Source organism: Pseudomonas sp. 28 E 9, from assembly GCF_900004785.1.
Lineage (GTDB): Bacteria > Pseudomonadota > Gammaproteobacteria > Pseudomonadales > Pseudomonadaceae > Aquipseudomonas > Aquipseudomonas orientalis_A.
Map to the genome: position 1 here is coordinate 217,335 of NZ_CVTK01000040.1, position 57,516 is coordinate 274,850.

The 57,516-nt window shown below is 56.1% G+C and carries 52 protein-coding genes, 1 tRNA gene and 3 pseudogenes (2 of these 56 running past the window's edge); 31 read left to right on the top strand and 25 right to left on the bottom strand.

Translation table 11 applies throughout. The annotated features are described in order from the left end of the window. Positions 1–133 carry the 3' portion of a TetR/AcrR family transcriptional regulator gene (locus tag BFQ00_RS08540; protein ID WP_065933193.1) on the top strand. It extends 500 nt beyond the left edge of the window, so 133 of the gene's 633 nt are visible here — the last part of the coding sequence; its start codon lies beyond the left edge, outside the window; the stop codon is at positions 131–133. On the opposite strand, the gene BFQ00_RS08545 is transcribed toward BFQ00_RS08540, so the two are convergent. The 4 genes from BFQ00_RS08545 to BFQ00_RS08560 form a co-directional block, all read right to left on the bottom strand. Further along, positions 117–1,115: a LysR family transcriptional regulator gene (locus tag BFQ00_RS08545; protein ID WP_242527063.1), complete on the bottom strand. Its 999-nt coding sequence runs from the start codon at positions 1,113–1,115 to the stop codon at positions 117–119. The genes BFQ00_RS08540 and BFQ00_RS08545 overlap by 17 nt on opposite strands. 237 nt (positions 1,116–1,352) lie before the next feature. Next, positions 1,353–2,657 carry an NAD(P)/FAD-dependent oxidoreductase gene (locus BFQ00_RS08550; RefSeq protein WP_065933195.1) on the bottom strand — a complete coding sequence of 435 codons (1,305 nt, stop codon included), beginning with the start codon at positions 2,655–2,657 and terminating at the stop codon, positions 1,353–1,355. Positions 2,658–2,728: 71 nt separating this feature from the next. Then, positions 2,729–3,169, bottom strand: coding sequence for a Rid family hydrolase (locus BFQ00_RS08555; RefSeq protein WP_003232737.1), 441 nt, complete (start codon positions 3,167–3,169; stop codon positions 2,729–2,731). A gap of 53 nt (positions 3,170–3,222) precedes the next feature. Further along, entirely contained in the window at positions 3,223–4,362 is a 1,140-nt protein-coding gene (locus BFQ00_RS08560; RefSeq protein WP_065884348.1) for a tyramine oxidase subunit B, read from the bottom strand. Between the two features lie 483 nt (positions 4,363–4,845). Here BFQ00_RS08560 and BFQ00_RS08565 point away from each other — a divergent pair, with 483 nt between their 5' ends. From BFQ00_RS08565 to BFQ00_RS08610, 10 genes and pseudogenes are all read left to right on the top strand, one after another. After that, a complete protein-coding gene (locus BFQ00_RS08565; protein ID WP_065884347.1) occupies positions 4,846–5,352 on the top strand; it encodes a nuclear transport factor 2 family protein in 507 nt (168 codons plus the stop codon). Then, the gene (locus BFQ00_RS08570; protein WP_065933196.1) at positions 5,349–6,449 is read left to right on the top strand and encodes an amidase; all 1,101 of its coding nucleotides are present in this window, start codon (positions 5,349–5,351) and stop codon (positions 6,447–6,449) included. The genes BFQ00_RS08565 and BFQ00_RS08570 overlap by 4 nt, the downstream gene beginning before the upstream one ends. 584 nt (positions 6,450–7,033) lie before the next feature. Then, entirely contained in the window at positions 7,034–8,458 is a 1,425-nt protein-coding gene (locus tag BFQ00_RS08575; protein WP_065933197.1) for an APC family permease, read from the top strand. 165 nt (positions 8,459–8,623) lie between these two features. After that, positions 8,624–9,907: an aromatic ring-hydroxylating oxygenase subunit alpha gene (locus BFQ00_RS08580; RefSeq protein WP_065884344.1), complete on the top strand. Its 1,284-nt coding sequence runs from the start codon at positions 8,624–8,626 to the stop codon at positions 9,905–9,907. Further along, positions 9,908–10,384 carry an aromatic-ring-hydroxylating dioxygenase subunit beta gene (locus BFQ00_RS08585; protein WP_003232726.1) on the top strand — a complete coding sequence of 159 codons (477 nt, stop codon included), beginning with the start codon at positions 9,908–9,910 and terminating at the stop codon, positions 10,382–10,384. A gap of 503 nt (positions 10,385–10,887) precedes the next feature. Then, positions 10,888–12,213: a hypothetical protein gene (locus BFQ00_RS08590; RefSeq protein WP_065933198.1), complete on the top strand. Its 1,326-nt coding sequence runs from the start codon at positions 10,888–10,890 to the stop codon at positions 12,211–12,213. An 805-nt stretch (positions 12,214–13,018) separates the two neighbouring features. Continuing rightward, positions 13,019–13,189: pseudogene (locus tag BFQ00_RS08595) on the top strand (alpha/beta fold hydrolase); the annotation flags it as partial. After that, positions 13,186–14,382: a multidrug effflux MFS transporter gene (locus BFQ00_RS08600; protein WP_065933200.1), complete on the top strand. Its 1,197-nt coding sequence runs from the start codon at positions 13,186–13,188 to the stop codon at positions 14,380–14,382. The pseudogene BFQ00_RS08595 and the gene BFQ00_RS08600, both read left to right, overlap by 4 nt. 122 nt (positions 14,383–14,504) lie before the next feature. After that, positions 14,505–15,287, top strand: coding sequence for an FAD-dependent oxidoreductase (locus BFQ00_RS08605; RefSeq protein WP_065933201.1), 783 nt, complete (start codon positions 14,505–14,507; stop codon positions 15,285–15,287). Between the two features lie 6 nt (positions 15,288–15,293). Beyond that, positions 15,294–16,538 (top strand): MFS transporter, encoded by a 1,245-nt coding sequence (locus BFQ00_RS08610; RefSeq protein ID WP_256536038.1) that lies wholly within the window; start codon positions 15,294–15,296, stop codon positions 16,536–16,538. 16 nt (positions 16,539–16,554) lie between these two features. Here the strand turns inward: BFQ00_RS08610 and BFQ00_RS29605 are convergent, their stop codons facing one another. Continuing rightward, positions 16,555–16,731 (bottom strand): hypothetical protein, encoded by a 177-nt coding sequence (locus BFQ00_RS29605; protein ID WP_165386106.1) that lies wholly within the window; start codon positions 16,729–16,731, stop codon positions 16,555–16,557. Between the two features lie 43 nt (positions 16,732–16,774). Between BFQ00_RS29605 and feaR the strand changes: the two genes are divergently transcribed. Both feaR and BFQ00_RS08620 read left to right on the top strand, forming a co-directional pair. Continuing rightward, entirely contained in the window at positions 16,775–17,674 is a 900-nt protein-coding gene (gene feaR, locus BFQ00_RS08615; protein ID WP_065884338.1) for a transcriptional regulator FeaR, read from the top strand. Between the two features lie 217 nt (positions 17,675–17,891). Continuing rightward, positions 17,892–18,311 (top strand): hypothetical protein, encoded by a 420-nt coding sequence (locus BFQ00_RS08620; RefSeq protein WP_065933202.1) that lies wholly within the window; start codon positions 17,892–17,894, stop codon positions 18,309–18,311. A gap of 65 nt (positions 18,312–18,376) precedes the next feature. On the opposite strand, the gene BFQ00_RS08625 is transcribed toward BFQ00_RS08620, so the two are convergent. Both BFQ00_RS08625 and BFQ00_RS08630 read right to left on the bottom strand, forming a co-directional pair. Next, positions 18,377–19,861 carry an aldehyde dehydrogenase family protein gene (locus BFQ00_RS08625; protein WP_065933203.1) on the bottom strand — a complete coding sequence of 495 codons (1,485 nt, stop codon included), beginning with the start codon at positions 19,859–19,861 and terminating at the stop codon, positions 18,377–18,379. A 137-nt stretch (positions 19,862–19,998) separates the two neighbouring features. Then, positions 19,999–20,475, bottom strand: a complete 477-nt coding sequence (locus BFQ00_RS08630; RefSeq protein WP_065884334.1) for a MarR family winged helix-turn-helix transcriptional regulator — start codon at positions 20,473–20,475, stop codon at positions 19,999–20,001. A gap of 192 nt (positions 20,476–20,667) precedes the next feature. Here BFQ00_RS08630 and BFQ00_RS08635 point away from each other — a divergent pair, with 192 nt between their 5' ends. The 10 genes from BFQ00_RS08635 (at position 20,668) to BFQ00_RS08680 (ending at position 29,064) form a co-directional block, all read left to right on the top strand. Next, positions 20,668–21,792, top strand: coding sequence for an amidase (locus BFQ00_RS08635; RefSeq protein ID WP_065884333.1), 1,125 nt, complete (start codon positions 20,668–20,670; stop codon positions 21,790–21,792). A 1-nt stretch (position 21,793) separates the two neighbouring features. Then, positions 21,794–22,324: a nuclear transport factor 2 family protein gene (locus BFQ00_RS08640; RefSeq protein ID WP_065884332.1), complete on the top strand. Its 531-nt coding sequence runs from the start codon at positions 21,794–21,796 to the stop codon at positions 22,322–22,324. A 91-nt stretch (positions 22,325–22,415) separates the two neighbouring features. After that, positions 22,416–23,039: an NIPSNAP family protein gene (locus tag BFQ00_RS08645; protein WP_065884331.1), complete on the top strand. Its 624-nt coding sequence runs from the start codon at positions 22,416–22,418 to the stop codon at positions 23,037–23,039. Between the two features lie 416 nt (positions 23,040–23,455). After that, positions 23,456–24,628 (top strand): indole-3-acetate monooxygenase, encoded by a 1,173-nt coding sequence (iacA, locus tag BFQ00_RS08650; RefSeq protein ID WP_065933204.1) that lies wholly within the window; start codon positions 23,456–23,458, stop codon positions 24,626–24,628. A gap of 16 nt (positions 24,629–24,644) precedes the next feature. After that, positions 24,645–25,007 carry a hypothetical protein gene (locus tag BFQ00_RS08655; RefSeq protein ID WP_003232696.1) on the top strand — a complete coding sequence of 121 codons (363 nt, stop codon included), beginning with the start codon at positions 24,645–24,647 and terminating at the stop codon, positions 25,005–25,007. 19 nt (positions 25,008–25,026) lie between these two features. Further along, complete coding sequence (locus BFQ00_RS08660; protein ID WP_065884329.1) at positions 25,027–26,301, top strand: aromatic ring-hydroxylating oxygenase subunit alpha; 1,275 nt, start codon at positions 25,027–25,029, stop codon at positions 26,299–26,301. Between the two features lie 15 nt (positions 26,302–26,316). Continuing rightward, complete coding sequence (locus tag BFQ00_RS08665) at positions 26,317–26,793, top strand: aromatic-ring-hydroxylating dioxygenase subunit beta (protein ID WP_065933205.1); 477 nt, start codon at positions 26,317–26,319, stop codon at positions 26,791–26,793. A gap of 11 nt (positions 26,794–26,804) precedes the next feature. Next, positions 26,805–27,545, top strand: a complete 741-nt coding sequence (locus tag BFQ00_RS08670; protein WP_065933206.1) for an SDR family NAD(P)-dependent oxidoreductase — start codon at positions 26,805–26,807, stop codon at positions 27,543–27,545. Positions 27,546–27,595: 50 nt separating this feature from the next. Next, positions 27,596–28,555, top strand: coding sequence for a PDR/VanB family oxidoreductase (locus BFQ00_RS08675; protein WP_065933207.1), 960 nt, complete (start codon positions 27,596–27,598; stop codon positions 28,553–28,555). Positions 28,556–28,566: 11 nt separating this feature from the next. Further along, positions 28,567–29,064 carry a flavin reductase gene (locus BFQ00_RS08680; RefSeq protein WP_065933208.1) on the top strand — a complete coding sequence of 166 codons (498 nt, stop codon included), beginning with the start codon at positions 28,567–28,569 and terminating at the stop codon, positions 29,062–29,064. A 36-nt stretch (positions 29,065–29,100) separates the two neighbouring features. Here the strand turns inward: BFQ00_RS08680 and BFQ00_RS29040 are convergent. From BFQ00_RS29040 to antA, 14 genes and pseudogenes are all read right to left on the bottom strand, one after another. Then, a pseudogene (locus BFQ00_RS29040) lies at positions 29,101–29,226 on the bottom strand (class II histone deacetylase); the annotation flags it as partial. A gap of 911 nt (positions 29,227–30,137) precedes the next feature. After that, the gene (locus tag BFQ00_RS08685) at positions 30,138–30,866 is read right to left on the bottom strand and encodes a hypothetical protein (protein WP_065933209.1); all 729 of its coding nucleotides are present in this window, start codon (positions 30,864–30,866) and stop codon (positions 30,138–30,140) included. Between the two features lie 29 nt (positions 30,867–30,895). After that, positions 30,896–31,267: a c-type cytochrome gene (locus tag BFQ00_RS08690; RefSeq protein WP_065933210.1), complete on the bottom strand. Its 372-nt coding sequence runs from the start codon at positions 31,265–31,267 to the stop codon at positions 30,896–30,898. A 10-nt stretch (positions 31,268–31,277) separates the two neighbouring features. Next, positions 31,278–32,741: a flavin monoamine oxidase family protein gene (locus tag BFQ00_RS08695; RefSeq protein ID WP_065933211.1), complete on the bottom strand. Its 1,464-nt coding sequence runs from the start codon at positions 32,739–32,741 to the stop codon at positions 31,278–31,280. Between the two features lie 353 nt (positions 32,742–33,094). After that, complete coding sequence (locus tag BFQ00_RS08700; protein ID WP_130183920.1) at positions 33,095–34,561, bottom strand: aldehyde dehydrogenase family protein; 1,467 nt, start codon at positions 34,559–34,561, stop codon at positions 33,095–33,097. Between the two features lie 106 nt (positions 34,562–34,667). Next, positions 34,668–35,903 (bottom strand): dienelactone hydrolase family protein, encoded by a 1,236-nt coding sequence (locus tag BFQ00_RS08705; protein WP_065933212.1) that lies wholly within the window; start codon positions 35,901–35,903, stop codon positions 34,668–34,670. A 22-nt stretch (positions 35,904–35,925) separates the two neighbouring features. After that, entirely contained in the window at positions 35,926–36,720 is a 795-nt protein-coding gene (locus BFQ00_RS08710; protein ID WP_065933213.1) for an SDR family oxidoreductase, read from the bottom strand. Then, positions 36,717–37,310 carry a cysteine hydrolase family protein gene (locus BFQ00_RS08715; RefSeq protein ID WP_065933214.1) on the bottom strand — a complete coding sequence of 198 codons (594 nt, stop codon included), beginning with the start codon at positions 37,308–37,310 and terminating at the stop codon, positions 36,717–36,719. Before BFQ00_RS08715 ends, BFQ00_RS08710 begins: the two co-directional genes overlap by 4 nt. Beyond that, positions 37,310–37,843 (bottom strand): aromatic-ring-hydroxylating dioxygenase subunit beta, encoded by a 534-nt coding sequence (locus BFQ00_RS08720; RefSeq protein WP_065933215.1) that lies wholly within the window; start codon positions 37,841–37,843, stop codon positions 37,310–37,312. The genes BFQ00_RS08715 and BFQ00_RS08720 overlap by 1 nt, the downstream gene beginning before the upstream one ends. Further along, a complete protein-coding gene (locus tag BFQ00_RS08725) occupies positions 37,833–39,164 on the bottom strand; it encodes an aromatic ring-hydroxylating dioxygenase subunit alpha (protein ID WP_065933216.1) in 1,332 nt (443 codons plus the stop codon). Before BFQ00_RS08725 ends, BFQ00_RS08720 begins: the two co-directional genes overlap by 11 nt. Before the next feature lie 18 nt (positions 39,165–39,182). Then, positions 39,183–40,157: a PDR/VanB family oxidoreductase gene (locus BFQ00_RS08730; protein WP_242527061.1), complete on the bottom strand. Its 975-nt coding sequence runs from the start codon at positions 40,155–40,157 to the stop codon at positions 39,183–39,185. Between the two features lie 36 nt (positions 40,158–40,193). Next, positions 40,194–41,216 (bottom strand): anthranilate 1,2-dioxygenase electron transfer component AntC, encoded by a 1,023-nt coding sequence (gene antC, locus BFQ00_RS08735; RefSeq protein WP_065933391.1) that lies wholly within the window; start codon positions 41,214–41,216, stop codon positions 40,194–40,196. Positions 41,217–41,232: 16 nt separating this feature from the next. Then, a complete protein-coding gene (gene antB, locus BFQ00_RS08740) occupies positions 41,233–41,724 on the bottom strand; it encodes an anthranilate 1,2-dioxygenase small subunit (protein ID WP_065933218.1) in 492 nt (163 codons plus the stop codon). A gap of 4 nt (positions 41,725–41,728) precedes the next feature. After that, entirely contained in the window at positions 41,729–43,132 is a 1,404-nt protein-coding gene (gene antA / locus BFQ00_RS08745) for an anthranilate 1,2-dioxygenase large subunit (RefSeq protein WP_065933219.1), read from the bottom strand. Positions 43,133–43,598: 466 nt separating this feature from the next. Between antA and BFQ00_RS08750 the strand changes: the two genes are divergently transcribed. Beyond that, positions 43,599–44,609: an AraC family transcriptional regulator gene (locus BFQ00_RS08750; RefSeq protein ID WP_065933220.1), complete on the top strand. Its 1,011-nt coding sequence runs from the start codon at positions 43,599–43,601 to the stop codon at positions 44,607–44,609. A 127-nt stretch (positions 44,610–44,736) separates the two neighbouring features. Here BFQ00_RS08750 and BFQ00_RS08755 read toward each other — a convergent pair whose 3' ends face one another. The 3 genes from BFQ00_RS08755 to BFQ00_RS08765 all read right to left on the bottom strand — a co-directional run bounded on the left by BFQ00_RS08755 (position 44,737) and on the right by BFQ00_RS08765 (position 49,013). Further along, positions 44,737–46,083 (bottom strand): aspartate aminotransferase family protein, encoded by a 1,347-nt coding sequence (locus tag BFQ00_RS08755; protein WP_065933221.1) that lies wholly within the window; start codon positions 46,081–46,083, stop codon positions 44,737–44,739. Between the two features lie 140 nt (positions 46,084–46,223). Further along, positions 46,224–47,639: an APC family permease gene (locus BFQ00_RS08760; protein WP_065933392.1), complete on the bottom strand. Its 1,416-nt coding sequence runs from the start codon at positions 47,637–47,639 to the stop codon at positions 46,224–46,226. Between the two features lie 480 nt (positions 47,640–48,119). Beyond that, positions 48,120–49,013 (bottom strand): LysR substrate-binding domain-containing protein, encoded by an 894-nt coding sequence (locus BFQ00_RS08765; RefSeq protein WP_065933222.1) that lies wholly within the window; start codon positions 49,011–49,013, stop codon positions 48,120–48,122. Between the two features lie 591 nt (positions 49,014–49,604). Between BFQ00_RS08765 and BFQ00_RS08770 the strand changes: the two genes are divergently transcribed. Further along, positions 49,605–50,930, top strand: a complete 1,326-nt coding sequence (locus tag BFQ00_RS08770; protein ID WP_065933223.1) for a hypothetical protein — start codon at positions 49,605–49,607, stop codon at positions 50,928–50,930. A 93-nt stretch (positions 50,931–51,023) separates the two neighbouring features. Next, positions 51,024–52,127, top strand: a pseudogene (locus BFQ00_RS08775) (methyl-accepting chemotaxis protein); the annotation flags it as partial. Positions 52,128–52,149: 22 nt separating this feature from the next. On the opposite strand, the gene BFQ00_RS08780 reads toward BFQ00_RS08775, so the two are convergent. Continuing rightward, positions 52,150–53,025 carry a LysR family transcriptional regulator gene (locus BFQ00_RS08780; RefSeq protein ID WP_065933224.1) on the bottom strand — a complete coding sequence of 292 codons (876 nt, stop codon included), beginning with the start codon at positions 53,023–53,025 and terminating at the stop codon, positions 52,150–52,152. Between the two features lie 114 nt (positions 53,026–53,139). On the opposite strand from BFQ00_RS08780, the gene BFQ00_RS08785 reads away from it, so the two are divergent. The 5 genes from BFQ00_RS08785 to BFQ00_RS08805 form a co-directional block, all read left to right on the top strand. Next, positions 53,140–54,267, top strand: a complete 1,128-nt coding sequence (locus BFQ00_RS08785; protein WP_065933225.1) for a muconate cycloisomerase family protein — start codon at positions 53,140–53,142, stop codon at positions 54,265–54,267. Positions 54,268–54,279: 12 nt separating this feature from the next. Then, positions 54,280–54,570: a muconolactone Delta-isomerase gene (gene catC, locus BFQ00_RS08790; protein ID WP_065884323.1), complete on the top strand. Its 291-nt coding sequence runs from the start codon at positions 54,280–54,282 to the stop codon at positions 54,568–54,570. 41 nt (positions 54,571–54,611) lie between these two features. Then, positions 54,612–55,541 carry a catechol 1,2-dioxygenase gene (gene catA, locus BFQ00_RS08795; protein WP_065933226.1) on the top strand — a complete coding sequence of 310 codons (930 nt, stop codon included), beginning with the start codon at positions 54,612–54,614 and terminating at the stop codon, positions 55,539–55,541. 219 nt (positions 55,542–55,760) lie between these two features. Then, positions 55,761–55,835 (top strand) — tRNA-Lys (locus BFQ00_RS08800). Positions 55,836–55,890: 55 nt separating this feature from the next. After that, positions 55,891–57,516 carry the 5' portion of a hypothetical protein gene (locus BFQ00_RS08805; protein ID WP_065933227.1) on the top strand. 663 nt of this gene lie beyond the right edge of the window, so the window shows 1,626 of its 2,289 coding nt (coding positions 1–1,626); the start codon lies at positions 55,891–55,893; its stop codon lies off the right edge, out of view.

The following is a 57,516-nucleotide window of genomic DNA, read 5'->3' on the forward strand; positions in this document are numbered from 1 at the left end:
CATTATGGTGCTTTACATGGTGGATTGGCCGGATGCGCAGAATTATGAGCGAATAGTTCAAGACGCTAAATCCATCATATGGAGAATCATGGAAAATATCGCTCAGAAAAAAGAGACTAGTCAACTGCCGTAGCTATGGCATTTTTCCGAACCAAGAAAATCTTATTGGGATTTCTGCTGGTGCAATCACGAATGCGCCGAATCTGTGCGTTTATCGCCATTGCCAAGTAATGCACCAAATCACGCGAAAGAGGGGACAGCTTCCTGGATTGGCGCGAAATAATTTGTACTTGTGTTACATTCAAGGCGTGATAATCGATAGGAATAGCTTTTAATGTGCCGTTGCATAACTCATCAATGACGGGAAAGTCACTGAGTATTGTCGAGGCTATGCCATTGCGCGTGAGGTCCAACATTATCTTCAGTGAGTTTGAAGTAATGTAAGGCTGGAAGTGAGCGCTGCTTTCACTTTGCAACTGATCAATAATCCCTCTGATCCGGTACTCAAGCGGGGGGAGAACAATATCTTCGTCAGCCAGGTCTTGAAGACTGAGTATCGATCTGCCCGCCAGCGGATGGTCGGGGTGGACAATAGCTCTCATGGGTTGGTCGAAAGAATGGAGCCTATTGATGTTGGCGGTCTTGGTAGGGGAAAACACCAATCCTATGTCTGCTTCGTCTTCAGCGACCATTCGCTCAACTTCGTGAGAGGGCGCAATCAACAGCTCAGTGTGCGATTGTCGGTTAGCTTTGAAAAATTGATAAAGCTCACCTATGGCCTGAGTACTAAGTAGTCCTTCGCCCACCGCAATGCTGGTTCTATTTAAATATCCTTCTTTGAGTTGGCCGAGTTTTTTCAAAAGTTGATTGTGATGACCCATACGCTCAACATAATAATCAACTGCAGCCTGACCAGCGGCGGTCAGGCAGATCCTGTGAGTACCTTCTTGTATGAGCTGAATACCTAGATCGGACTCCAGTTTTGCAATCTGGCGACTGATGGAGGAGACGGCGAGCTCCAGCTCTTCGGCCGCCGCGCGCATGGTTCCCAGTCTGGAGCTCAAATACAGATACTTGAAGCGTTGATCTTGAAGCTCAGTTTGGGAATTCATCATGGGTGCCTCGCACGGTTCGCATCATCAAGTTTTTTATTATGCTGACGAATCTATGCTAGTGAATGCCGGTAAGCAATACTGCGGGCTAGTTTTTTTGGTCAGTGACCTACAATATTTTTATAGCTTTTTGATCTAAGAAGGCGTTTCTGTCTGCACCGAAATTTGCGGTTCCAGATTGCACGTTTAACGTTCTATGGGACGCTTGATTGCTGAGGTACCCCTGATTTCCTGGCTTGATCAGCTGTGCTGGCGCTTGAGGTGATACGGTGCGGGATTAACTATGGGTGTGTCGCCAGTGACGAGATCAGCGACCAGTTGTCCGGCTGCTGGAGAGGTGCCAAAACCATGCCCTGAGAATCCGCAAGCAAGCGTCAAGCCCGGGATTTTATCCACGGGGGATATCACTGGGAGGCCATCCGGCGTTACATCGATCATGCCAGCCCATTCGAGCTCTATGGTGGCTTTTTTAAAAGCGGGCCAAGCTTCAGTGAGATTGCGTAATGCAGCCCGATTCAGTCCGTGATTGACGTTTGGGTCTATTGTCCGTCTCTGCTCGAAAGCAGAGGGACCTTGGTCAGAACTGCGTCGCGACAGGGCCAGTTCTGTCATGAACTCTCGTCCCAGGGAAAGATTCATGTTTTTCCATTGGGAACGCAGTGTGGAAAAGTAGTGATGCCCGATCAGCAAGCTGTCAGGTACGATCGGCACCATGAAAGCTCCCCGGTTCGTAATGATGTATCCGCCGTCCTGGTGTTTGCGAAAAGAGATATCTGGAGTGCCTACTGCGACTTCAGTCATGCCCTCTATCGTCAGAGGAGCGGTCCGAAGGACTGAGGCGACTACCGGTAACGTCAAGAGGGGAACACCGCAGGCAGCCAGAAAGCGTCTCGACCACATGCCGCCGGAAAGGATTACGTTATCGCACCGCACTTCCCCCCGCTCGGTTACAACACCGCTTACTCTGCCTGCCGACATGGATAGCGCTCGCACCGCGCAGTTCTCCACGATGATAACGCCTTTTGCAATAGCCGCCCGTGCGATGGCACTGCTGGCAAGAGTAGGCTCTGCTCGGCCATCAGAGGCTGTATAAATTCCGCCTGCCCAATCGACGGTGCACCCTGGAGAAAGATCAGTGATTTCTCTCGCCGTGACCAGGCGTGAGTCGAGCGAGGCATCAGCGACTGAGTTCAACCATTCTTGATGTGAAGCCATTTCCGCGGCGGAGCTGGCGGTATACAAAATACCGGTCTGTCTGTAGCCAACATCGGCATTGAGCCGTTGCGCCATGGTGCCCCATAGTTTTTCTGCGGCGATTGAAAGAGGGAGGTCCAGTTTGGCCCGCCCCATTTTCCTGATCCACCCCAGATTTCGCGAGGATTGTTCGCCAGCAATTCGGCCCTTTTCAAGTAGTGTGACGGGTATGCCACGTTCTGCCAGCGACAATGCCGCAGTGAGTCCGATAATGCCCCCTCCGATCACCACCACTGTCGTGGCGGCAGGAAGAACGACAGAAGTCTGAACGGGAGAGATAGAGGGGGCCAAGTTTCTTATCCTTGATACTGTATACGTTATCGAAAGTGCACTGAATCGCTACGCCCTGGGGCTGCTAAGTGTCACGTGTTGTTATGAGTAATCGTGATTTCTTTGACATTGGCCTTTGAGACCCCGCGATAGGCGGTGACTTCAATTTCAACTTTGTATATCTCAGATCCCAGGGGAGGGCTGGTCAGCGTCAGCGTTGGATTAATACCGCGCATTTTTTCTGCGTAGGTGGCCATTACGATATCTATGTCCTTCGCAAACGGTATGAACACGCGCGCGGCAACGATATCGCCAAGCGAAGCGTCAACGGCCGAAAGGGCATGTTCTATATTGGCCAAGACTTGAAGGGTCTGCTCAGCCGGGTCTTCGGGCATTTCCTTTGTGGCGGGATTGCGGCCGGCGGTATTGGATACGAAAATCAGATCGCCGACGGCGATGAGGCGCGAATAGCTACCCAGCTCCTCAAACTTGGATCCGGTTTTAACTTTAATAACGTCGATAACTTCTTTCATGTGGAGTGTCCGATATTCAATGAAGACTCTGGAGGCGCGCTGGCCGTGCGGGCTTAACTTAGCGTTGGGGTTTCCCAGAGATTAAGTTTGACGCCTATGCCTTTTTCGCAGGCGTTGCGATAAATAACGGTGCCCCACGCAACATCTTCTACCGGCATACCGCCGACCGACATAATGATGATTTCATCGTCGTTTTTGCGGCCGGATGCTTCACCGACAACAATCTTGCCCAGATCCTCGAGCTGGTCAGGTGACATTTTTCCTTCGTCGATCAGATCCAGGAATTGGATGCCCACTACTGGCACGATGTTGTGCACTGGCTTGGGATTTTCTTCATGCCATGCCTGGTAGAGAGAAGGATTGTCCAGAACCTTGCGGATGTCGGGTGACTGCATGCCTTCATCGATACTCGTCAAGGCGGGCATGGACAGGAACGTACCAGGGCTTACCCATTCACGCTTCACCACAGGATAGGCAGAGGCATCACCAATTGCTCCGGAATTGCAGAATGTGACGATGTCACAGTCGCGTACCACAGCTTCGTTGGTGTCAACCACATGAATGTTGACAATCTGCGGAAAAGTCTCACGAACCCACGATGTAAACGCATCGATATTTTTTTGGCCGCGTCCCTTGACTTTAACTGTGTCAATCTCAGGACATTCGGCAACGAATGCCGAAAGTGAGGTCTTCGCCATCACACCTGGACCCAGAATGCCAACAACCTTCGAATTCTTTTTGGCCAGATGGCGGGCGCCTACGCCAGGCACGGCGCCTGTTCGATAAGCAGAAAGAAGATTCGCTGACATGATTGCCAGAGGAGCGCCTGTATCGGCATCGTTGAGTACGAACAGAAGGATGGAGCGGGGGAGGCCCTTCTCTCGATTCGCGATGTTGGATCCGTACCATTTCATCCCTGCTGTTCGAAATTGACCGCCAAGGTACGCAGGCATCGCCATGAAGCGTCGATCGGGAGTAGGTTTGGGCATGCCCGGAAAAGGTGAGTCTTCGGGAAATACCACCACAGATCCGTGGGAATTGTTATTGGGACCTGCCATCCGGTAGTCACCGTGGTACATCAGGGAAAACATTTCTTCCATCGTGTCAACGCAGGCTGCCATATTGGTGACGCCCGCCTGAATCATGTCCGGTTCGGAGAGGTAAATGAAATCAATATTAGGTAAGTTGTGCATAGTCGTTGATGCTCATTTTGAAATACTGCTCTTGCCGCTGATACGAACCTTTCTCAGCGGAGACGTGATCTGACCGGTTGCGCTTTAACCTTCAACGCCGTTGTCATTCTGAATCGAACGGTCCAAATCGCAGGGCCTTCGAATAATCGGGTGAGCCATGGCGGTTATGCGCTTTTTTCAACGCTTAACTGCTCCAAATCAGCCTTGGAGCATTCGCCATGAGTTCTGGCGCTCAAGCTAAGCTAGGTAACAGACCACCCTTATCCTACAGTTCGTTTTTTTGAACTCGATGACATTCGAGGCGACACTTGTTGTGGTAATGACAACGCTTGCGCTAGCAGGGTATAGCGGCTATTCCGGTCAAGCACCGATCAACATCATTGCCTAAAAAGCAACATGATTCCTGGTTGCTGTGATTGTGGTCCGATTTCTATGTCAGTAATTTCCTTGTCTTGTTTTTGCAGATTCGACAGGAGCCTTTTCATGATTTCCCCCATTTCTGACATTTCCCTGCTGGAAGAGCGTATTCGGGTACTTGAGGCCGAATCTGCGGTTCGCCATTTACTGAATCGGTATATGTTTTTGTGCGACGTTCCCGGGCCTGAAACACGTGAAATCGAGCTGGGCCAATTGTTCTGCCAGGATGCAGTTTGGCAGGGGGTCGGATCTCGGTATGCCCTTAAGTTTGGTCGTGTAGGCGGACGCAAAGCGATAGTGGCGATGCTCATGAGTTACCTGCCGCCGGCTCCACACTTTCTGTCAAATATGCACTTTCTTTCCGGTGAGCAGATATCTGTCGATGGTTTTCAAGCCAAAGGCCGATGGGTAATGCAGCAACTCAGTCGCTACGAATCTGGCCAATCAGGATCAATTGTCGCCGCCCTCAGCGTGGAATTTCTCTGGGAGGCAGACGCCTGGCGCATCTCCTCTTTTTCAACTGAACGCGTTGATGCCTTTCGTCTCGAGAATGTCCAGGGGGCGTCACTGTGAGCCCTCTGGTCATTGAAGGTTGCATCGGGGGGCCAGGTCGGACGGTCGCCATCAAGGATTCTTTGGATGTGGCAGGTTGGCCAACACGGTGTGGGAGTCGTGCTTTCGAACACGCCCCGCCAGCCCAAGACCATGCAACTGTTGTGAAGGCGCTTCTCGACGATGGTTGGCAAATCATTGGCAAGACTGTGCTGCATGAGCTGGCTTTCGGTGTGACCGGTATCAACGAGTGGGCTGGAACGCCAGTTAATCCACAGGCACCTGATCGGATACCTGGTGGCTCTTCCAGTGGCTCAGCGGTCATCGTTGCTCAGGGGAATGTGGATGTGGCATTGGGTACTGATACAGGAGGTTCTGTGCGCATGCCGGCTGCCTGCTGCGGGGTCTTGGGTCTCAAGCCATCGTTCGGTCGTTTGAGTCGTCACGGTGTGTATCCGGCCTCCAGTTCTCTTGATGTTGTAGGAACCATGGCTCGTGATCTCGAGACGCTCGTGGCTGCGATGACTTCAATGGACTCAACTTTCTCGGCGCATAAGCCTCTCGGGAAATTTCGGGCAGGTTTAGTCAATGTCTCTTGCGATCCTGCGATTGAGCAAGCCATACGGGACGAGATGAATCGTCGCGGCTGGGACTGGGAAGTCGTCACGCTGCCGCTTCTTGATCAGGCATTCGAAGCTGCATTGACCGTCATTAATGCTGAAACGTGGGCTGCCTATGGTCATTACACCGGCCAGGCTTTACTGGGTGCCGATATTGAGGCGAGGTTACTGCGTGCGGCCAACACCGATGCCGTGGCCGTACAAGCTGCGCATGCGGTGCGCATGGCATTCAGCGAACAGGTAGACCATTTGCTGGAACGCTTCGATACACTCGTCCTTCCGAGTTTGCCTCGTCTGCCACCGCTGTTGGTTGATGTATGCAAGGGTGAATCGGTGATCGATCTGACGCGCTTCCTCAGGCCGTTCAACTTGAGCGGGCACCCGGCATTGAGTGTGCCAATTCCCTATCCGGGTTCCTCCATTAAAACCAGCCTGCAACTCATCGGAGCAAAGGGTGAGGATGCACGTCTGTGTGCCATTGCTGGTGCGTTCCTTTGAATAAATCAGCGTTCGTCATCGAGCGCAGCAAGCACGCGGGTCAGGCGGTGCAATCACCAGGCGGTGCAAAAAGTGACTCAGTTCCTTCTCGGGCGACCAAGGACCTGATCAGGGATGTCACCAAAAGGTTGCAGCGTTGCAATCTGTACAACGAATGTCGCTTACGGTGTCATCGTTTTCGCCGCGAAGTACTGCAAGGATACCGGTAGGCCGTACCCCATATGAAGCCGGCTACATGTGATGCGCAATCTACATCGCGCCGACAATTAGAAGGACACACTTGAACCAGATTCAAGCCGATTGCCAAGGCCAGGAATATACACTGCACATTGATGCCTCATTGAATAGGCGTCATAAATCGTGTCATCGAAAACAAGTTCCTGAGTACCCGCCTTTTGGCAAGATAAGCGTTTAGTGAACTTGGCAACGAGTGGAGGGCGATATAAAGAATAGCCAGGCTGCGGTTTTCAGGGGCAGCGGGCAGGTATCGCTTGCGCTTGAGGAGCGCTCGCGTTGGTCCGCAAGGATGCTGCTGCATCGATTTATTTCCGTTATTCATAAAATAATTAGAGTGGAGAATTGGGATGACAGAGCTATCCGAGCCCCTATCTGCAGATGTGCCTGCAGGCGGCCAGCAATTAGAAGGTAATCTAAGTGCTTATAAAATCGCGTTATTGGTGATTGCAGCCGCAGGACCGTTAGGGGCGGTTCTCACCGCGGCCCCCATCGCTTTTGAGCACGGTAATGGCGCTGGCCTTGCCGGAGCATTCCTGCTGGCAGGAATTCTGATGATTTTTTTCTCAATAGGGTATGGCGAATTAATCCGGGCGATCCCGGGGGCCGGCGCATTTTACAAATACCTCACGGTGATCTTTGGACGGGGCGTAGGAGCGGGGGCGGCATGGGTTGCCTTAGCCTCTTATCTGGCGATTACCACGGCAATTGCTGTAGCGTCCGGGTATTACACGAATATGACCATGCAAGGGTTTGGTATTGATATCGGCTGGGCAGCATGGACCGTCTTATACATGGGGGCGATCTGTTACCTGGGTCGGGCGAATATTGATTTTGCCGCAAAGATCCTCGTGCCTTTGGTGCTTGCAGAGTTCTTTGTGCTTTTTCTACTGGGTATTTCCATATTCTTGGATAAAGGTCTTAACGCCTTCCCGGTTCAAGCCATCTCGATAGACGCAATAATGTTGCCGGGGCTGGGGGTTGGGCTCATGGTGGCGCTGGCATCATTCCTCGGTGTCGAGTCCGCCGCGCTTTATGCGATGGAAGCCAGGAAGCCTGCAAAAACCATTCCGCATGCCACTCGTTTGGCGGTCGTTTTGGTAGGCGTCGCCTACCTGATCATTATCTGGCTGATCATCGGTGAGGTTGGGTTTGACTCCATCAAGGACGAGGCAGCAATAGCGAAGGGCGGGTTGGTCATCAATTTGTTCACGACTCGTTTGGGTAGCACGATGGCGACAATTGTTTCCCTCATGCTGTGCACCAGCAACTTTTGCTGTTTGTTGTCACTGCATAATGCTGCGACGCGGTATGTTCAAGTTTTGGCCAAAGACAGACACTTGCCGAATGTTCTTTCACATGTTCATGAAACGAAAAAATCTCCAGCCAATGCAAGTCTTCTTGTAACCGTGCTCGTTGCGCTGACCATTATCGTCTCTTCCTCCCTGGGCTATGACGCCTTTGTATTTTTGTTTCCCGTAACGGTGGCATTGTCGACGCTTGGATTGATAGGGCTTCAGACATTTGTCACATTGGGGGTCGTCGTTCACTTCAAAAGAGCCAACGATAAACGGTATTTTAAAACGTTACTCAGCCCGCTCATCGCACTGGCTGGGCTGAGTACTGCCGTTTATCTCATCTACGATAATTACGGCATGCTAACGGGCAGTGAGTCTGCCTGGGTCAATGGCACTCCATTACTTCTGGTTGTCTTATTTCTCTACGGGATAATCAAGGGGCGCATCAGGAAAGCTGACTCGTCCGGGATCAAATGATATAGGCCATGCCTACACCGCCGTTAAGCTTGATCCAGGTGGATTGACGCTTGTTGTCTTTAAAACAATAAACCTCTCGCGGTCGGCGGTTGATGAGGTGTGGGTGCGGGCTTAAGGTTATTTCAAAATAACTCTAGTCACATTGCGATAGAAAGGTAATTAATTGTGAGCGATTTAATTAACGTTGTCGGGCTTGATATGGAGCCCGCAAGTTTGGTCAAGCACGACCGCGTGCACACGTCGTTGTACACCGATGCCAAGCTGTTTGACATGGAACTGGAAAAGATTTTCTACAGTACCTGGGTCTGGGTCGCGCACGTCAGCGAGATCCCGGAGGCGGGCAGCTACAAAAGCACCTACATCGGCAAGCAGCCGGTGATCGTGGTGCGCGACCGCAAGAAACAGGTCCATGTGCACCTCAACCGCTGCCGCCATCGCGGCGCTACGGTATGCGAACACAAGAAGGGCAAGACCAACAGCTTTGTCTGCCCATATCACGGCTGGAGTTACGCGCTGGATGGTTCACTGCGTGGTGTGCCGAGCCCTGAAAGCTACGGTGATTGCCTCGATAAGGGCGAGCTGCCTCTGGTCAGCCTGCGTGTTGAAGAATATGCGGGCATGCTGTTTGCCACTCTCAAGGATGACATCGAACCACTGGTCGACTTCCTCGGGCCTGCCAAGAAATGGATCGACCTGTTCATGAAACAGGGCGCCGGTTACCCGATCAAGGTCCCAGGCGAGCACCGTTTCCGTTTTCCGGGCAACTGGAAAATCCAGTTGGAAAATACCACAGACGCCTACCACTTCCCGCTGGTGCACAAGTCATTCCTGGCATCGGTAGATGAGCAAACCCTTAAACTTTTCGACTTCGTTGAAGGGCCGGGTTACGTCGAAGACCTTGGTAACGGGCACAGCGTAATGGTGATGATCCCCGACTTGGTGGATCTTGAAGCCGATCTCGACAAACCGATCCCGGAGCGCTTCGAGGAGCTTGCTGCGCAATTGCGCGAAGACGGTATCGAAGAGCAGCAAGTACGCCGTATTGTTCGTGCTGTCGGTGGCTCGGGTTTCAATCTTAACCTGTTCCCCAACGTTGCCTGTTCCATGGCGTTTTTTCGCGCGCTGCAACCGATATCGGTGACAGAGACGGAAATTCATCACTCGGTAATCACCATGGACGGCGGCCCGGCTATAGCCAACCGCTACCGCCTGCGTTTGCATGAGCACTTCCAGGGGCCGATGGGCTTTGGTACTCCGGACGATTCCGAAGCCTGGGAGCGTGTGCAGAAAGGCGCCAGTGCTGGCGAAGACCTGTGGATCATGTTGAACCGTGGCCTGCCGGGTGAGAAACCGACCGAAGACGGGCTGGTCAGCGACGTAAGCGCCGAGACCGGCATGCGCGCTGCTTACCAGCAGTGGAAAAAGATGATGACGGCAGAGACTAAGTAAATGAACCTGCAATTACTGAATCAAGTCACCGCTTTTATCTGGGCTGAAGGCGACATGCTCGACCATGGCGAATTCGACACCTGGTTGAGCCTGTGGAACGAAAAGGGTACTTACATTATCCCGATCAATCCCAAGGAAGAAGACTTCGAAAACACCCTCAACTACGCCTATGACGATCATCACATGCGTCAGTTACGAATCCAGCGTCTGACCGGAGGTGATTCGATTTCCACCAGCCCGCAGCCGCGTACCGTGCGCACCCTGTCACGTTTTCGTGTGCTATTCGAAAGCGATGAAAAAGTGACGGTCCGTTGCGCGCAAAACGTGCGGGAGTTCCGTAAGGACTCGCTCAAACATTACAGCGCTGACATCGTCTACGAGCTTGAGCGCGTCAGTGATACTTTCAAGATTCAGCGTAAGTTGATTCGTTTGATCAACGCTGACGACGCGCTCGCCGGGATAGGTTATATACTTTAAGTTAACAGTTCGGGTGCCGGAGACGAGGAGTGTCCGCACTGTTTCTGCCGGCTATAAGAGCGGTGCCTTCTGATAATCGCCAAGCGTTTTGATCGGAAGGCACTTTGTCGGGGTTTAACAGTGTCTGCTGAGGGTGTCGGTTATAGATTTAAATATCAGTCTCTGTAGAGACGGGTGTTTTCTGTTGGGTCAGCATAGTTAAGTTTTTAACGCTTCTTATACTTGGCACATGCTCTACAGAAAAAACACGTCAGACTCGATTGTTGTACAGATAATAATACTCATGTTAGGCCTGGTAGAGAGTTATTCAAGCAAGCTATCGCGAGGAGGTGAAAATTTAAAAAAAACGCTACAGATGTTTAAACATAGATTGCGCAACTATTAATCAGTAGCTCGCATTGACTACCCTAACGACTGCAGAATCCTGGCGGCATTTAAATGCAGGTGAGGAATAGCCCATTTAATGTATCGCTTAACCCAATAAAAAAAATGGAAATGCAACCATGCGTCGATATTCTCTGCTTCACTTTTGTACCCTCGCTGCACTGTTCAATGCAACAACTCCCGTGGGCGCTTACGAGCTTTTTTCCCGAGATGACACCAATCTTAATGCTAATCTGGATGCGGTTTTTGGCGTTTTCCACAGTCGTGAAAGTTATCCAGCTTCTGGCCGGTTAACACAGGGAGCGTCCTCATGGAGAGAGGGCTACATCAAGTATGGCGTGAGCGGCGATCAGGGATTGCGAGGCGCAGGGACGGCCTATGGTGCCTTCTCACTGGTCAGTTCGGCCACTTGGGGGGACGGGGACGCTGCAGGCTACACTGATGGATCTGAGCGCACAACCAAGATTGAAGATGCTTATCTGGGATGGCGCTCGGGCAACCTGTTTGAAGTCCTTGGCAAAGACGGCATCGACTTTTCATTCGGTCGACAGAATATTGCAGTGGGCGACGGCTTCCTTATTCAGGGCGACGCCTTCAGTGCGGGTCGCGGCCTCGGCGACGGACAGTACAATCGTGGAGGCGCTTTCTACGTGGCTGCCCGCAAAGCGTTCGATAAGACAGCCGTGTTGCGCATTGGCGGTAAAGAGGGCTGGCGTGGCGATCTGATGTGGCTTAAATCCGATAACCCCACTCAGGCCAATACCGAGATGTACGTTGGTACGCTGGAACACGTGGCTGCAGCGGGTACCGTTGGCCTGACGTACATCAACACCACGAAAATCGCTGAACAGTACGCTTCCCCTCTTCAGCTTGAGCGTGACGGCATGAAGACCTACAGCGTGCGCGCAGCGGGTAATGCGGGCGTGCAAAACCTGTTTTTGTCGGGTGAATACGCCAGGCAAAACAAACCGAATGCGGCGAATGAGGACGCTTGGTATCTGGAAGCAGGGTGGACCTTTGCTGATGCCCCGTGGAAGCCGAGCGCCAGCTATCGCTACAGCCGCTTTTCAGAGGGTTATGACACCTTGTTTTATGGGACGGGTCGTGGCTACGGCACATGGTTCCAGGGTGAAGTGGCCAGTAACTATGCTGGCCCCTTCAACAATAATGCTCGTATCCAGAATGTTACGTTCAAGGTCAATCCTTTGGAAAGCTTGACCCTCGGAGCCATGTACTTTAATTACGACACCATCGATCGTAACGTGCGTAACACCGATGGTCATGAAGTCGACCTGTATGCCGAATGGCGCGTTAATCAGCACTTGACCGTTTTGCCGTTGTTAGGCATCTACCAGCCAGACAAGAGCGCAGAGCAGGGGGGGACGCAGTTGGGTAACAACGATACAAATGTGTACACCCAGTTGGTGTTTGCTACCACATTTTGATACCTGGCAGGTGACTGATGTGACCTGTTTTTGTTCCTGGCCGTTTAGATAAAGTTGTATCCCTACACACGCCATAGCCCACCGTCGGATCGCCGAGTTTTGCCTGGTAAACGTTCTGTACTTCTTGCGAGATCTAGCTTGATCAAAGAAAAGCATGACGCAAATAACGCAGTCAGTAATAGAAACCGGCAGAGCGTTTCATCCGTGCGGCTGGAATAGTTTCCACTTTTGCTCCTTGGTGGAGGTGCCCTCGTTCCCGAGGGCACCCTTTTTAGACAGCCACTCTTTTTGAGCGGTTATTGGCCGCTTTATTCTGGAGTTGCGTTTCCCAAGACTATTTCGTCTGGAGCACTCACGATTTTAGCCCCATCGACTTTCCTGACAGCGTCGCCGCGACATCGAGCATCTTTTCGCGCCAACGCCGAGGGCCCGCTCGAAGCGTGATGTCCGAAATTTACAATACCGTCACCAACCGCACGCCGATACTCGACGCTCGATAGCGTGGGAGCAGCCGATATCCCCTTCAGTCGGGAATAATAATGTCCACTATCACAAACATAGCCTTCATCTACTTGTCCGAGCCCGTATCGCTTCGATCGTTTCTGATTTGACCCAAACCTCATGCCACTGTAGGAGCGAGCTTGCTCGCGAAGAACTCAAATGCACCGCGTTCAGACAGGATGCGCGCGTTATCGTTGACGCTCTTCGCGAGCAAGCTCGCTCCTACGCAGATTAGCGGAGCGAAGTTATGCACTCAGTCAGCAGTTTCTTCACCACTCGAGCAGGCCTGAACCTGCATGTCCTGCGCTCGGACTTTTTGCCGGCGGCGATCCTGCAAGCCATGCGCGACTGCAATGCGCAGGTGCGCACCGCCGAAGTCGCGGACGCCAGCCATTATGTGCACGACGACCAGGGCGCGGTCTGCAACCGGCTGGTCATAGAGTTTCTTCACAGCCTCGCGATTTCCGGTCGATGAACCCGCGGGCACGCCTGATTGTATTGCTCTCATCATTGACGGCCTTCGGGCCGTTTTCGATTGACACTTACCTGCCCAGCTTCCCGCAAATCGCCGAGGACCTGTCGACCAGCACTGCGCAGGTGCAACACACCATCAGCGCGTTTCTCGCCGGGCTGTGCCTGGGCATGTTGTGCTACGGCCCGTTGTCCGACCGCTATGGCCGGCGCCCTCTGCTGCTTGGCAGCCTGGTGCTGTACGCGGCAGCGACCCTGGGTTGCCTGTTTGCCGGCAGCGTCGAACAACTGATTGCCTGGCGCTTTTTCCAGGCGCTCGGTGGCGCGGGCGCGCTGGTACTGGCGCGCGCCGTTGCCAGGGACATGGTCGGCCTGGTGGAGGCCGCCAAAGTGCTGTCGTGGATGCACGTGTTGACGATGATGGCGACACTGGTCGCGCCGATGATCGGCACCTGGCTGGTGCTGATCCAGGGTTGGCGCACGATCTTCGCGTCCTTGTTCATCCTGTCCAGCCTGTGCCTGTTGCTGGTTACCCTGACGCTGAAGGAAAGCCTGCCGATACAGGATCGCGGCGCGTCCGTGGCGGCGGCTTTCGCGGCCTACCTTGCCATTGCCCGCCAGCCCAGGGCGGTGGCGCTGATCCTGTGCATGGCCTTGGGCTTTGGCGGCATGTTCGCCTTTATCACCGCGTCGCCTTTTGTCTACGTGGTGTACTTCGGCGTCTCGCCGCGGGTATTCAGCGCATTGTTCGCCCTGAACATCCTCGGCATCATCCTGGTGACCTTCATCAACGCCCGCTGGGTGGGCCGTTTCGGACCGCAACGCATGCTCGGGGTGGGCACGGTACTGGCGAGCGGGGCAGGGCTGGCGATGATGCTGGTCGGCTATACCGAATGGGGCGGGCTGGCGAGCATCGTGTGTTGCATGATGCTGTACATGGGCGTGACCGGTTTGATCGGCGCCAACTGCATGGCCAGTCTGATGATGCTGTTTCCACGCCAGGCCGGCGCGAGCGTGGCGCTGGGGATTTCGGTGCAATTCGCTACGGGGGCGCTGGCCAGTCTGTGGGTCAGCCATTTGGCTGATGGCAGCGCCTGGCCGATGTGCCTGGTGGTGGGGTGTTGCGGGTTGGGCGCGTTGGTTGCTTATGGTGTGACCCTTCGCCTGCCTGCCCGGGCGGTCGCCGTGACGGCTTGAGCCAACTTGCCGATGGGTTGTCAGCCCTGACCAAGAATTCGGCAATATTGGACATGCCAGCCAGGCCAATCCGTTCCACACTGTGGACGTGATAGGCCCTGATAATAAAAAGGTAGGCGGGTATGTCGTTGTCTCTGGAAAACCCTTCCTCGTACTACACCATGACCCGTAAATACGACCTGCATTATCGGGATCTCGAAGGCGATATCGAGGCTGAGGTCGTGATCATCGGGGGCGGTTTTTCGGGTATCAACACGGCGCTGGAGCTGGCCGAGCGGGGTATCACCAACGTGGTGGTGCTGGAAGCCAATTACATGGGCTTCGGCGGTTCGGGTCGCAACGGCGGCCACGTGATGGCGGGCATCGGTCATGATCTGGAGAATATCGAAAAGGATGTCGGCCCCGAGGGGCTCAAGGCAATCTTCGAGATCAGCGACATGGGTGCGAGCCTGATCAAGCAGCGCATCGCGCGGTATGACGTCCAGGCGGATTTCCGGCACGGGTACGGCACCGCCGGCATGCTGCTTGAGTATGTCCCGCTGGACCTGAAGGCGTGGAACCACAAAACGATGTTAAGGCTGTTTCCCTACCTTGCCACCACCAAAATAGATTTGGCATGGGGTGGCCCGATGGATTGCTCGTTGAACCTCTTTCCGCAGGTCGGCACGCTGGATGAATATCCGAATGTGTTTTATGTGCAGGGCTATTCCGGGTTCGGGGTCACACCCAGCCAGGTGATCGCCAGGGTCATCGCCGACGGCATGAGCGGTGGCTCGCCAGCCTGGGACGCGATGAGTTCAATTCCGCGCAAGCGTATTTTCGGCAAGGATCGTTTAAGGGCAGTGCTGTGCTCTCTGGGCAAGGTTTCTCGCCAACTCAATGCCTACCGTGTAGGCCGTCGTTAAGCAAACGTGGGCTTCTGTTCATCAAGCCGGGATACCTCAATGAAAATTACAAAAACAAATCCGATCGATAAAACTTCCGTCTACCTGTGTGCAGGGCTGGTCTCGGGGGCGGGCGCACTGTTATTGAACGTGTTGCCGGTGCTGTTTGGAGCGTTTGCCGAGCGATTCGGGCTGGGCGAGCACCAACTGGGTAACCTCGCCATGGCCATGAACCTGGGATTCGGCGCGTTCGGGCTGGCGTCATTGCTGTGGATTCACCGGCTCAGCTGGCGGGTTATTTCGGCGTTGTCGTCGGCGCTGGTGGTGGCCGCGATGTTGTTTGTTTTGCGCGAGCCTTCCTATGAAATGCTGCAGGTGATCATGGCCTTGGCGGGTGCCGGAACAGGCGCCTTGTATGCCCTGGCCATGACGATTTTCGGTGACAGCTCTCGGCCCGAACGTGCGTTTGGTTTCAAGCTGGGTATCGAGACGGTACCGGGCGCCTTCCTGCTCATCCTGCTGCCAGTGGCGGTGGCGCCGGTGTGGGGCTTTGAAGGCATGTTGATCACCATCGCCCTTGCCATGGTGGTGATGGGCATTTTGCCGCTGCCTTGGGTGCCGCGTCGCAGCGAGCGCCAATTGGATGCGTCCGATGCTGCTTTGCAGATTGCCAGTACTGAGAGTCGCGCCATCGTGTGGTTGAGTCTCGTGGCCAGCCTGGTGTTCCTGACCGGCATCATGTCGGTGTGGGCGTTTCTCGAACTGATGGGGAAAAAGTCCGGACTGAGCTCCGATACCATCGGGATTGTGCTGGCGCTGGGCTTTTTGATCAATGCAGGCGGTGGTTTCATCGCGTCGGCAATCGGCCTGAAGGTAGGGCGCTTCATGCCGGTGGCGGTTATTATCCTAGCGGAGTTGCTGGGCTTGGTGGCGCTGGCGCAGTTTTCCTCTCTGACGACCTATGTCGTAGGGGTCATTTGCTTCCTGTTTTCGATCAGCTTCGTGCTGGCTTATACCTTTGGCGTCATGGCCGAGTTCGACCTGTCGGGCAAGCTTGTCGCGTTGGGCGCACTGTGCCTGTCTCTCGGTGCGGCATTCGGGCCGGCTATCGGCGGGTCCCTGATCGAGGCGTTTGGCTACTCAGCGGTATTGGTGTTCTCTGGAGCCTGTTCGGTTGCGGTCCTGGCCATCTATGGTGCTGCGGTGTTGAGAGCTCAGTTGGCGTTCAATCGCGCCAGGGGTTCAGACACCGCAGTCATGTCCAGACTGTGAAGCAGACCACCACCTGTTATTCAGCGCGCGCCGCGCTGCTGCGCTGAGCCTCGACGAACGCCCCCAGGCGTTCGCTGGCATCGGCATTGTTTGGCAACAGCAGACAAACAACGGCCTTCCAGTTGATTTGTTTGCGAGTTGGCGCGCTCTGTGCTTGGCCATTAAAAGTCAGCTTTTTTGTTACCTGAATCACGTGAAAAGCGCACTAATAGTGGGCGTATCCCTGGGAGAATATGATGAATGGTCAAGCGTTGTCGGCATGGAACGAAAGTGTAAACGAGGCTTGCGGTCGTTTCGAAACGCGCTATGACCATTGCCAGAGCCTTTTCATCGGGGAAATGAAACAAACACTGGTAGGCAGCACGGCTGTTGCTCACATCCGCAGCAATGCCCATGTGATTGCCATGGATAGTCGGTCAAGCGTGCGCGATTCAGTGGGCCGGTGTTTCCTTGTGTTACAACAGCAGGGTTCAATGGCCATTGAGCTGGGGGACAGGGTGGTTGACCTGCGGGCGGGTGACCTTGCTTTGCTCGACTTTTCCGAGGGGGTAAAAATGACCCCCCAGGGGTTGTTTTCCCATGTGTCGATCCCTCTGCCGCGTGAGCTGTTCAAGGGCCTGGAGCGCGCCCGCTTCGGCAAACTGTCGACCACGGGGGTTTGTGGTCAACTGCTTGGCACGCTGGTGCGTCAGGTCGCTGGAGGCGAGCTGGCTCAGTGGTCTTGCCCGCAGGATGGCGACGGCGTGCAACGAGCCTTGGTTGCCTTGCTTGAGTCGGTGCTGGAGTACCGCGCCAGCGACCACTCGCCGGGGTGGCAGTTGCATGAAGTGCAATCGGTCATCCAGCAGCGGCTCGACTCACCGCGGTTGTCGCCGGCGTCGTTGTCCGAAGAACTGGGCATTTCCAACCGCCAGCTCTACCGGCTGTTCGAGGCCAGTGGTGACAGTGTTTGCCGGTACATTCTGCGTGAGCGGCTGTTGAAGGCGGCGCAGGATTTGCGCGACCCCGTTTGCTCGCATCGCTCGATCACCGAGATCGCCAGCTATTGGGGGTTTGCCGACTCGGCGCATTTTTCCAAGACGTTCAAAAAGCAGACGGGGCTGACACCGAGCACCTACAGAAGTTGCGGGCAGTGAGTCCGGGTTCAGCGAGCCGTGCGGATATGACTGCTTTCGTGTCGCATCCGCGCGGCTTTTTGTCGTACGCGATATGAGCGCAACCTGGCATTAATTTGCAAAATGCTGTCCAGCACGTCCAATCAATCGGCGCCCGACTGCATCAGAATTTCTGTGTGCCAGCTTAGAAACCGGCCTACAGCGATCTGATCCATTCATTCATTGAAACGGGTGCTTCATGACCAACAAAATATCGTCTTCCCTTGTGCTTCTGGCTGCTCTGGCCTGCGGCTTTCCACACGCGCACGCGCAATCGTCCGAACCGTTGCAGAGCATCATTGAGAACAAGCTGAACGGCATTGCCGCCAGCTGGCCCAAGAAAGACGCCAAGACAGTTGTCGAGCAGGTCTACACCGAGCAGACCCAGATCACCGGCGAAGGGGTAGCGGAGCTTTATCAGGGCAAGGCGCAGCTTACCGGCCTGGTTCAGCACCTGATGGCGGGCTCCAGGAGCACCGTCATCCATCTCAACCGGTTGGTGCAACTCAACGATGAGTCGGCCTACACCTGGGTGACGTGGGACGTGACTCCGGCCGGCAACGAGGAGCAGTTGAGTACGGCGGGGCGATGCGTGTCTGCCGTACTCGTTCCCGAATAATGTTGGATCTCTACCTATCAGGTAGATAGAGATCTGCTTTTGATCTGCCCTCAAGTTCCTTCGTGTCAGTAGCGGATGATCACCGATTTCAGCTCGGTATAATCGTCGATAAATGCACTGCCGAACTCACGTCCGACACCCGACGCCTTCATCCCGCCAAACGGCACGCTGGGGTCGACGAAGGTGTGCATGTTGACCCACACCGTGCCCGCTTCGATTTGCGGGATCAGGCGCAAAGCCTTGGACAGGTCGTTGGTCCAGATACTGGCGGTGAGGCCGAACGGGCTGTCGTTCATCAGCTCGACCAATTCTTCTTCATCGTCGAAGGCCAGCACGCACACCACCGGGCCGAACGTTTCCTCGTGCAGCAGTGGGTCGTCCTTGCCGGTGGCCACGATCAGCGTCGGTTCCACGTAGTAACCGGCGCGGTCCACGGCACGTGCGCCGCACACCACCTGGTTGCCCTGCAGGGCACGGTCGAAAAAGCCGAGGATTTTGTCGAAGTGCGGCTTGTTCGACAGCGGGCCGAACTGGGCGTGTTCGTCCAGGGGCGAACCGATGACCATCTGCGACAGCATCGCGACCATCTTCTGCGTCACTTGCTCGACGAGGGAGCGGTGCACGAACAAGCGCTCCGGGGAGGCGCACACTTGGCCCTGATGCACATAGGCCGACTGGACGAAGCGCGCCACGGCGTCATCGACGTTGGCATCGGCCAGCAGTGCTGCCGCGTTCTTGCCGCCCAGCTCCAGAGTCACGCGGGTCAGGTCGGCGGCCATGGCGGCCTTGCCCACGGCAATGCCGGTGGGCACCGAGCCGGTGAACGACACCTTGCGCACCTGCGGGTGTGCAATCAGTTGCTGACCAACCTGGCCGCGGCCGTTGACCACGTTGATCACGCCCGCCGGAATCCCGGCTTCGATCGCCAGTTCCGCCAGGCGCAGCAGGGACAGCGGCGTGTATTCGCTAGGTTTGAGCACGACGGTGCAGCCGGTGGTCAGCGCGGCGCCGAGCTTCCATACGCCGATCATCAACGAGAAGTTCCACGGCACAATGGCCGCCACCACGCCGACCGGCTCGCGCAGGGTGTAAGCGCTGTAGTGCTCGCCGTCCATGGACGGAAACGACGGGGTCATGGTCTGGCCGCCGATTTTGGTGGCCCAGCCAGCGAAGTAGCGCAGGAACACTGCGCTCTGGCCCACTTCGATATGCCGCGACAGGTTGATCGATTTGCCGGAACTCACGGTTTCCAGTTGCGCCAGTTCTTCGCCGTTGGCCTCGATCAGATCGGCCAGGCGGTTGAGCAGCACGCCGCGTTGGTAAGGCGTGACCTGTGCCCAGGCGCCCTTGAAGGCGCTGGCGGCGCTGTCGACTGCCAGGTTCACATCCTCGGCCTTGGCGTCACGCAACTGCGCGACGGTCTCGCCGGTACCGGGGTCGACAACGCCGATGCGCTGCGCCGACGCGCTGATGTGCACGGCGCCATCGATGAAGTTGGAATGGTCGCGGCCCAGGAAAGCAACGACTGAGGGCAATAAGGCAATGTGCATGGCGGCGCTCCAATGAAGGGGTCGTCGCGCCCGTCGGGCGCTCGAAAGACCTCTGCATTAAAAGCCGATACACGGCTGGCTGCTTGTTCGAGCCTGCCAGGCAGTTGGCGATGCGCGACAACTGTGTCGCGGCTGGCCTAGGGTTCGCCGAGGTTGTCGAACACCGTTTCGAGCAAGCGGCTCAGGCGCTGGATCTGCGCTTCGGTCATGCCGGTGAAGCTACGTTTGAATACGTCACTGGTCGCCACCTGGATACGTTCGATCGCTGCGCGGCCCTCAGGGGTGATTCGCACCTGGGTGACCCGGCCGTCGTCCTCGCAGGGTGCGGTGTCCACCAGGCCATCTTCCTTCATGCGATAGACCGTCTTGGTGATGGTCGATAGCTTGGCGATCGCATGGGTGGAAATCTCGGAAATGCTCGACTGGCCGTTCTCCTTGAGGATCAGCAGCACGCGCCAACGCGGGATATCCAGGCCGATTTTCTTCAGCGCCTTTTCCATGTACTGGCTGTAGCGGCCATGCACCATGGCCAGCCAGTAGAAAGGAAAGTCTTCCTTGTGAAAGTTTTCGCTGGCGGGGTCGTAGCGGTTTGCGATTTTTTTTACAGAAGTCATGGCGTGCTCATGTCAGAGGAGGCGAGTAATCATAGACTTTTCTCGTGAAATCGGCACGGTTATTGACGAGGCGTGGCCAGGCCGAGGTTGCAGAAATATAATTGACAATTCACGTAATATTCGGTGAGTGTAAAAAAACAGAGGACGCATCGGGCGTCCCCATTGCGCAATTCGCACTGAAGGTGATCTGACATGACCCTGGTGATTGAACAGCTTTCCCTTGGCTGCGACGGCCCGACCGTAATGGTCAAGGACACCATCGATATCGCCGGCCTGCCAACGCGCGCATCGAGCCAGGCGCTGGCGGATGCCGCGCCGGCCACCGCCCACGCCGATGTGGTGCAGGCCTTGCTGGACAAGGGCTGCCGTCTGGTGGCCAAGACCAGCCTGCACGAGCTGGCATTTGGCACCACAGGCATCAATCGCTGGGCCGGCACCGCGCCGAACCCGCGTTTTCCTGGGCGTATTCCAGGCGGATCCTCCAGCGGCTCGGCAGCCGCCGTGGCCGCCGGGCTGGCGGATTTTTCCCTGGGCACGGACACCGGCGGTTCGGTGCGCATCCCCGCGTGTTGCTGTGGGGTGTTCGGCTTTAAGCCGACGTTCGGGAGGGTCAGCCGCCGTGGCGTGATGCCCACGCACAGCAGCCTCGACTGCGTCGGCCCGTTTGCCGCGAGCCTGCCGATGCTGGTCACGGCCATGCAGGCGATCGACACGACCTTCAAGCCCGTGCCGGCACCCGCTGCACCGCGCTTGGGCATTGTGACGGTGCAGGCGAGCGCGGCAGTACAGCACGTGATCGACGCGGCCGTCGCCGGCAGCCAATTGCCCAATGAACCCTTCACGCTGCCCAGCCTCAAGGCGGCCTATGACGCCGGCATGGTGGTGATCAATCGCGAGACCTTCGATGCGTGCGGGCATTTGCTGGACACCGGCAAGGTCGGCGCCGACATCGCCGCGCGCCTGGCCGCCGCCGGTAACACCACGGCCACGGCGCTGGCCGAGGCCGAGCAGGTGCGCGTACGGTTCACCGCCGAGGTCGATGCCGCGCTGCAGCAGGTCGACGTACTGGTGTTGCCAACCATGCCGGACTTCCCCTTGACCCTGGCCAATGCGGCCGACACCCAGGCGGTGCTGGGCATGACCGCTTTCGTGCGGCCGTTCAACCTGTCGGGGCACCCGGCGCTGAGCATCCCGTTGGCCAGCGCCGAGGGCCTGCCGGTTGGCCTGCAACTGGTGGCGGCCAAGGGCGCAGATGAGCAACTGCTGGCCATCGCTGGCCGCCTGCTTGAACGTCTGTACGCCGGGTATGAGGCCTGAGATGAGCATAACCATTCCCCGCGAAGACCTGGAACAACGCCTGCGCCGTTTTGAAATCCAGGACAGCGCGCGCGCCTGCATGAACCGCTACATGGTGCTGTGTGACGCTCTGGACGCTCACACACCGCTCGACGAACTGGCCGGCCTGTTCACCCGGAATGCGGTGTGGGAGGGCAAGGGCGCCAAATACGCCCAGAGCTTCGGCGGCTATCGCGGGCGCGCAGCCATTGCCGCGATGTTCGCCGGCTACATGAAAACCCCGGCGCACTTTGCCCTCAACGTGCACTTCCTCACCAGCGAACTGATCGAGGCGCGGGACGACGCCGTGGTCGGCAGTTGGGTGATGTTGCAGACGTCCACCTTCGCCAGCGGCGCCTCCCACCTCAACGCCGCGCGTCTGAGCGTGCGCTTTGCCGAGGAAGACGGGCAGTGGCGCATGGCGCATTTCCAGACCGAAAACCTGTTCAGCCGCCCGGTGCAGGCGTGGAACAGCGACGCCGAGCTGCCGGTGCCCAAGCCTGCCGCACAGTGAGCGATAGCGCTCACGAATAACCCCTGACTTTCATGTTCCGCGACTGCCGATAACGGCGGTCGCGCTGTGCGCGTGGCGCCTGGAGATTGCTGTGAAACTGTTCGAATTGTTGACCTTCACCCTGCGTGTACGCACCGTGCCGCAAGCCTTGCCACGGCTGGACCAGAGTTTGCGCGAGGCGGGCGAGGGCGTGCATTTGATGGGCTGCTGGGTATCGGAAATCGGCGCGCAGAATCGTATCGCGGTGCTGCGCGGGTTCGACGATGGCGACTGTCGTGAACGCGAACGCGAGCGCTATCTGCTGGCGTCCGATGGCTTTGCGATTGGTGAATTCCTGCTTGAACAGCAAGTGGATGATTACAGCGCTTTCGACTTTGTCGAACCGCTGCCTCCCGGGGTTCATGGCCCGTTCTATGAATTGCGCGAATACAACCTCGTGCCCAGCGGGCTGGTACCGACGCTGCGTGGTTGGGGCAAGGCCGTGGAGCGGCGCACCGGGCCGGACTATTCCCAGGTGTATGCCGCGTTCTATGCCACCAGCGGGCAGATTCCGCGCTATTTGCACATCTGGCCCTACAGCTCGCTGGAACAGCGCCTTGAAGTGCGCACCCGCGCCGTGGCCGAAGGCGCCTGGCCGCCGGAAAATTCCGCGCCGCAACTGTTGCAGATGCATTCCACGGTGTACCTGCCGGCGCCGTTCTCGCCGCTGCGCTGAAAAAATTGCACAGAGCACCTCCTGTAGGAGCGAGCTTGCTCGCGAAGAACTCTCGGACACCGCGTTTATCCAGGTTGTACACGTCATGGGTGAGGTTTTTCGCGAGCAAACTCGCCCCTACATTTTTATTTTTTTAAAAATAAAATTTTGAATTTATTAACGATAATTCTATTTAAAACAATGAGTAATATTGATTTCATCCAGTATTTACGCAAATTAATACGTGATTAGTATTGTTTTTAAGCGTGACAATTCAATTGACAATTCATGTAATAAAGCTCAAATTCACCCCAACGGCACCCACAAAAACAAAGGTAACCACTATGCCGATCCATCGCCCTCGTTACGCCCCGCGTCCCCGCTCGACGCTGAATTCCCGCCCAGCCCAATACCGTTCCTGACAACGGAGTCAATCTATGCATTCGCTTAAAAAACCAGCGGTTGATACGGTGAACTCGCTTGCCAGTGGCCCCGCCTTCGAAGCCTTGCTGGTCGATGTGCGTGAACGTGCCCGAGCCGGTGAGTTCGACCGCCAGCGCCACATTTCCCAGGACGTGATCGAGGCCTTCAAGCAGCACGGCGTTTACCGGGCGCTGGTGCCCAAGCGCTTCGGTGGGCTGGAGTGTTCGCCGGCCGAGTTCTGCCAGGTGATCGAGCGTATTGCCCAGGCCGACGGCTCAGCCGGCTGGGTTGCCAGTTTTGGCATGAGCCCGGTGTACCTCGCGGCGCTGCCGCTGGAGAGCATCGCCAAGGTGTATGCCAACGGTCCGGACGTGGTGTTCGCCGGCGGAATCTTCCCGCCGCAACCGGCTGAGGTGGTCGAGGGTGGTTTCGTCGTCAATGGCCGCTGGAAGTACTCCAGCGGTTCCCTGGGGTCGGACATCGTCGGCGTCGGCATCGCCCCGAAAAGCGGCGACACGTTTGGCCTGCCGCGCATCGCGGTAATGCCGCGCAGCGCGATCCGTATAGACGAAACCTGGGACACCGTCGGCCTGCTCGGTACCGGCAGCCATGACCTGGTCGCCGAACATGTGCGGGTATCCGAGGAGTGGACCTTCGTGCGTGGCGGCCTGCCGAATCTGGACGAAGCGTTCTTCCGCTACCCATCGCTGTCATTCGCGACCCAGGTGCTCTCGGTGGTCAGCCTGGGCGTTGCCCGTGCGGCACTCGATGCCCTGGCCGACATGGCCAGTGGGCGTGTCTCGGTCACTGGCGCCCCGGCGATTGCCGATCGGCCGCTGGCCCAGGTCGACATTGCCCGTGCCGAAGCCGAGCTGCGTGCCGTGCGGGCGTTTTTCTACGAATCCATCGACCGCGCCTGGGACTACGTCCTGGCCGGCGACGCGGTACCCGTGGCCGCGACCAACCTGCTGCGTCTCTCGTCGACCCATGCCACCCGCGTCGCCGCCGATGTGGCGCGTACCGCGCAAATGCTCTCGGGCATGAGCGGCGTTTACAACGACAGCCCGCTGGCCCGCTGCGTCAACGACGCCCATGTGGTGACCCAGCACGCCTTCATGGGCGACATCACCTATCAAAACGCCGGAGCCATGTTCTTCGGCAAACAGCCTTTGCCTGGCTACCTCTAACCGTCGAGGAAATAAAATGAGCGATAAAAAGACCTTGCGCGTGCTGTTCTGCATGGGCATCAACCAGAATTTTTTCGATGCCGCGCGCGACGAGCAATTGCAGGTGTGGGCAGCGTTCAGTGCAATGTGGAACGGCATTCACGACCTCGCCGGCGTCAAGGTGCTGGGCAACATGGACGACGACCAGAGCATGGTCGGGCCTTCCGATGGCTTCCCCTGGACCACCTACCTGCTGGCCGACGTGCCGGACATCGAGACCGTGCATGCCGCCTGCAACCTGTTTCGCACAACACCCGTGGGAGATGGCCCGTACAAGCTGTGGCGCTACACCAAGGTCGAAGCCCGGGTTGGGCGCGAGCTGATCATTCAGCGTACTTGATGCCGACGAGGACACTCCCATGAGCAAGCTGATTCCCGCAGTAAACCTTGAGGTCGACCCCGCCGACCTGGTGCATGCCGATCGCGTCCACACCTCGATGTACACCGACGCGCAACTGTTCGACGCCGAGCTGGAGAAGATTTTCTACAGCACCTGGATCTGGGTCGCCCACGCCAGCGAGATCCCCGACAACGGCAGCTACAAAACCACCTATATCGGCAAGCAGCCGGTGATCGTGGTGCGTGACCGCAAGAAAGACGTGCACGTGCTGCTCAACCGCTGCCGCCATCGTGGCGCCACCGTGTGCGAACACAAGAAAGGCAAGACCAACAGCTTCGTCTGCCCGTATCACGGCTGGGGCTACGCGCTCGATGGCTCGCTGCGCGGTATTCCGCACCCGGAAAGCTACGGCGATTGCATCGACAAGGCCGAGCTGCCGCTGGTCAGCCTGCGCACCGAAAGCTATGCCGGCATGATCTTCGCCACGTTCAAGGACGACATCGAGCCGCTGGAGGACTACCTCGGCGCGGCGAAAAAATGGATGGACCTGTTCATGAAACAGGGCGCCGGCTATGGCATCAAGGTTCCGGGCGAACACCGCTTCCGTTTCCCCGGCAACTGGAAGATCCAGCTGGAAAACACCACCGACGCCTACCACTTTCCGTTGGTGCACAAGAGCTTCCTGTCGTCGGTGGACGAGCAGACCCTGGCGCTGTTCGACTTCGTCAAGGGCCCCGGCTACGTCGAGGACCTGGGCAACGGCCACAGCGTGATGGTGATGATCCCGGACCTGATCGACCTCGAAGCCGACCTGGACAAACCGATCCCCGAGCGCTTCGAAGGCCTCGCGGCCGAGTTGCGTGACGAAGGTATCGAAGAGCAACAGGTGCGGCGAATCGTGCGTGCGGTCGGCGGTACCGGCTTCAACCTCAATCTGTTCCCCAACGTCGCCTGCTCGATGGCGTTCTTCCGGGTGCTGCAACCGATCTCGGTGACCGAGACCGAAATCCACCACTCGGTGATCACCATGGACGGCGGTCCGGCCGTGGCCAACCGTTATCGCCTGCGTCTGCATGAGCACTTCCAGGGCCCGATGGGTTTCGGCACGCCGGACGATTCCGAGGCCTGGGAGCGGGTACAGAAGGGCGCCAGCGCCGGTGAAGACCTGTGGATCATGCTCAACCGCGGCTTGCCCGGCGAGCAGGCCAGTGCAGACGGGCTGGTGTCCGATGTGAGTGCCGAAACCGGCATGCGCGCGGCCTATCAGCAGTGGAAAAAGATGATGTCGGCCTGACCCGTGGAGAACCTTATGAACCTGCAATTACTGCAAGAAGTGACCGCTTTCATCTGGCAGGAAGGCGACATGCTCGACCACGGGGAATACGACGCCTGGTTGAAGATGTGGACCGAGAAGGGCACCTACATCATTCCCATCGACCCTCGGGAAACCGACTTCGAGAACACCCTCAACTACGCCTACGACGACCATCATATGCGTGAGCTGCGGGTGCAGCGCCTGACCGGCGGCGAATCGATTTCCACCAGCCCGCAACCGCGCACGGTACGCATGCAGTCGCGGTTCCGGGTGTTGGCCGATGACGGCGTGCAGGTGACGGTGCGCTGCGCGCAGAACATCCGTGAGTTCCGCAAGGAAAGCCTGAAGTTCTACAGCGCCGACCTCACCTACGAACTGATCCGCTGCGACGGTGGTTTCAAGATCCAGCGCAAAGTGGTCAGCCTTATCAACAGTGACGATGCCCTTGCCGGTATCGGCTACATCCTTTAAGGAGCGCCGACATGAACCAGATCGCATTGGTGACGGGCGCGGGGCAGGGCCTGGGGCAGCATTTCTGCGCAAGCCTGCTGCGGGCGGGGTACTCGGTGGCGATCACCGACCTCAACCTTGAAGCCGCGCAAGCCTGCGCCAAACAGCTGGACCCGGCCGGCGAGCACACGCTTGCGCTGCAATTGGACGCCGGCAGCAAGGCCGATTTCGAAGCGGGGCTGGAGCAAGTACTGGTGCGCTTCGGCGCGCTGCACGTGGTGGTCAATAACGCTGCCGTGACCAAGACCACGCCGCTGATGCAGATCAGCCCCGAGGAATTCGACGCCGTGGTCGGCCTGAACCTGCGCAGTGTGTTCCTCGGCTGCCAGGTGCTGGGGGCGTACATGGCCGAAACCGGCTACGGGCGCATCATCAATATGGCGTCCCTGGCCGGGCAGAACGGCGGCACCGCGACCGGCGCGCATTATGCCGCGAGCAAGGGCGGCATCGTGACGCTGACCAAAATCTTCGCCAAGGAATTTGCCGCGCGCGGGGTGACGGTCAACGCGATTGCCCCAGGCCCTATCGAATCAGCGGCGGTGCGCGCGGCGATTTCGGCCGAACGCCTGCCGGGCCTGCTGGCGAATATTCCGGTGCAGCGCCTGGGCGATGCGGATTTTCTCGGTGACTTGATTGTGCAGTTGGCACGGCCCGAAGCCTATTTCACCACCGGGGCGACCTGGGACGTGAATGGCGGCCTGTTCATGCGCTGACTGATAGCGGCCGCCACGGCGGCCTTTGCGAACTCCATGGAATAACGGCCATGACTGAAGAACTGTTGGACGTAGTCGTGCGCAAGCGCGAGCTGCAAGGGGACGGCGTTGTCGTCCTGGACCTGACCCGTCGTGACGGCGCGCCGCTGCCGGTGTTCGATGCCGGTGCGCACGTCGATATCCATATCGGCCCTGGGCTGGTGCGCCAGTACTCGTTGTGCAGCAACCCTGCCGACCCGAGCCTGTATCGCCTGGGCGTGCTCAAGGACCCGGCCTCGCGCGGCGGTTCGGTGGGGGTGCATGACACCCTGCTTGAAGGCCGCGAGGTGCAGATCAGCGTACCGCGCAACCTGTTTCCACTGGCGCCCGAGGCGCGGCGTTCGGTGCTGCTGGGTGGCGGTATCGGTGTCACGCCGATGATCGCCATGGCCTATGCGTTGCACGCGGCCGGTCAGACCTTCGAGCTGCATTACTGTGGGCGTGAGCGCGGGCGCAGTGCGTTCCTCGCGGAGCTGACCAGCGCACCGTTTGCCGCGCAGGTGTTCACCCACTTCGATGATGAAGGGGTCGAACAGAAGCTCGACCTGGCCAAGGTGTTGGGCAAGGGCGAGGCCGGCGTGCACCTGTATACCTGCGGCCCCGCGGGTTTCATGGACTGGGTGATCCAGGGCGCACGCGAGCAGGGCTACGACGAGACGCATATCCACAAGGAGTATTTCCAGGTGGACGTGGACAGCTCAGGTGGCAGCTTTGAGGTGGTTGCAGCCCGCAGTGGCAAGACCGTTCAGGTGGCCGAAGGACAGAGCATTCTTGCCGCGCTGGCGAAGGTCGGTATCAAGATCGAAATTTCCTGCGAGCAGGGCGTATGCGGTACTTGCCTGTGCGATGTGCTCGACGGCGAGCCGGACCATCGTGACGTGTACCTCACGGACGATGAAAAGGCCTGCAATGACCAAATTCTAGTGTGCTGTTCACGAGCCAAATCCAAAAAACTCGTGCTGGATATCTGAGGGGAACGACCATGGTAGACATAAGCAGCTTTCGCAATGCAATGGCCATGCTCGGCGGCGCCGTGACGGTCATCACTACCGATGGCGAGGCGGGCCGGTTCGGCTTTACCGCCTCGGCGGTGTGCAGCGTCACCGACTCACCACCCACGCTGTTGGTGTGCATGAATCGGTCTTCCCATTCCAACGAGCATTTCAAGCGTAATGGCGCGGTGTGCGTTAACATTCTGCGTGGCGATCACCAGGACATGTCCGGGGTATTCGCGAACCGCACGCTGAGCATGGATGAGCGCTTTGCCGTCACGCAGTGGACCACCCTGGAAAGTGGTGCGCCGGTGATGCTCGATGCGCTGGTCAACTTCGATTGCCGTATCGCGCAGGTACACGAAGTGGGGTCCCACAGTATTTTCTACTGCGAGATCCAGACCATTCGCCAGGGCGATGCGGACGAGGGACTGGTGTATTTCAACCGGGCCTACCATCGTCTGGGCGAAGCGTCGAAGGCCTGCTGAGCCTGCCTGCGGACCGGAGCCAAAAAAAAACGGGGCGATGATCAGCTCGGGTTCGAAACGCTTCAATGCCGGGATCACGATCTGCTTTATGGCATGTAAATACGCCTCGTGGCCGCTGCCGGGCGGCAGCGGAATATCAATGTTCGCCCCCAACCCGTCACCGCAGTAAGGCTGAAGGCTGGGCGTCGGGCGAAACGTTCGGGGCTTAGGTGCGTAACCTGGCGCATGGCGAAGGAACATCCTCTGGTCTTCTGTTATGTGTGCGCAATGCGGAGGACTTTCTGTGATCCTTCACGCCAGTGCGCCTTGGCAGTCAGCAATAGCGGGCGAACTCTACATCTAAATGAGAAATATTTTGTACTGGAGAGGCTCCGATCAACTTGTCGTCACCAAGCCGCAAGTTGAAAAAAACGCTTAGCACTGCGAAGTGAGCGCGAAATATTCCGTCCGAGCGACTTCGGCGGGCTTACAAGTCTGAACGACCTGTTCCATCTCGGCCAGAAAGCGCTCTCGGCGAGTTGCTTGCGTTTGCCGGCGCACTCAAAATCGGAAAAGCTCATCTGGCTCATGGATACGACTGCCCGTCATGGTGGAGAGGTGGTTATTTCCGTACAGGCTGGGTGCCGTGTCCGGGCTTAATCGGAGTTTCCCTAGCCCCGAAGTGCCCGTTTATCTAAGCTCGGCTGGCAATCTTCTCCAAGTCTAGGAAATGTCTGTATATCACTGCGCGTCGTTGCACTTACACCAGCTAGCTTGAAGCGGTTTACCGACTGGCGCCTTTCTACGGTGCCCCAGTCGTGAAGCCCAACAGAACTGTTTACAGCAATTATTGTCGCCACAGGAAGCCCGCTTATTGAGCGGGCTTTTTTTCGTGTGCAGGATTGCGCTGGTATGGCAGGCCGCTAAATCAGAAGTATCAGGCTTATGAATGCCCAGCACATGAACCATTGCGACGTTCTCAGCTGCATGCCGACCTGCCTATATATTCCGCGGCTGACTCATGAGGCCCTCAACACACTGAGGTACCTACAGAAAAGTACGGGCGCTGCCAAGGGCTGCGCCCGATGGAACAATCAGCTATAGCTGACCTGAGAGGTGGCAACAGTTGCCTTGCCTTTCCACGCCAATACGCCGAGCCAAAAGAACCAGATAGGGGTGGCGTACAGAACGCCTTGCAGGCCCAGGCCAGCAATTTCACCGGCATCCAGCATTTTCGCAGCACTCGATAACAGCCCGAAACAGCCGTTCAAAAAGGTCAGGGCCGCGAAGGCCTTACGGTGCGGCCAAATGACGACCGCGAGGCCTATGTACCAAACGCCGGACAGGAAGAACTCCAGACGCCCCCAAATGCCGTCCTGAACAAACATGGTGATTACACGGAAAAGCTCCGTATACAGTTGAACAGCAGCGGGGTCTGTCGCATTGGCGGTTGCAATCGTAAGCACCGGCCACGCAACGGAGAGGATCGATGCGCCAATGGCTCCCACCAACCCGAAAAACATGCCTGCAATGGTCGCCAGCGATACCAGAAACGGATTTTCCTGTTTGAAGTTCATCCAAAGATAAAGGGCAGCCGGAATACTCAATACATAAAAGCCAAACGTATCGCTCAGCATCATCCATTTGAGATTGGCAGCGCCCGCGACACCCACCTGCAACTGTGCAGCCACATCACCCGCGGCTTCGTAGTCGAAACTGCCGGCCTGGATCGCCAGGTAGGTGGTCAGCATACAAAAACAAATAGCCAGCCAACTGGTAATGGAGACCAGCCGGTTTCTGCTTAGCACAAGTTCGTTATTCATAATAAGTGTTCCAATCAATAGTGATAGGGTTAAGACGCTTTTATCTTGCAGATAACTGCCGCTCTGTCTTTTGGATTTTTAAGGCCGCTGAAAGGCATGCGATTTTTTGGTACGACCTCTTCGGGGGCCGCCACAAACGCATCAAGCTTGTCGGTCGTAAACACCATGTCCGAGGCCTTCATCGCTGGCGAATAAACGAAGCCATCAAGCGAGCCCGCCTTGCGGCCAATAACACCGTGAAGGTTCGGACCCAGCATCGAGTTATTCCCCTCGGCGAGAGAGTGACAAGCGGCGCACTTGCCCCAGGCTTTTTCGGCAGCCTCTGGCGAACAGTCATCCTCCTGCGCCAGTGCCAGATTCGAAACCACCATAAAAGTCAGAACCCATGTCGTTTTTTTCATCTCAACCCCCTCAACCCAACTGCTTCAATACGACACGCGACGCACGCAACCCTGTTTCAATCGCACCGTCGATAAAGCCTCGCCATCCATTGGCAACATCAGAGCCGGCAAACACGATGCGCCCCTCGTCCTTGCGCATGTCCACGCCGTACTTGCTCCACATGCCAGGCTTGTAATCGCACCAGGTGCCCTTCGAATACGGGTCGGAGTTCCAATCGTAGGCGAAGCTCTCCATGATCTCGGCGTCAGGCAACAAACGCGTAAATGCTTCACGAACATTATCGTCGTCGTTTACATCGAAGCCGGGCACTGAATAGCCCATCGCAACAAACTTGGTATGGTGGTCAGAGATATAATCCGTATACACCAGGTTGATTGGATAACCAGAGGGCGCCATGCCTTGGTAGCTGCCTTTGTTTCCCTTCACTTTCACTTTCAACTCGAAGCCGGAACCAACATGCCGCTCTTTACTGGCGGCTACTTTTCCTGGCAATAGAGCCGGCAACCATTCGATATCGTTCCAGCAGTTCATGGGCAACGCGACGATGCAGGACTTGGCAAAATAGTGTTTGCCATCTTCCGCGGTCACTTTCACGCCACGTGAAGACTGTTCTACCCTTTGCACAGGGGTATTCAGTTTGACTTCGGCACGACTATCACGAAATAACAACTCGATAAGCGACGACGTACCGGTGCTGATTTTATATTGGGTGCAGGCTCGGAGCAGACGATCCATATCATTGCCTGCGCGGGCATACCAATGGATCTGATCCAGGTAGCCGGCCTGATCGATAGGGCCATTTACAGCCGTCGTGAAATAAGATTCGAGAATGGCCCGCGTTTCATCAGACACCTTGATCTGCTTCATTCGCTGGGCAATGGAAATGTTATCGGTCTTTAAATAGTCTGGATTGAAGGACGGGTCAAAAGGGCGAGGAAACAGATCACTCACCTCTTTACTGAACACTTGCATGCCGGCGTTCAACAGTTCAAAGGCCTTGGCAGGATCGAAGGGTTTGAGCTTGCCGTTGACCACCACACCGTAAGCCGCCGGGTTTGCCCCCGGCGTCTCCAGCAACTGCAAGCCGTAACGTTGCATTTCCGCCCACACATGCGGCTGCAACCAATGGATCCATTGCCCGCCCACGTCGGCGCGCTCGCCAAAAACTTCGGTGGTGAACGTGCGGCCACCTGTTCGGTTGCGTGCTTCCAGCACCAGGCATTTCTTGCCCCGAGTTCCCAGCTCTCTGGCTGCCGTGGCTCCCGCCATACCGCCGCCGATGATAATGGTGTCGTAACCGCCGTCAGCCAATTTATTTTCTGAAGCGTCGGGTGCAGGTTTTGCCGCGCTTGCCATTGCAGAATTCAGCATGGAAGCGGCAATTACCGTCGTGGCACCCGCCGCAATTCCTTTCAGCGTCTGGCGACGGTTGTAACCTGTTTTCAATAACTCACCAGCATCCTTCTCAGACATTTAAACCTCACCATTATTTTATTGTTTTTATTGCCACGCAGGCGGGCACACTGCCTATGAATGGAAGTTATATACGTCGCCTACCAAAACTCCACACGATAGAACGTGTCGATTTATTAGATATTAAAGCCCAAGGGAGGTCTATCCGATGGGTAGGCCAATATCATCCAAAAAATAGGCTATTTTTTAGTTCGACACTGTGGATTAAAAGTCTCCTCCAGCGGGGTAAGCCTGAAGGGGTTTCTTAATGCTTAATAATGTCGTCTGCTGAACGCCTTTATGATCGCTCTTCCTTCATGGTACGGATTGACAATGGCCCCAGCAGCGCCGGCATGAGGCATTATCGTTGTTCATCAGATAGGGAAGGCTCGTTCCCCCAATTGCAAAGTCACCCACTTTAGCTCGGTCATGTCGTGAATGGAGTAACGACCATTTTCCTTGCCGTGTCCGCTGTCCTTGAAACCGCCGAAAGGCGCATTTGGATCATCGTCGAACGAATTGTCATTGATATGCACCGAGCCCGCTTCGATACGCAGTGCGAAGTCGAACGCCTTCTGAAGGTCGTTCGTCACAATGCCGGAAGAAAGACCGTAGGACGTATCGTTTGCCAGCTCAATGGCGTGCTCGAAGTCTTTAGCCTTGTATATGGAAACCAACGGTCCGAAGCTCTCTTCGTCATAGACCGCCATCGACGGCGTGACGTCGGTCAATACGGCGGGTTGGAACAGGTTCCCCTGATACTCACCACCGGTCAGCAGCGTTGCCCCTTTTGCAATGGCGTCGTCGATCTGGCCACGGATGAATTCGCACTGGTTGGCGCTTATCAGTGGGCCCACTATCGTAGCGGGGTCTGCAGGGTCGCCGCAGCGAATGGAGCGAACTTTTTTAACGAACGCGGTGCAAAACGCTTCGTAAAGGCCTTCCTCGACGATGATCCGCGAGTTGGCCATGCACACCTGGCCCTGGTTGAAGAAGATGCCGAAAGCCGCCGCGCTGACGGCATAGTCCAGCTTCGCGTCATTCAGGATAACGATGGGGCTCTTGCCGCCAAGTTCCAGGACGATTCGCTTCTGAAACTTGCCAGCCAGTTCGGACAGGTACCGGCCGACTTTCGCCGACCCGGTGAAGGTCACCATTTTTACGCGCTTGTCTGAAAAGAACTTGTCTCCGAGCGCTTCATTGGTGGTGGGCAGCACGCTGAACACGCCGGGTGGGACGCCAGCTTCTTCCAGAATCTCGGCGAAGAGCAAACCAATCAGCGGGGTTTGCGGGGCCGGCTTCATGAGGAATGCGTTGCCGGCGGCCAAGGCGGGGGCGAGCTTTTTCCCGTTCAAGAGCAGCGGGGCGTTAAAAGGACCGACGCCTGCAATGACACCCAGCGGCTGCCTGATGGACATCGAGATACGACCGGCACCGTCGGCAGGCATGGTTTCGCCACGGATATCGCGTGCCTGTCCTGCGGCGATGCGGAATGTGCTGACCATGTAGTCGCATTCGAACATGGCTTTGCCGAACACATTGCCACCTTCCTCGATGAGGATCTTCACAATGTCGCCGCGACGTCGCTCGATGATATCCGCGGCACGGCAAAGAATGGCCTCACGCTCCTTCGCGAGGGTTTTGCCCCAGACTTTTTGTGCCTCGAATGCTGACGCGATGGCGCTGTCGATGTCGGCTGCCGTCGCAAGTTTCACGCGGGCAATGGCTTGTTGGGTGTAGGGGTTGATCACGACCTGTTCCGGCTGGTCGTCGCTTTGCCAGGATTTACCGTTGATATAAGGGTGGTAGATTTTCAGGTCTTTAATGGCTTGATCGGTCATGGCGGTACACCTTTGAGTCAAGTTTGCGCAGAAAAAATTTGGCGAAATGTCGAGCTGGACTTGGGGCTGGGCGATCCTGCCGTTTGCGGGACTGCCCAGCGTGGCGTCACAGGGCTTCGCTGTTCTTCCAGTTATCCATCAGCGTATTCGAAGGAAGTGCCTCATCCAGCAGCTTCTGCGCAGTAATCACGCCCGCGACGGGCAAGCCTGTAGGGTCAAGAAGACCGACCTGGACCAGCAGACTCGCCTGATCCCAGTAAATATGCTCATGATAGAGTTTGTCGCCCCTGAATCGGACGACACCCAGCATGGGGATTTCGACGTACTTACCGGTCGGCGCGACGTTCGGGAGCATCCAATCGATCTCCGTCGTGTGGGTAAAACACATGATGAATTCATCGACGATCTGCAACGCACCTACTGTCCGGGACAGGGGGATCAGTTTCATGTCCGGCGGGTTTCCATGGACAAAGTGGTGCTGATAAAAACGGCTTAGCTGCTTGCTGCCAACCCCGCCGGTCATGGTCGGGATGTGGTTGACGTAGGGCTGCGCGACCATGGTGGCCATCGTTGCGGGCACGTCCCGCGTATCGAACTCATGCTTTACATGCTCGTCCCACAGGTCCGAAAGATTGAAGTTCGGACCAATCTCGCGCTTCAACGCGGCAATGGTTCGTTCGTGCGCCATGAGGGCCGCGGGTTTGTCGAAGTGAGCGCTGCCTGCACGGGCGAAAGCGTGGTCGACATTCGGATACACATAGATTTCCGAACCCTTTTGGCCTTTCAAGGCCGCGCTGATTTTTGCGCGGGCCTGGGCGTCGCAGTAAGCGTCGTTCTCGGCAAAATGAAGCACCAGTCGACCCCTGATGTTATCCACTTCGTCGAGATAGTTTTCGATGCCCATGCCATAGAAGCCGACCGAGCAGGCAGCCTTGGTGCGTGTTGCCGTCAGGTACGCCAGTTTGCCGCCCATGCAGAAGCCGACGAAACCGAAGTCATCGCCTTCAACCTGGTCCAGGGTTTTGAGCTTGGCAAAACTTGCGGAAATATCCTGAACAGCCAGATCCAAATCCATGCGCTGGAAAAAATCGATCGCTTTCGCAAAATCCTGTTCCGTGTAACCGAGGTCGACGTCCCGCTCCATTCTCCAGAACAGGTCGGGCACCAGCACCACGTATCCCTCTTCAGCATACAGGTCCGCCACGGCACGCATGTTTGCATTGACGCCAAAAATTTCCTGGCCGAGTACGAGTCCCGGGCCTTTTCCGCTCGCGGGAACAGCAAGATAGCCGCGAAAGGTTTGCGCTTTGTCCAGGGTCTGGATACCGATGAATTCGCCCATTTTTATGTTCCTCTAGATCAAACTATTCAGAATCGGAATGACGCTGGAACCACACGCGAGGCGATATACCTCTGTCCGGACCCAGGATGGAAAAACCGCCATCTACAGGTATATCCACGCCGGTCATCCAGGACGCGCCGGGTGTGCAGAGAAAAGCCACGACATTGCCGACTTCCTCACCGCGTCCGATACGACCCAGAGGATGGAAGTCAGCGCCGACGCGGTCGGCGAGGGCAATATCATTGTTGGTCAGGTTGGCGACGGTCGGGGACCAGGTCCACGCCGGCGAGACGCTCAGCACGCGTGTGCCCCTGGGGGCCAGGCTCACGGCGAAATTCTTGGTCAATTGCAGCATCGCCGCTTTGGATGCAGGGTAGAGTGCACGGCCGGCCGCACCGAATTTCCCACCCGTGCTGGTGATGTTCACTATCGTGCTGCCAGGCTTTAGAAGGGGAGAGACTTTTTGCACGAAAATGGCGGCAGAGATAACGTTGACGTTCAGGCTTTTGTGCCAATCTTCCCGGGAAGACTCGATGCCCTGATCGGTGTAGATACACGCGTTGTTAACCAGAATGTCGACTTTTCCGAATTGATTAAGGGTGTTGTCAATACACCGATCAATATCTTCATCGTTTTCCACATCGCACTCTGTGTAGGAAGCGCAAGGCCCCAGTTCGTCGCATAAGGCTTTTCCTGCACTGGCATTACGCCCGACCAGCATAACTTGCGCCCCTTGGGCGATCATGACTTTGGCAATATCCAGCCCCAGCCCCTGAGTGCTGCCGGTGATGATTGCAACTTTTCCTTCCAGGCTCATGATTGCACCTCGAACAATTGGTCAACGCTGGAAATTTCAGCGATCAGACTCATGCTTTTAAGCGACGCTTGATGTGCCGCCAGGTCTGCGGCAGAGCACGCGTCTGCGGGGACGACGACGTGATAACCGCAGTCCACGGCGTGCCTTACGGTACTTTCCACGACGGAATGAGTTGCCACACCGGCAATGATCAGCGTGCGCGCGTTAAGCATGGTTAGAAGTGCTTCGCCATGCGTACCGTAAAATGCGTTGATCCGCTTGTGGGTAATGATGAATTCCTTGCTGTTTTCATGGGGACTCAAGGCATCGAGGAATTCGGCGCCCCACGTGCCGTCAATCACGGCACCGATCTTCTTGACGCTGTTTAATATCGGCGCGTTAGCGATTAAATCGGAGTAATCGCCTCGATACGCGACCCGCGCATGAATGATGGGCCAGCCATTTTTTCGCGCGCCACGCAGTAATGCGCTCGCAGAGACAATCAGATTCGCGCGAACGGCTTCATCCTCGTCCAGACCCACCTTGATACGTCCTTGCGGATGCAGGACATCATTCTGATAGTGGAGCGCAATGACGACTGGCCGCTCCATCAAACGAATACCTCCAGGTTGGCAAACACATCATTGCAGTTGACCAGGTCAACGCGTTTGAGCTTGATCTTCCAACCGTCCACCTTATTACCGGCAAGTTTGTAGGTGTAACGCCCGGCGAGTTGACGTTGGTCCAAACGCCATTCCGTGGCCTGAAACACCGCGCTGACTACCAGGCAATCGTCCTCGTCCAGGCCTTCAATGCACACATTGCCAATCAAGTGCGCTGTTTGAGTTTGGGGTTGCTGTGACCAGTTACGTGCATTTTCCACGCGACGAATGCGTGTCTCGCGCAGCATGCGGTTTTCCCAGAACAGGGAAATGTGATCGAAAGGGTTTACCTGGTTATGCTTTTGCGGCACCCAATACATGCCGTCATCGGTGAAGAGTTTGTCCCATTCCCAGAACTTCCACGTATCCAGCAGGCGAGCTTCTTTAAAAAGGAATTGCTCGACGGAGCGAAGGGTGGCCTCTTCGACAACTGCAGGCTTGAGGTCGGATGTATTTACGTTGAAGGCGCGGTCAAGCAACATGATTGCTCTCCTTGGCGATAATTGTTCCGGTCATGAACTTTTTCCAGGCGGCAAACTGGTTACGCATGGGCAGTTCGCTGGTGCCATTGGTAGAGACTGCGCCGTCTTCAAGGACCTTATCGGTGCCGACATAACGGTGCATGCTGATCCAGGTGCCGCCTCGGGTCATGTTGCCCTCCTGGCAGCGGGCATACACTTCAACGTCGTCGGGCATGACATTTGAAGAAGGGGAGTTGATAACGTTGGCATAAGTCAGCGCCCGATCGAACACCACATCAGGGGCACCTTTACAGCGGAACGTCTGGATCTCCACCATGGTTTTATCGACGGCAACCGGGCGGATAACCCGGAATTGCATGAATACGGTATGAGGCGATCCGCTGCCGTAGATGACGGTGTTATGTCGGTTCATGCCCATGACTTCACGCGCCCGGTCTGCTCCGTAGGCTTGGCTCAAACATTCAAAGTGCGCGCGGGAAACTTCGTCTTTTTCGGCGGCATCCGGATCGAAAATCGCCTCCATGTAGCCATGGCCATTGTGGTAGGCACGCAGTTCCAGTTTTTCCCAGAAGTCATAGGGCTCGCCATTGCCGTCCATGATCAGCAGTTCGAACGGCATCTCGCCGATGGCTTCAGCCTGTTCTCGAGCGGCATCGACCGATGATTCGTGGGTCACCCGTGCGTGCATGGTGTCGTGGAGGTTTTCGTAGAAAACTTTCCAATTGGAACGTTGTTGTACGCGGAAAATACCGCCGGCCACTTCAAGTTCACCCACCGGAGATCGGTCGCACATGTTGTCGATGGAGCTGACGACGCCACCGAGGAAGGTTTTCAGGTCTTCGCCGTAGGACGCCTGGCTGGCGAAGACGAAGCCGCGGTAGCTGTCGACTCTGGCCACACTGGCCATGGAGAAATCCGGATGTTTCGGGTCATAGCAGGTGCCTTCGAAGCCGCTCTTCAGCGGCGCCGACAGGTGAGTGCCATCCAACTTGAATGTCCAGGCGTGGTAGGGGCATCGGAAGAACTTGCCTACATTGCCATCACCCTCCGCCACCAACTTTGCGCCTTTGTGAGGGCAGCGGTTGTAATGGACGTTTACTTTGCCGTCTGGCGCACGAACCATCACCACATCCTGGTCGCCGATCCGGGTCGTGTGGTAATCGCCAGGGTTCTTTACTTGACTCTCGTGGCCTACATAAATCCAGGCATGCCCGTAAATTCGTTCCATTTCGAGTTGAAAGAGAACCGGGTCGGTGTACACGCTTTTATGCACGCTGTCGGGCCGGATCAAGTCTGCAATTTGTTCATTGGTAGGAATCATTGTTCGCTCCTTTATTGATTAGAGGTCAAGTACCAACTTGGCAGTCTTGGCACGGGAAACACAGGTGCAGAAGGCGCCGCCGGAGCGCTCGCGATCGGACAGGCAGATGTCACGATGATCGGCTTCACCCTCGATGACTTGTGTTACGCATACACCGCAATCACCACGTCGGCAGTCGAACATCGGATCCAGGCCGGCCTCGATCATCACGTCCAACAAGGTCTGCCCTGCGTTCACTGCAAGCGTTACTCCACTCGCGCGAAGTTCTACTTCAAACGCCTGGTCGCCATCCGCTTCAAGCGCACCGGCGAACAATTCGTAGTGGACGTAATCTTCCGGCCAGCCAAGTTTCCGAGCGGTTTGTATCACCGAGGTGATCATCTCTACGGGGCCGCAGATATACAGATGAGTGCCTTCAGGGGGGTTCGCTAATACACTCGATGCCGCGAAACGTTTGCTGGCGTCTCCACCGCTTATCCAGCATTGGCTATTGTCCAGGCACTGTACTTCGTCCAGATAAGCCATGTTTTCTGCGGTGCGGCCGGCGTAATGCAGGGTGAATGCCTGTTTGGATTCCTGCAGCGCGCGGCCCATGCCGAGCATGGGCGTGATGCCGATTCCACCCGCTATCAGCAGTATGTGTTTGGCCTCTTCGACCAGGGGGAAATGATTGCGAGGCGGTTCTACCTCAATGATCTGACCTTCCGTCAGCGTATGCACCCACTTGGAGCCCCCTGTGCTCTTGTCATCGAGTTGCACGGCAATTTCATAGTGGTCGCCGGAAGACAAGTTCACGATTGAGTAGGCGCGTTTCTGCTTTCTATCACCTGGAATGTGCAGTTCGAGGTGCGCCCCTGGCGTGAACTCAGGGAGCCGCCCACCGTCTTGAGCAATTAATACCAACCGCCGAATGCGGGGAGTCAGTGCCTCAATACGTTCTATTTTTACTGATAAGCTGGACATAAAAAACCCGCGTACATAACTGGCAGTCAATAAAAATTCAACTGGGTGTCCGGTGTCACTCGTGGTTCAGGTATTACTTTCCGTGAACTTTTCAAAATACATCCGCACAGCGGTAAGTTGTTTTTCCATGTGCCATGTTTTTACCGACTCGACCATTGGGGGAGGGCCGCACATGTACAGGTCAAAGGGTGTGTCTGAATGCTCGAAAGGGGCAAGGTGTTCAGGAATGAACCCCTTTTTGCCTTGCCAATCGTCAGCCGCATTGCTGAGGACCGGAGTGAAGTCGAAGTCTTGAATCGTTGATTTATACGCCTCGATGCGAGGCATTTCGCACAGGTCCTGTTCTGTCCTGACGCCATAGAAAAGATGGATCGGGAACCCGGCCCCACCTTTCTCCGCCAACTGGTCGAGCATGCCGAGGAAGGCGGACAGTCCGGTTCCGCCTGCGACCATCAACACCGGACGGTCGATATGGCGCAGGTAGAAGGCGCCCAATGGAGCCTCCATCTTGATGATGTCGCCTGGCTTGCAACGATCGCGTACGTAGTCGGTCATGACCCCGCTGGGGAGAAGACGAACCAGAAATTCAAGCGTTCGACTTCCCGGTGCACAGGCAAACGAATAGGAGCGACGGTGACCGGTATCCGGCACGTGCAGGCGTGCATACTGGCCGGGCAGATAATGCAGTGGAGCAGCACCGGACGCTAGTTCGACCTTCAATATGGCGGTGCTATCGGATACCTGAATAACTTCAGTGACAGTGGTTGTCACCTCTGAGGTTCCAGTACTTCCACACAGTGTCGAGTCGAAGTCAAAGTAGAAGGACGCGTCGGACAACACCCTTGTTTGGCATGACAGAATCTTGCGATCAGCCACATCCTGTTCGGAAAGCGCTTCTTCATCTACGTAATCTTGAGTGTAGCTTCCGGATTCACAACGGCCCTGACAGGTCGCGCAAACCCCTTCGCGGCAGTCCAGGGGGATTTTGATCCCACTTCTGAGTGCCGCATCCAACAAAATTTCGTTAGGCTGGACGGGGCAAAACAGCGTTTTACCGTCAGCGAAGTTCAACGCAACCTGGTACATGATTGAACCTTTCCCGGACTTAAATATGGTAGAAATCCAACACCGAATTGATCTTGTCATTCAGCAGCACGCTGTGCTTCCTGGAGATCAGCCAGCTGTCACCCTGCGGTCGAAGTGTGTAGGTGGCGCGCCCGTAGAAGTGCTCGGATAAGGACTGGCGGTAATACAAGGTCTGCCAGTTAACCCGCACTTCAAGATCGCCACCCTCCAACGGGTGAATCCGCACGTTATTGATTTGATGCAGGGTCCGTGGCAGCGGTGTCGCGGAGGCCGCTTTGCCTGTACGAATCCGGAATACCCGGTCTTCCAGGCCACCGCGGTTGGGGTAGTAAATCAGCGACATCTCGCGCTTGGGGTCGGTGGTGTAGACGTGCTCTGAGTCCCATTGGGGCAGGTGAAACACGCTGTCTTCACTGAAAAGTGCCAGGTAAGCATCCCAATCCTGGTCATCGCAAAGTTCTGCTTTCTTGTAGAGAAATTGTTCTACTCGATACTGAAGTTCGACGTTCATTGCCTTATACCTCTTTCAGTTTCAGCGCTTGGGCATCGGCTTCTTTGCGCGCGAGACCATTGAGCAGAAACTTCTGCCAGTTGCCGTGTTGATTCACGTAAAGGCCTTCGTGGGTAAATTCGGCGCCGATCATGGCGGGAGCAATACCGATGGTGTCGGTGTTTTTCGTAGGCCCCGTTGTCCACTTGTCGCGGCCACGGGAAATATCGCTCCAGCGCTCAAGGCGTGCCTGGAATCCGCGTTGCGCTTCACGAAACTCGACGAGGTCATCGGGTGTGCCCATGCCGGACACATTGAAGAAGTCTTCGAATTGGCGAATTCGGTTCTCGCGGTCGGCATCGGACTCGCCTTTCACGCCAAGGCAAAAACTGTTGATCTCGGTCTTGTTCCACGCAACCGGGCGGATGATCCGCAACTGTGAGCTGATCTGATCGAGGAAAAACATGCTCGGATACACGTTCAGGTTGCGCAGGCGATGCATCATCCATTCGGCTTTGTCCTGGCCGTATTCCTCCACCAGTCGCGGCATGATGGTGGCGTACCCTGGGCGAACTTCCGGGTTTGGCATGTCGCTGAACAAGACGCTGTGGCCGTTGTTGAACGCGAACCAGCCGTCGTCGGTTTCGGTATCCCCGGCACCCAGCTTGCTGTAATCAAGAAAGTCGCCGGAGTTGATGCCCTTGGAGGCATTCACTTGCTGACGATGTTGCACGGTCGACACATAGTTGTAGTGGACAGTGCTGACGTGATAGCCATCGAGGCCGTTCTCGTTTTGCAGCTTCCAGTTACCGTCGTAGGTATAGGCGGATTTGCCCGGCAATACTTCCAGTTCGCCGGTGGGGGATTGGGCAACCATCATGTCGAAGAAGACCTTCGCATCGCCCAGGTAATCTTCAAGTGAGTCAGTGCCGTTCACGTCAAGACTGACGAAGACGAAGCCCTTGTAACTTTCTATGCGAGCCTTTTTCAACCCACGTGTGGCTTTATCGAAGTCTTCCCCGTATTCAGTCGGCGCCTTGACTTTTACAAGGCGTCCGTCGCTCTTATAGCACCACGCATGGAAAGGGCAGGTAAATGTAGATTGATTGCCTTTGCCGACGCGCGTCAAGGTAGTGCCACGGTGTTGGCAGGCGTTAATTAAAGCGTTCAACTTGCCCTCGCCGTCACGGGTAATAATAAGTGGCTGGCGGCCTGCGTTCATTGTTACGAAATCGTGTTTGTTGAGGATCTCGCTTTCATGACACGCGTAGATCCAGTTTTTTTCGAAAATCAGTTCCATTTCCAGATCGAAAAGTTCTGGCTCGGTGAAAATGTCGCGAGCAATACGATAGATGCCTTCCTCGCTTCGAAAGTCCAGGCAACTCTCGATATATTCTTTCCACTGGTTAATATCGCGCATACGGCTCATGGGTAGATCCTCAATCGTGCGGTTATGCAGGGTTCCTATTAGAGGCGGCGCGCGGCGATTGGTCTATCCGATTTATTGATGACTTAAAGCCACTTAATGAGATTGAAAAAATTCCGAAATGGGCATATCTATTAAGGCTTCATATTAATGAGAATGATACTCAACGGTTTGTTATGGCGGGCCATGCGGGTGTTACTGTGGGTAGAAAGGTGCCGGTCCATTACATCGGTTAAGTCTTTCGGGTAACAGGTGGTGCAAGCTCCCCTGTTTTAGCCCATGAATGGTGCTTGTTAAGGTATTTGAGAAGGGTGTTTTCAGGTAAAGAACCGAAACTATCCGATAAGTCGGAGGATACTGTCCATATTAACTGGCTTTAGTCGGTAATCCATTCTGTGGCATACGTCTTGCTCTTGCTATGGGTACGCGCCGAAGAGCGCACCGTCTTTCATAAACGTGGTGCCTTGCTATGACCGAGCCGCATGTGATTCCCCATAGTGATATCCAGATCAACTGCTGTGACATGGCAGGTGCCCGAGCATGGATGGAGGAGGTGTGCGGTCCGCACAGCCTGCAAAGTGCACAACCCGAGCGGGTTTCATTCCGGCACAGAGCCAGAGTGTTTCGTTCCTATGCGACGAAGCTTGGCACCCTGGAGTATGGGGCCGACGTTCGTATCGGCGTCGAGGGCTCCGAGCAATTGGATAGCTACAGCCTCAGCCTGCCTCTTTCCGGCGAGCAGGAGCTGATTTACCTCGGGCGTCGTATCTCGTCCAACAAGAGCATGGGGGTCATCGTTTCGCCTTTCCATAGCCAGGAACTTTCGATAGCGGGCGATTGCAGGAAACTGTCGGTGGTCATCCCGCGAGTCACGATGAGGCTTGCGCTCGAAGAAATCCTGAAACGTCCCGTGGAAACCCCGATCAATTTCGACCCGCTGATGGACGGACAAATAGGCGCAAGTGCCTCCTGGTGGCGATTGATCAACCACTTTGTGTCAGAGCAGGACGCGGGTGGGGCGATTTTCGATCAGACGCTATTTTCAAGAGACATCGAGGCCTCCCTTGTCAGGGGCTTGATCCTGGCGCAAAAAAGTAACTACACCGATGAGATCCACGAGTGTCTGATTGGGCGGCTGCCGAGCTTTTTACTTAAAGCCAAAGACTTCATACATTCCAACGCTCGCGAAGATATTCGTCTCGACGATATTGAACAGGCAGCCGGTGTTTCCAGGTTTAAGCTGTTTGACGGTTTTCGCAAGCATATGGGCATGTCGCCAATGGCTTATCTGAAGAAGTTGCGCTTGTCTGAAGTACGCAAGCAGCTGTTGGATGGCGGACGAGGAACAAATATATCCAGCGTCGCCACTGAATGGGGGTTTAACCACTTGGGCAGGTTTGCGAGCGAATACAAAAAATTATTCAATGAAATTCCAAGTGCTACGATGCATCGCAACGATGGCGGTCGGGCGCATATGTGATGGGCGTATTGTAAAAACGAATGGGCCTGGTCGATTTTAATCCCAGGCCTTTTTTATGGATTGGGTTTAAGGGCAAAAATAAGCCGGAATATCCAGTAGATGAATATTCCGGCTTGGAAGGGCTGGATCAGTGGGTGCCGTAGATGAGCGTAACGACATCTTTGGTTGTTTGAATATAGCCGTTAACGTCCTCGTCAGTCATGGGCAGTGTCAAGCCTACCTGGCCACGATGCACCGGGAAGTAACCACGAGTGGCCATTTCCAATGCATAGATGCTCATGCTGTTGTCGTCTATCTTGTGCCAGTGATCGCGGTGCGTGGTGATCGCCTGACCCATTTCTTGGGTAAACGCAAAAGCGAATACAGAGAAGGCGCCATAAATAACGAAGGGGTAGCTGTGCTCTGCGGCCCAACTGTTCAGTTCTGTTTTGATTTTCGCGTACATGTCGTTAAGCCTTTCATAGGCTTTTTCATCCATAGCCTTGAGGCATGCAATACCGGCGGCGCAGGCCAGCGGGTGTCCATGGTGGGTGCCGGAGATCATCACCTGGTTATCTTCAAGCACGCGGAACACTTTGCGGCTACCGCCGACTGCACCAATAGGCAGGCCGCCGCCGATCATCTTGCCCAGCACGGTCAGGTCGGGCTTGATCTGATACTCGCTTTGAAGGCCGTTGTACGCCGCGCGCATAGTGACGGTCTCATCGACGACCAGCAAAATGCCCAATTCTTCAGTCAGCGCACGAATTTTTTTAACGAAGGTTTTGTCGAGCACTACGATGCCACCGGCGCAGGCCTGCAGCTCCATCATCACGCAGGCGATATCTTCTGCGTTTCCACGCAGGATTTTCTCGCAGGCTTCGTAGTTGTTTTGCACCAGAATAATGACGTTTTCGGTTGTGTAGCCTGGAATGCCGTCGGAGTCTGGAAGGGCTTTGGGGTTGAAGTCCGGACCGGGAAAGTTGTCAGGGTCTGGATGAGCGGAAACCGCGAGTTCATCGGTAAAACCATGGTAGCCGCCTTCGAACTTGGCGATCTTGCTGCGGCCGGTGTAACCCCGCGCAATACGAACGGCACTGAGGCAGGCCTCGCTCGCCGAGCAAGAGAACTTGACCTGCTCGATTGATTCGATTCGCTCGCAAATCAATTTAGCGAGTTCCAGTTCATGATCGGTCGGGTTGCCGAAGGAAAAACCATTCGGCAGCATGTCCGTGATTGCCTGAATGACGGCCGGATGATTGTGCCCGAGCACGTTGGTTGAAAAGTTGTTATTGAGGTCGAGTAAGCGTTTTCCATCAATGGTATGGATGTATTGAGCGTCGCCCCTTTCTACAAAGATTGCATGTGGCCCAAAAGCAAAGGTGCGTCTGCTGAAGCCTCCGGGAATATAGTCCTTGCCTTTGGTTGTTTCGCGTTTGGACAGGTTAAAAGCTTCGGAAAAGTTGGTCACGGATTGTTGGTAATCAAGTTTCATGGCTGTTCCCACGTAAAGAGAGCTAAAAAAGTCGTTTAAGGTATTTAACTAAGAAGGAACCAAGGTGCTCTCCCAATGCACACCTTGGATTTGGCTATCTGAATGCGCCGCACAAGCAACAGGCGCTTAATTATTCAACGTCATGCCGACGCCGGGTTTTCATTCGCGGTGTAATTGGCGGACTTGCATTTGCCATTGATAATCCCTATCGCAGCTGCAATGGGCACCAGCCAAGGCAGAAAGCCAACCCAATCAGCGTTGGAACCGGTTAACTCATGGAAGTTAGTAAGTGCTAGCATCACTACGAAGATCAAGCCTGCGCCACCCAATAGCGGAGCGATAAGGCCTTGCCACAAGAAACCCTGTTTGGTCTTTTTAAAATAGGCAATCACCGCGATCGCGCCCATTGACTGCAGCACAAGTATGGCGAGTGTGCCGACAGCCACCATCCACATGTAAAGATTGCCGATCGGGTCAGCGCCGATAAGCATAAAGATTGACAATATTACAAAAGTAATCACGCTGAGCGTCAAACTGGCGACGTAAGGACTGCTGTTCTTGGGGTGTACACGGCTCAACGCGTTAAACAGAAAGTTAGAACGGGCCAGGGAGAAGAGGTATCGGCACAGCGCGTTGTGGAATGACAAGAGCACGGCAAACAGGCTGGTGACGGCGAGTACCTGCATAATTTGGGTTGACCAAAGCCCGACAAATTTGGTGTTCATATTGAAGACGAAGTTCACCACGTCGCCGGTGGCCGCGGCTTGTATATCACTGTCCGAATAGGCGATGCCCAGGCACCACGTGGTGAGGGTATAAAATACGCCGATCAGCGCGATTGCGATGTAGGTGGCAAGTGGGATAGTGGTATGCGGGTTTTTCGCTTCTTCGCCATAGATGGTCGTTGATTCGAAACCCACAAAACAGGCGAAAGCAAACATCATCGCGACGCCAAGGCCTGGAGCGCTGAAGTCTTTGGGTATGAAGTTGGCAACATTCATTGTGGCCGGGTCGGCCTGAATCAGTACCGCAATATCGAATATGACGAGAATCAGCACTTCGAGGATCATTAACACCCCAAGCACCTTCGCGGATATGTTCACGTCCATGTAGCCAAATAGGCCGACGACGACAATCGCCAATAAGGCGCTGAGCTGCCAGGTGAACTCAATACCCGTATAGTTTTTAACCAGGTCCGAGTTAAACGCGGAGAACGCGCCGTAAATGCCGGCCAGCATGCAGATGTACGCAAGAATGGCGATGCCCGAGGCGGCATGACCCATGGTGCTGCCAATGCCCACTTTAACCAGCTCGGCAAACCCGCCGGCGCTGACGACATAGCGGCTCATGGCGGCAAACCCGATGGCGAATAGCATAAGGATCACTGACGCACACAGATAAAGACCAGGTGCACTGCTTCCGCCTATGGCAAAAACGGCCGGCGAACCACCAAGTGTGGCGCCCAGCGGCGCGGCGGCGGCGACGACAAAAAATACAATGTCAGACACGCCCAGCGAGTTTGTTTTCAGGTTGTTCTTTTGATCACGGTTTTGCATAACGTCCTCCACGCGGAATACCATCCTGCATCGCTGTGGTCCGGCTACTTGTTGAGCGGCCTGTTACAGCAATACGATTGTTTTATTCGGCAGTATTGAGTCGTGCACGGGCAATAAACTGTTTTTGCCTGAGGGGCAAACAACAACAGTAGCCGGTGCATTTTTTAAATTGGCAAAATTCTTGTTTTTTATATATTTCGGCGCAATTTTTCAGGAGGAAACTGGGGCGTCAGTCATTGGATGGCATCCCGGTTGAGTAATGTGTCAACGGGCAACAGCACGGTGATTTTTATTTTTTTCATTTTCGACACCTATTATTTTTATCATTTACGCAAAGGCAATTCTTAAACCTTATCGCAGCGCATGTTTGTGTGGCCGCAGCATGATAATGTGACCATCCGAGGGGGGATTCAATGCGCCAAAGATGATTGATCAATCACGCTTTGTGATGGGTGCGGCTAGCGTCACCGCGCAGGGGGGCTACTGTGAAAAACTGACTTCAAATGTCTGCTCCGCACAATAGCGCAGCGCCCTGACACCGGGGCTTCGATTGCCCTGCAGGGTGGCCAGTGACATTGCACTGAGCGACGCGTCGTCAATGGGAATGTACCGAATGCCAGGGTGGTTATAGGCTTTGGTTAATGACGACGGGAAGGTATCGAAGGCGCCCCCGTAAGCGACTGCCGATATCACCTCAGGTATGGTTTTTACCATGGCGGCCACTTTACTTGGCTCATTTCTAACGTCTGCCAGACTCCAGTACGAAATAAGGTCAGACGGTGCCCCCTCGGCCGGAATGGCAAAGGGTTTATCGAGCAAGTCCGCTACGGTCAGTGCATCAAGCGATGCCAGCGCGTGGGTCGCGGGAACGACGGCGACTCGAGGCTCCTTGAACAGCTCAACGTACTCCAGCCGCGCATCATGAGTCGGGATGCGCATCAACACCACATCGACAAGGCCGCCCACCAGGGATTGCACCTGGTTGGTCATTTGCAGCTCAATGAATACCAGTCGGATATCCGGGTTCAGCCGTTGAAAAAGGGCGAACATCGGATGGGTGTACTCCGCTGCCTGATCGCCGAACATGCCCACCCTCAGCACAGAGCGTTTGTTGTCGGCAAGCGCTTTGCATTCGACGATCGAGTTGTGCATGTCGGCCAAAATCACGCGTGCTTTTTTAATGAATATTTCACCTGCTTCCGTCAGCGCGACAGTGCGATTGGCACGCACGAAAAGGCGAAAACCCAGCTCGCTTTCCAATTTGGCGATCTGCGCACTGAGGCCCGATTGCGCCATATTTTCAATTTCCGCAGCCTTCCCGAAATGAAGGGTTTCGCCCAGCCTCACGGCCAGCAGCAGTTTCTTGGTGTCCATGTTTGAGGGGGCCACATAGGGGAGGGTGAGGATTAACTAGCAAAAATCGCACCTTGTCACGGACTGGTTCGCCCGCGAAGCCGGGATAGCTGGCGCAGTGGCTTTGCTGACGCTTTGGCAATCTGTGCGGCTGTTAGCAACATGTTACCCGGAAGATAAAGCGGGAAGGTCGGTAACGGATAATCGGATTATAGGATTTGCACCACGTTGGTGCTGGCGATCACATCATGCGCTAAATGAGTAAAAATAGTAAATGAGTTAATGGCGGATAGCCTGGAAGTTGGTTTATCTATCCGAAATTTTGTGCTTTAAGCCATGCTTTTTGTGTATATGAACACACTATCAAGCGCTGATTTCCAGGATGAAATTGACCAATAAAGCGGATAGATGAGTATCAGCAGATTGTATAGTCTGTTCGTGCACTGCTGTGGTCTGCTGCGTTGACGTAGCGTATGCCGCCGATAGAAATTTAATAATAATGAGTTGCTCGCATTAACTGCCAAAACCATTGTGGGCGATATTTGATTTTGGGTTGATTATCAACCTGTTTAAGGTATCGCTCCTCTCTAATAATAAATTGGAAATGCATCCATGCGCCAACATCCCATGTTCCGCTTTTGCACACTCGCAGCCCTTGTCGGCACTGCAACTCACGCGGGTGCCTACGAGTTGTATGCCCAAGGTGACACTCACCTGAATGCCAATCTGGAGGCGGTGTTTGGCGCTTTCCACAGTCAGCAAAATTACGCGCCTTCCGGTCGATTGCAGCCGGGGTCGTCCTCATGGCGGGAGGGTTACATCAAGTATGGCGTGAGCGGCGATCAGGGGCTGGGCGCCGCCGGGACGGCCTATGGCGCCTTCTCACTGCTCAGTTCAGGGACTTGGGGTGATGGCGACGCGGCCGGTTTCACCGATGGCTCTGAACGCACGACCAAAATCGAGGATGCCTATCTGGGGTGGCGTTCGGGCAACCTGTTCGAAGCCCTTGGCCAGGACGGCATCGACCTGTCATTCGGTCGACAGAATATTGTAGTGGGCGACGGCTTCCTGATTCAGGGCGACGCCCTCAATTTGGGGCGCGGCAACGCCGATGGCCAATTCAATCGTGGCGGCGCTTACTACCTGGCGGCGCGCAAGGCTTTTGACAAAACCGCCGTGCTACGAATCGGCGGCAAGGAAGGCTGGCGTGGCGACCTGATGTGGCTCAAATCCGATAACCGTGCCCAGGCCAATACCGAGATGTACGTCGGTACGCTGGAACATGTGGCAGAGGCGGGGACCGTCGGGCTGACGTACATCAACACCACCGACATCCGCGAACCGTACGCCTCGCCGCTGCAGCTCGAGCGTGACGGCATGAAGACCTATAGCCTGCGCGCAGCGGGCAATGCGGGCGTGAAAAACCTGTTTTTGTCGGGTGAATACGCCAGGCAGAACAAGCCCAATGCGGCGAATGAAGACGCCTGGTACCTGGAAGCCGGGTGGACCTTCGCCGATGCGATGTGGAAGCCGAGCGCGAGTTACCGTTATAGCCGCTTTTCCGAACGCTACGACACATTGTTTTATGGCATGAGCCGTGGCTACGGCACCTGGTTCCAGGGTGAAGTGGCCGGTAACTATGCCGGCCCCTTCAACGGTAATTCACGTATCCAGAACGTCACGCTGAAGGTCTCGCCGTTGGAGAACCTCACCCTTGGCGCGCTGTACTTCAACTTCGACACTATCGACCGAAAATTGGGTAACACCGATGGACATGAAGTCGACCTGTATGCCGAATGGCACTTCAATGAGCACGTGACCGTGATGCCGTTGGTGGGCATCTACCAGCCGGACAAGAGCGCCGCGCAGGGTGGGGCACAGTTGGGTAACAACGACAAAAACGTCTATACCCAGTTGGTGTTCGCTACGACGTTTTGACCGTGGGCGGGTGGCATGCGTCACCCGTTTTCGTTCCTGTCCACTGAGACAAGGTTGAATCCATGGGTACTGTTACTTTGACCATACAGAGCAAAATCACTCCTCCCGGACCCAGCGGCAAGCCGTTCAACACCTTTTACACCTGCTCGCGCGATGGAGTTCGGGCTGGGAACCCTGGCCGCCATTCTCGGCATGTTATTGATCTGGCTGACCGCACGAGGTGTGACGCGCCCAGTGCTTGGGCTAGCAGCGATGCTCGAAGAGATCGCCCAGGGCGAAGGTGACCTGACCCGTCGGCTGGATTACCCGCGCCGTGATGAGCTGGGCCGCTTGGCAAGCGCGTTCAATCGTTTCCTCGACAAGTTGCAACCGGTCATAGCCCAGGTGCAGGGATCGGTGCAGGACGCTCGCCAGACGGCGGACCAGTCCGCGCAGATCGCCCGAAGTACCAGTGAGGGCATGCAACAGCAATTTCAGGAGATCGACCAGGTTGCCACGGCCTTGCATGAAATGTCCGCTGTTGCCAATGCACAGGCCGCCGACGCCGCGCGTAATGCCGACCAGGCCAGCCAGCAAGGGCTGGAGGTCATTGCCAGGACCACGTCGGCCATCGACGAACTCGCCCATGATTTGAGTCATGCCATGCATAAGTTGCAGGGCTTGGCTGACAGTAGCGAGCAGATCGGTTCGGTATTGGAAGTCATCTGTGCTATCGCCGTGCAGACCAATCTATTGGCTCTCAACGCCGCGATTGAAGCGGCGCGTGCCGGGGAATCCGGGCGAGGTTTTGCCGTGGTGGCCGATGAGGTTCGTAACCTGGCGCGACGTACTCAGGATTCGGTCGAAGAAATTCGCCAGGTAATCGAAAACCTGCAGTCCGGCACCCGCGATGTGAGCCAGGCCATGCACAGTAGCCACAGATTGGCTCAGAGCAATGTGGTTCAGGTGCAGCAAGCGGTACACGCGCTGCAACGCATAGGCTTGGCGGTAAACGTGATCAGCGAAATGAACCTGCAGATAGCGAGCGCAGCGGAGCAGCAAAGCAGCGTTGCCGAAGAGCTCAATCGCAATGTCGATGCCATCCGCGATGTGACCGAATCACTTTCCGGGCAGGCGAAACAGTCAGCTCAGGTGAGCAATCAGCTCAACGAGCTGGCGAATTATCAAGGAGACATCATGCAGCAGTTCCGGGTTTGATCCCCACACCGGCTAACGGCATTCAGATCAATTGCTCCACCAACTGCAAGCAATGACTGAGCCCGGGCGACTTATCATTTACCCTGTGGCTCAGAATAATCGGCGAGGTCGCGGTGGCTTCCACAATCGGCGTATAGCCGATATCCGCCCTATGCAGTACTTGCACCGAGGCCGGTACCAACGTCACGCCCATGCCGGCGCCGACCAGGCCGATGGCGGTCTGCAATTCGTTAGTCCATTGCGCCACCTTGAGGCTCAGGCTATGGGCGTCGAACAGCGCGATCACATGGTCGGCATAACTGGGGCGCGGGTTGCCCGGGTACAGCACAAACGGTTCGGCGGACAATTGCGCGAGGGTGGCGGGCGCGGCGAGCAAAGGGTGGCCGGCGGGCAGTACCGCCACCAGACGGTCCTCCACCAGGACGCGCTGGACGATGGCCGTGTCATCGATGCGGATTCGCCCGAAGCCCACATCGATACGCCCGGCCTTGAGGGCTTCGACCTGCTGCAAGGTGGTCATCTCCGAGAGCCCCAATTCCAGCTCCAGCGCCTCGTGGGTGCGCAACCGCCGAATCAGTTCCGGCAACACGCCATACAGGGTCGACGGCGCAAAGCCGATGCCCAGCCAAGTCTTCTCGCCCTGGCCGATGCGCCGCGTGTTGGCGCATACCTTGTTCAGTTGTTCCAGCAGCACATTGGCGTGCTCATAGAAAAACCGCCCGGCCTCGGTCAGCCGCAGCGGCCGGCCGCGTTCGAGCAGAATCACCCCCAGCTCATCCTCCAGTTGCTGGATCTGCCGGCTCAAGGGCGGCTGGGCGATGTGCAGGCGTTCGGCGGCGCGGGTGAAGTTCAGGGTTGCCCCCAGCGCTTGGAAATAACGCAGGTGACGTAGTTCCATGATCACTCCCTCCATACCCTAAGGGTATTGTTCGAGACCCATTCTATATTGGATGCCTTGAAAAATAGGGAACAGAATCGGATCAAATCTAAAAAGAACTCAACAGGTATCGCCATGCCCATTTGCGCCATAGAGTCGATCGAGACCATCATCGTCGACCTGCCCACCATCCGCCCGCACAAGCTGGCGATGCACACCATGCAGAACCAGACCCTGGTGATCATCCGCGTGCGCTGCGCCGACGGTATCGAAGGCATTGGCGAGTCCACCACCATTGGTGGCCTGAGCTACGGCAATGAAAGCCCCGACAGCATCAAGGTCAACATCGATCGCCACTTCGCGCCGCTGTTGATCGGCCAGGACGCCAGCAATATCAATGCAGCCATGTTGCGTCTGGAACGCAGCATTCGCGGCAACACCTTTGCCAAGTCGGGTATCGAAAGCGCCTTGCTCGATGCGCTGGGCAAACGCCTGAACCTGCCGGTCAGTGAACTGCTCGGCGGCCGCGTGCGCGACGCCTTGCCGGTGGCCTGGACCCTGGCCAGCGGCAACACCGAAAAGGACATTGCCGAGGCCGAGAAGATGCTCGACCTGCGCCGCCACCGCATTTTCAAATTAAAGATCGGCGCCGGTGAAGTCAGCCACGACCTGGCTCATGTGATCGCGATCAAAAAAGCCCTGGGCGATCGTGCGAGTGTGCGCGTCGACGTCAACCAGGCGTGGGATGAAGCGATGGCCCTGCGCGCATGCAAGGTGCTGGGCGACAACGGTATCGACCTGATCGAGCAACCGATTTCCCGCAATAACCGCGGTGGTATGGCGCGGCTCAACCTGTCGAGCCCGGCACCGATCATGGCGGATGAATCCATCGAATCTGTCGAGGACGCCTTCAACCTGGCCCGCGAAGGCGCGGCGTCGGTGTTCGCCCTCAAGATCGCCAAGAACGGCGGCCCCCGCGCGGTGTTGCGCACGGCGGCAATCGCCGAGGCGGCGGGCATCGGCCTGTACGGCGGCACCATGCTCGAGGGCGGTATCGGCACCCTGGCGTCGGCGCATGCATTCCTCACGCTGAACAAACTGGCGTGGGACACCGAACTGTTCGGCCCATTGCTGCTGACCGAGGACATCCTCACGGAGCCGCTGGTGTACCGTGATTTCCACCTGCATGTCTCCACCGCACCGGGCCTGGGCCTGGCCATCGATGAAGAGCGCCTGGCGTTCTTCCGTCGTGACAAACACTAAGAGGCAACTGCCATGTTGTTCCATGTGAAAATGACCGTGAACCTGCCTCTGGACATGAATCCCGAGCGCGCGGCCAGTCTCAAGGCCGATGAGAAGGCTCTGGCGCAGCGTCTGCAACAGGAGGGCAAATGGCGCCACCTGTGGCGTATCGCCGGGCATTACGCCAACTACAGCGTGTTCGATGTCGACAGCGTGCAAGACCTGCACGACCTGCTGATGCAACTGCCGCTCTACCCCTATATGGCCATCGAAGTGAATGCCTTGTGCCGGCACCCTTCGTCGATCCATGAAGACGACCGTTAAGCCTGTCACGCACCCAATAATTACAAGATGAGGAATGCACCATGTCCATCCGACTGTCCCAGACCGCTCACGCCCAACAGTTTCTCGAAGAAGCCAGCGGCAAACTTAACGACGCCGGCAACCCGCGCACCAAAGCGTTGGTGTATCGGATTTTGCGCGACACCGTGAATATCATCGAAGATCTGGAGGTTACTCCCGAGGAATTCTGGAAGGCGGTCAACTACCTCAACGAACTGGGCAAGAACCAGGAGGCTGGGCTGCTCGCCGCCGGACTGGGCCTGGAGCATTATCTGGATATGTTGATGGACGCCGCCGATGTCGAGACCGGCAAGACCGGTGGCACCCCGCGTACCATCGAGGGCCCGCTTTACGTGGCCGGTGCGCCGTTGTCCAAGTACGAAGCGCGCCTGGATGATGGGACCGATGCTGCCGTGCCGCTGTTCATGCAAGGCCAGGTGCGTGATACCGACGGCAATCCACTAGCCGGCGCGATTGTCGATGTGTGGCAAGCCAATACCGGCGGCACGTATTCGTGGTTTGACCCGACGCAATCGGAGTTCAACCTGCGTCGACGCATCGAAACCGATGCCCAGGGCAACTATCGTTTCCGCAGCATCGTGCCGTCGGGTTATGGCTGCCCGCCGACCGGGCCGACCCAACAGTTGCTTGATCAACTCGGGCGCCACGGGCAGCGGCCGGCGCATATCCACTTCTTTATCTCGGCCCCGGGTTATCGTCACCTGACCACGCAGATCAACCTGTCGGATGACCCGTACTTGCACGACGATTTTGCGTATGCCACACGCGATGAACTGATCGCCGAAATCCGCTTCAGCGACGATCAGCAACTGGCGCTGGAGTTGGGCGTGCAAGGGCGCTTTGCGCGGATTGATTTCGACTTTGAGCTGCAGGTGGCCGCTGCACCGGTAGAGCAGAAGCGCATGCAGCGCGTTCGTGCGCTCGAGGATTGAGCGCGGTAGGGCAGGTGAGTCTCTGAGTTCGGGATTACGGTGTGTCGGTCAGTCTATTCAGACCGCAGCGGTGCAAACACATCCAGTTGCCTCTGGCATTGCAGGCGGGGGGGAGTTACACCAATATTTTCGAACGGGAGTAATCTCTGTATGCGTCATGAGCGGCAACGTTTTCAGTCTACACATTCGTTCGTTGCGAGTAGACAATGTGCGCTCAGTTCCGGGGTAGTTCAGCGGTAGAACACTCGGCTCTTAACCGGGTGGGCGCTGGTTCGAATCCAGCCCCCGGACCCACTACATCGCAGGGTCAGAAGGACATATGTCCAGGCACGATAGGGAATCGGATGCAATGGCCGGCATAAACGCCGGTTATGCGGTCTTTCAGTTATCTCGAGCATTGACCGCATCGGGTCTAGACACTGTGAAAGCGCGTGAACGGATTGAGCGCTGGCAGCAGGTGGTCGAACACATGGTGCAGGGCACCGCGCTGTATGGCTCGCGTATACCACTCGTGGATGTGCCTGAATGGGTCACACTGGAGGTAGTCACGGGTGGTTTTGCCACTGGACAGTATCTGGCCAGTGGTGCACTGACCGGGTACGAACGGCGGCTGGCCGCCTCAATCCCAGGCATCCGCCCTGGTTTTGAACGACTTGATCTCAACACCTGGCACCTTACGGATGAGGGGATCGAAGCACTGCAAAAGCAACTGGTGAACAGCGACTATCGGATCGATGTACCAGAAGAGGCAGCGCTACTGTACGTGGCCTGGCTGTTGGGACAGCAGCGCACGGAGGAAGCACGCAGACTGATTGAGTCGATCGCACCTTTTTTTGAGCAACTGCGTTTCTTTCCAATGGCTTCTGACGGGCTACCGCTCGCGACGGTGGAAGTGCAGATCTTCGATGTCGGCGATATCAAAAAGCTGCTTTCAAAACTCCCTGCGCAGCAGCGTCTGGCGGTGCAAAAACATGTGGTCGTGACTCGGTTGCCTTTCTACGATGCAGCTATCTCGCTCTTCCTCTTAACGTACCAGGATGATTGGCCTTGCCGGCAATATCCTGAAGGCTGGCTTGAGCAGGCGAATGCGCTAAGTAGCCAGTTCGATGCCACCGGTAGCAATGACATCCTCAACGTTGAACCTTTCAGGGGCCGGGTAGGGGAGTTGTACACGTTGCTAAGGCTCTGCTCCCGTGACCCAATCTCGCTGACAGGGCGTCAAGTCGGACGTATTCGGCGGATCGTCAATGATTTCGTGTGCAAACATGGTCATCCTGAATCCGAAGATCATCTACAGAGCCGAGCCATGCAGCGCCATCAGGTGGCCGCGCCCGAGCATCATCTGATCGCCAAGGCGGTTTCTGAGCGTCTGATCAGCTATACGAACTCGGAAGGCATCTCTGATTTTTCGTCCCTGTTGGAACCGATTACCAATGAGGAGGCGAAGGCATATTCGCTGAAAACCGGTGTCGCCATTCCACCAGCAGTTCGCCGACGCCTCGAGCGCTGTCGAAAGGGAACCATCAGTCAGTTGATTGACAAGGGATTGATCACATCTGGGGATACCGTGGCGCGAGTACTGCCAGCGATGACGGCCGAAATCTGCAGTGCTGGATTTCGCGATACGACACTGCGCACGTTGTCTATCGCAACGTATCGTGCTTTTCGGCGACGCCGTTCATTGCTGCTGCTCAACCTACAGAGCCAAGTCAAAATCAGTGACTTGCCTTGGGTGGCGGCCGTTGAAGGTGAACGAGAGGCACACACTGTTGCCGTTGAGGGAGCCAGACAAGCCTTGATCGAATCCTCGGCAACAACCCTCGCTGCTTTCCCTCAGGCAATCCTTCCGAACAAGCTACTTCAGGAGTTTGGTTCGCTTGCTGTCACGGCGAAGCTGGATCTTCCTTTTGTGGAGGAGGTCGCGGCGGACATTTTCATGGGAACCTTTTCGAATAAATTCGTGGAAGCAGCCAGG

What these genes read in the sequence shown, in the direction of transcription:
- BFQ00_RS08545 (WP_242527063.1), bottom strand. Translation starts at nt 1,115, where the DNA reads ATGATGAATTCCCAAACTGAGCTTCAAGATCAACGCTTCAAGTATCTG.
- BFQ00_RS08555 (WP_003232737.1), bottom strand. Translation starts at nt 3,169, where the DNA reads ATGAAAGAAGTTATCGACGTTATTAAAGTTAAAACCGGATCCAAGTTT.
- BFQ00_RS08560 (WP_065884348.1), bottom strand. Translation starts at nt 4,362, where the DNA reads ATGCACAACTTACCTAATATTGATTTCATTTACCTCTCCGAACCGGAC.
- BFQ00_RS08565 (WP_065884347.1), top strand. Translation starts at nt 4,846, where the DNA reads ATGATTTCCCCCATTTCTGACATTTCCCTGCTGGAAGAGCGTATTCGG.
- BFQ00_RS08575 (WP_065933197.1), top strand. Translation starts at nt 7,034, where the DNA reads ATGACAGAGCTATCCGAGCCCCTATCTGCAGATGTGCCTGCAGGCGGC.
- BFQ00_RS08585 (WP_003232726.1), top strand. Translation starts at nt 9,908, where the DNA reads ATGAACCTGCAATTACTGAATCAAGTCACCGCTTTTATCTGGGCTGAA.
- BFQ00_RS08590 (WP_065933198.1), top strand. Translation starts at nt 10,888, where the DNA reads ATGCGTCGATATTCTCTGCTTCACTTTTGTACCCTCGCTGCACTGTTC.
- BFQ00_RS08600 (WP_065933200.1), top strand. Translation starts at nt 13,186, where the DNA reads ATGAACCCGCGGGCACGCCTGATTGTATTGCTCTCATCATTGACGGCC.
- BFQ00_RS08605 (WP_065933201.1), top strand. Translation starts at nt 14,505, where the DNA reads ATGTCGTTGTCTCTGGAAAACCCTTCCTCGTACTACACCATGACCCGT.
- feaR (WP_065884338.1), top strand. Translation starts at nt 16,775, where the DNA reads ATGAATGGTCAAGCGTTGTCGGCATGGAACGAAAGTGTAAACGAGGCT.
- BFQ00_RS08620 (WP_065933202.1), top strand. Translation starts at nt 17,892, where the DNA reads ATGACCAACAAAATATCGTCTTCCCTTGTGCTTCTGGCTGCTCTGGCC.
- BFQ00_RS08625 (WP_065933203.1), bottom strand. Translation starts at nt 19,861, where the DNA reads ATGCACATTGCCTTATTGCCCTCAGTCGTTGCTTTCCTGGGCCGCGAC.
- BFQ00_RS08630 (WP_065884334.1), bottom strand. Translation starts at nt 20,475, where the DNA reads ATGACTTCTGTAAAAAAAATCGCAAACCGCTACGACCCCGCCAGCGAA.
- BFQ00_RS08635 (WP_065884333.1), top strand. Translation starts at nt 20,668, where the DNA reads ATGACCCTGGTGATTGAACAGCTTTCCCTTGGCTGCGACGGCCCGACC.
- BFQ00_RS08640 (WP_065884332.1), top strand. Translation starts at nt 21,794, where the DNA reads ATGAGCATAACCATTCCCCGCGAAGACCTGGAACAACGCCTGCGCCGT.
- iacA (WP_065933204.1), top strand. Translation starts at nt 23,456, where the DNA reads ATGCATTCGCTTAAAAAACCAGCGGTTGATACGGTGAACTCGCTTGCC.
- BFQ00_RS08655 (WP_003232696.1), top strand. Translation starts at nt 24,645, where the DNA reads ATGAGCGATAAAAAGACCTTGCGCGTGCTGTTCTGCATGGGCATCAAC.
- BFQ00_RS08660 (WP_065884329.1), top strand. Translation starts at nt 25,027, where the DNA reads ATGAGCAAGCTGATTCCCGCAGTAAACCTTGAGGTCGACCCCGCCGAC.
- BFQ00_RS08665 (WP_065933205.1), top strand. Translation starts at nt 26,317, where the DNA reads ATGAACCTGCAATTACTGCAAGAAGTGACCGCTTTCATCTGGCAGGAA.
- BFQ00_RS08670 (WP_065933206.1), top strand. Translation starts at nt 26,805, where the DNA reads ATGAACCAGATCGCATTGGTGACGGGCGCGGGGCAGGGCCTGGGGCAG.
- BFQ00_RS08675 (WP_065933207.1), top strand. Translation starts at nt 27,596, where the DNA reads ATGACTGAAGAACTGTTGGACGTAGTCGTGCGCAAGCGCGAGCTGCAA.
- BFQ00_RS08680 (WP_065933208.1), top strand. Translation starts at nt 28,567, where the DNA reads ATGGTAGACATAAGCAGCTTTCGCAATGCAATGGCCATGCTCGGCGGC.
- BFQ00_RS08685 (WP_065933209.1), bottom strand. Translation starts at nt 30,866, where the DNA reads ATGAATAACGAACTTGTGCTAAGCAGAAACCGGCTGGTCTCCATTACC.
- BFQ00_RS08690 (WP_065933210.1), bottom strand. Translation starts at nt 31,267, where the DNA reads ATGAAAAAAACGACATGGGTTCTGACTTTTATGGTGGTTTCGAATCTG.
- BFQ00_RS08695 (WP_065933211.1), bottom strand. Translation starts at nt 32,741, where the DNA reads ATGTCTGAGAAGGATGCTGGTGAGTTATTGAAAACAGGTTACAACCGT.
- BFQ00_RS08700 (WP_130183920.1), bottom strand. Translation starts at nt 34,561, where the DNA reads ATGACCGATCAAGCCATTAAAGACCTGAAAATCTACCACCCTTATATC.
- BFQ00_RS08705 (WP_065933212.1), bottom strand. Translation starts at nt 35,903, where the DNA reads ATGGGCGAATTCATCGGTATCCAGACCCTGGACAAAGCGCAAACCTTT.
- BFQ00_RS08710 (WP_065933213.1), bottom strand. Translation starts at nt 36,720, where the DNA reads ATGAGCCTGGAAGGAAAAGTTGCAATCATCACCGGCAGCACTCAGGGG.
- BFQ00_RS08715 (WP_065933214.1), bottom strand. Translation starts at nt 37,310, where the DNA reads ATGGAGCGGCCAGTCGTCATTGCGCTCCACTATCAGAATGATGTCCTG.
- BFQ00_RS08720 (WP_065933215.1), bottom strand. Translation starts at nt 37,843, where the DNA reads ATGTTGCTTGACCGCGCCTTCAACGTAAATACATCCGACCTCAAGCCT.
- BFQ00_RS08725 (WP_065933216.1), bottom strand. Translation starts at nt 39,164, where the DNA reads ATGATTCCTACCAATGAACAAATTGCAGACTTGATCCGGCCCGACAGC.
- antB (WP_065933218.1), bottom strand. Translation starts at nt 41,724, where the DNA reads ATGAACGTCGAACTTCAGTATCGAGTAGAACAATTTCTCTACAAGAAA.
- antA (WP_065933219.1), bottom strand. Translation starts at nt 43,132, where the DNA reads ATGAGCCGTATGCGCGATATTAACCAGTGGAAAGAATATATCGAGAGT.
- BFQ00_RS08750 (WP_065933220.1), top strand. Translation starts at nt 43,599, where the DNA reads ATGACCGAGCCGCATGTGATTCCCCATAGTGATATCCAGATCAACTGC.
- BFQ00_RS08755 (WP_065933221.1), bottom strand. Translation starts at nt 46,083, where the DNA reads ATGAAACTTGATTACCAACAATCCGTGACCAACTTTTCCGAAGCTTTT.
- BFQ00_RS08760 (WP_065933392.1), bottom strand. Translation starts at nt 47,639, where the DNA reads ATGCAAAACCGTGATCAAAAGAACAACCTGAAAACAAACTCGCTGGGC.
- BFQ00_RS08765 (WP_065933222.1), bottom strand. Translation starts at nt 49,013, where the DNA reads ATGGACACCAAGAAACTGCTGCTGGCCGTGAGGCTGGGCGAAACCCTT.
- BFQ00_RS08770 (WP_065933223.1), top strand. Translation starts at nt 49,605, where the DNA reads ATGCGCCAACATCCCATGTTCCGCTTTTGCACACTCGCAGCCCTTGTC.
- BFQ00_RS08780 (WP_065933224.1), bottom strand. Translation starts at nt 53,025, where the DNA reads ATGGAACTACGTCACCTGCGTTATTTCCAAGCGCTGGGGGCAACCCTG.
- BFQ00_RS08785 (WP_065933225.1), top strand. Translation starts at nt 53,140, where the DNA reads ATGCCCATTTGCGCCATAGAGTCGATCGAGACCATCATCGTCGACCTG.
- catC (WP_065884323.1), top strand. Translation starts at nt 54,280, where the DNA reads ATGTTGTTCCATGTGAAAATGACCGTGAACCTGCCTCTGGACATGAAT.
- catA (WP_065933226.1), top strand. Translation starts at nt 54,612, where the DNA reads ATGTCCATCCGACTGTCCCAGACCGCTCACGCCCAACAGTTTCTCGAA.